The 56,884-nt window shown below is 70.5% G+C and carries 52 protein-coding genes and 1 pseudogene (1 of these 53 running past the window's edge); 17 read left to right on the top strand and 36 right to left on the bottom strand.

Annotated elements, in window-relative coordinates:
• Positions 1-110: 110 nt before the first annotated feature.
• Positions 111-770: a GNAT family N-acetyltransferase gene (locus tag ACFP2T_RS23275; RefSeq protein WP_377424920.1), complete on the top strand. Its 660-nt coding sequence runs from the start codon at positions 111-113 to the stop codon at positions 768-770.
• 72 nt (positions 771-842) lie between these two features.
• Here the strand turns inward: ACFP2T_RS23275 and ACFP2T_RS23270 are convergent, their stop codons facing one another.
• From ACFP2T_RS23270 to murJ, 7 genes and pseudogenes are all read right to left on the bottom strand, one after another.
• Positions 843-2,009, bottom strand: coding sequence for an N-acetylmuramoyl-L-alanine amidase (locus ACFP2T_RS23270; RefSeq protein ID WP_377424918.1), 1,167 nt, complete (start codon positions 2,007-2,009; stop codon positions 843-845).
• A 390-nt stretch (positions 2,010-2,399) separates the two neighbouring features.
• On the bottom strand, positions 2,400-2,723 hold the full coding sequence (trxA, locus tag ACFP2T_RS23265) for a thioredoxin (RefSeq protein WP_192766185.1): 324 nt from the start codon (positions 2,721-2,723) through the stop codon (positions 2,400-2,402).
• A 35-nt stretch (positions 2,724-2,758) separates the two neighbouring features.
• Positions 2,759-3,715, bottom strand: a complete 957-nt coding sequence (gene trxB / locus ACFP2T_RS23260; RefSeq protein WP_377424917.1) for a thioredoxin-disulfide reductase — start codon at positions 3,713-3,715, stop codon at positions 2,759-2,761.
• Between the two features lie 183 nt (positions 3,716-3,898).
• Entirely contained in the window at positions 3,899-5,005 is a 1,107-nt protein-coding gene (locus tag ACFP2T_RS23255) for a hypothetical protein (protein WP_377424916.1), read from the bottom strand.
• Positions 5,002-5,775 (bottom strand): annotated as a pseudogene (gene sigM, locus ACFP2T_RS23250) (RNA polymerase sigma factor SigM); the annotation flags it as partial. The pseudogene sigM and the gene ACFP2T_RS23255, both read right to left, overlap by 4 nt.
• A 280-nt stretch (positions 5,776-6,055) precedes the next feature.
• Positions 6,056-7,675, bottom strand: a complete 1,620-nt coding sequence (locus ACFP2T_RS23245; protein ID WP_377424915.1) for a protein kinase family protein — start codon at positions 7,673-7,675, stop codon at positions 6,056-6,058.
• A gap of 505 nt (positions 7,676-8,180) precedes the next feature.
• Positions 8,181-9,899: a murein biosynthesis integral membrane protein MurJ gene (gene murJ, locus ACFP2T_RS23240; RefSeq protein WP_377424913.1), complete on the bottom strand. Its 1,719-nt coding sequence runs from the start codon at positions 9,897-9,899 to the stop codon at positions 8,181-8,183.
• A gap of 334 nt (positions 9,900-10,233) precedes the next feature.
• Between murJ and ACFP2T_RS23235 the strand changes: the two genes are divergently transcribed.
• Positions 10,234-11,661: a CCA tRNA nucleotidyltransferase gene (locus ACFP2T_RS23235; protein WP_377424912.1), complete on the top strand. Its 1,428-nt coding sequence runs from the start codon at positions 10,234-10,236 to the stop codon at positions 11,659-11,661.
• A 33-nt stretch (positions 11,662-11,694) separates the two neighbouring features.
• On the opposite strand, the gene ACFP2T_RS23230 is transcribed toward ACFP2T_RS23235, so the two are convergent.
• Together ACFP2T_RS23230 and ACFP2T_RS23225 are read right to left on the bottom strand one after the other, a co-directional pair.
• On the bottom strand, positions 11,695-12,432 hold the full coding sequence (locus ACFP2T_RS23230) for an NIPSNAP family protein (protein WP_377424911.1): 738 nt from the start codon (positions 12,430-12,432) through the stop codon (positions 11,695-11,697).
• Entirely contained in the window at positions 12,429-12,866 is a 438-nt protein-coding gene (locus ACFP2T_RS23225; RefSeq protein ID WP_377424910.1) for an Rrf2 family transcriptional regulator, read from the bottom strand. Before ACFP2T_RS23225 ends, ACFP2T_RS23230 begins: the two co-directional genes overlap by 4 nt.
• Positions 12,867-13,001: 135 nt before the next feature.
• Here ACFP2T_RS23225 and ACFP2T_RS23220 point away from each other — a divergent pair, with 135 nt between their 5' ends.
• Positions 13,002-13,631, top strand: a complete 630-nt coding sequence (locus ACFP2T_RS23220) for a hypothetical protein (protein WP_377424909.1) — start codon at positions 13,002-13,004, stop codon at positions 13,629-13,631.
• Between the two features lie 151 nt (positions 13,632-13,782).
• Here ACFP2T_RS23220 and ACFP2T_RS23215 read toward each other — a convergent pair whose 3' ends face one another.
• The 5 genes from ACFP2T_RS23215 to ACFP2T_RS23195 form a co-directional block, all read right to left on the bottom strand.
• Entirely contained in the window at positions 13,783-15,312 is a 1,530-nt protein-coding gene (locus tag ACFP2T_RS23215; protein ID WP_377424907.1) for a flotillin family protein, read from the bottom strand.
• 71 nt (positions 15,313-15,383) lie between these two features.
• Positions 15,384-15,896 carry a hypothetical protein gene (locus ACFP2T_RS23210; protein WP_377424905.1) on the bottom strand — a complete coding sequence of 171 codons (513 nt, stop codon included), beginning with the start codon at positions 15,894-15,896 and terminating at the stop codon, positions 15,384-15,386.
• A 193-nt stretch (positions 15,897-16,089) separates the two neighbouring features.
• Positions 16,090-17,253: a hypothetical protein gene (locus tag ACFP2T_RS23205; RefSeq protein WP_377424904.1), complete on the bottom strand. Its 1,164-nt coding sequence runs from the start codon at positions 17,251-17,253 to the stop codon at positions 16,090-16,092.
• Entirely contained in the window at positions 17,250-17,774 is a 525-nt protein-coding gene (locus ACFP2T_RS23200; RefSeq protein WP_377424903.1) for a SigE family RNA polymerase sigma factor, read from the bottom strand. Before ACFP2T_RS23200 ends, ACFP2T_RS23205 begins: the two co-directional genes overlap by 4 nt.
• A 52-nt stretch (positions 17,775-17,826) precedes the next feature.
• The gene (locus ACFP2T_RS23195; RefSeq protein WP_377424901.1) at positions 17,827-18,459 is read right to left on the bottom strand and encodes a hypothetical protein; all 633 of its coding nucleotides are present in this window, start codon (positions 18,457-18,459) and stop codon (positions 17,827-17,829) included.
• An 86-nt stretch (positions 18,460-18,545) separates the two neighbouring features.
• On the opposite strand from ACFP2T_RS23195, the gene ACFP2T_RS23190 reads away from it, so the two are divergent.
• Positions 18,546-19,541, top strand: a complete 996-nt coding sequence (locus ACFP2T_RS23190; protein WP_377424900.1) for a phosphotransferase family protein — start codon at positions 18,546-18,548, stop codon at positions 19,539-19,541.
• A gap of 72 nt (positions 19,542-19,613) precedes the next feature.
• Here the strand turns inward: ACFP2T_RS23190 and ACFP2T_RS23185 are convergent, their stop codons facing one another.
• A complete protein-coding gene (locus ACFP2T_RS23185; protein WP_377424899.1) occupies positions 19,614-20,429 on the bottom strand; it encodes an alpha/beta fold hydrolase in 816 nt (271 codons plus the stop codon).
• A 105-nt stretch (positions 20,430-20,534) separates the two neighbouring features.
• Positions 20,535-21,203 carry a DUF4097 family beta strand repeat-containing protein gene (locus tag ACFP2T_RS23180; protein ID WP_377424898.1) on the bottom strand — a complete coding sequence of 223 codons (669 nt, stop codon included), beginning with the start codon at positions 21,201-21,203 and terminating at the stop codon, positions 20,535-20,537.
• 226 nt (positions 21,204-21,429) lie between these two features.
• Between ACFP2T_RS23180 and ACFP2T_RS23175 the strand changes: the two genes are divergently transcribed.
• The gene (locus ACFP2T_RS23175) at positions 21,430-22,185 is read left to right on the top strand and encodes a GbsR/MarR family transcriptional regulator (RefSeq protein ID WP_377424897.1); all 756 of its coding nucleotides are present in this window, start codon (positions 21,430-21,432) and stop codon (positions 22,183-22,185) included.
• A 92-nt stretch (positions 22,186-22,277) separates the two neighbouring features.
• Positions 22,278-23,018: a VOC family protein gene (locus ACFP2T_RS23170; protein WP_377424895.1), complete on the top strand. Its 741-nt coding sequence runs from the start codon at positions 22,278-22,280 to the stop codon at positions 23,016-23,018.
• Positions 23,019-23,038: 20 nt separating this feature from the next.
• Here the strand turns inward: ACFP2T_RS23170 and ACFP2T_RS23165 are convergent, their stop codons facing one another.
• The 8 genes from ACFP2T_RS23165 to ACFP2T_RS23130 all read right to left on the bottom strand — a co-directional run bounded on the left by ACFP2T_RS23165 (position 23,039) and on the right by ACFP2T_RS23130 (position 30,228).
• Complete coding sequence (locus ACFP2T_RS23165; protein WP_377424894.1) at positions 23,039-23,479, bottom strand: hypothetical protein; 441 nt, start codon at positions 23,477-23,479, stop codon at positions 23,039-23,041.
• On the bottom strand, positions 23,476-23,655 hold the full coding sequence (locus ACFP2T_RS23160) for a DUF397 domain-containing protein (protein ID WP_377424892.1): 180 nt from the start codon (positions 23,653-23,655) through the stop codon (positions 23,476-23,478). The genes ACFP2T_RS23165 and ACFP2T_RS23160 overlap by 4 nt, the downstream gene beginning before the upstream one ends.
• 192 nt (positions 23,656-23,847) lie before the next feature.
• Positions 23,848-24,735 carry a hypothetical protein gene (locus tag ACFP2T_RS23155; protein WP_377424891.1) on the bottom strand — a complete coding sequence of 296 codons (888 nt, stop codon included), beginning with the start codon at positions 24,733-24,735 and terminating at the stop codon, positions 23,848-23,850.
• Between the two features lie 180 nt (positions 24,736-24,915).
• Positions 24,916-27,153: an MMPL family transporter gene (locus tag ACFP2T_RS23150; RefSeq protein WP_377424889.1), complete on the bottom strand. Its 2,238-nt coding sequence runs from the start codon at positions 27,151-27,153 to the stop codon at positions 24,916-24,918.
• Positions 27,154-27,239: 86 nt separating this feature from the next.
• Complete coding sequence (locus ACFP2T_RS23145) at positions 27,240-27,812, bottom strand: TetR/AcrR family transcriptional regulator (RefSeq protein WP_377424887.1); 573 nt, start codon at positions 27,810-27,812, stop codon at positions 27,240-27,242.
• Positions 27,813-27,927: 115 nt separating this feature from the next.
• Positions 27,928-29,454: an alpha/beta fold hydrolase gene (locus ACFP2T_RS23140; RefSeq protein ID WP_377424885.1), complete on the bottom strand. Its 1,527-nt coding sequence runs from the start codon at positions 29,452-29,454 to the stop codon at positions 27,928-27,930.
• A gap of 154 nt (positions 29,455-29,608) precedes the next feature.
• Positions 29,609-29,878 (bottom strand): hypothetical protein, encoded by a 270-nt coding sequence (locus ACFP2T_RS23135; protein ID WP_377424884.1) that lies wholly within the window; start codon positions 29,876-29,878, stop codon positions 29,609-29,611.
• Complete coding sequence (locus tag ACFP2T_RS23130) at positions 29,875-30,228, bottom strand: ArsR/SmtB family transcription factor (RefSeq protein ID WP_377424882.1); 354 nt, start codon at positions 30,226-30,228, stop codon at positions 29,875-29,877. Before ACFP2T_RS23130 ends, ACFP2T_RS23135 begins: the two co-directional genes overlap by 4 nt.
• Before the next feature lie 103 nt (positions 30,229-30,331).
• Here ACFP2T_RS23130 and ACFP2T_RS23125 point away from each other — a divergent pair, with 103 nt between their 5' ends.
• On the top strand, positions 30,332-30,808 hold the full coding sequence (locus ACFP2T_RS23125; RefSeq protein WP_377424881.1) for a methylated-DNA--[protein]-cysteine S-methyltransferase: 477 nt from the start codon (positions 30,332-30,334) through the stop codon (positions 30,806-30,808).
• Between the two features lie 54 nt (positions 30,809-30,862).
• On the top strand, positions 30,863-30,994 hold the full coding sequence (locus ACFP2T_RS23120; protein ID WP_377424879.1) for a hypothetical protein: 132 nt from the start codon (positions 30,863-30,865) through the stop codon (positions 30,992-30,994).
• A 61-nt stretch (positions 30,995-31,055) separates the two neighbouring features.
• On the opposite strand, the gene ACFP2T_RS23115 is transcribed toward ACFP2T_RS23120, so the two are convergent.
• The 3 genes from ACFP2T_RS23115 to ACFP2T_RS23105 form a co-directional block, all read right to left on the bottom strand.
• Positions 31,056-33,209 (bottom strand): HAD-IC family P-type ATPase, encoded by a 2,154-nt coding sequence (locus tag ACFP2T_RS23115; protein WP_377424877.1) that lies wholly within the window; start codon positions 33,207-33,209, stop codon positions 31,056-31,058.
• 142 nt (positions 33,210-33,351) lie between these two features.
• Complete coding sequence (locus tag ACFP2T_RS23110; protein ID WP_377424876.1) at positions 33,352-34,431, bottom strand: inositol-3-phosphate synthase; 1,080 nt, start codon at positions 34,429-34,431, stop codon at positions 33,352-33,354.
• Positions 34,432-34,471: 40 nt separating this feature from the next.
• Positions 34,472-35,122 carry a PadR family transcriptional regulator gene (locus ACFP2T_RS23105; protein ID WP_377424875.1) on the bottom strand — a complete coding sequence of 217 codons (651 nt, stop codon included), beginning with the start codon at positions 35,120-35,122 and terminating at the stop codon, positions 34,472-34,474.
• A 197-nt stretch (positions 35,123-35,319) separates the two neighbouring features.
• Here ACFP2T_RS23105 and ACFP2T_RS23100 point away from each other — a divergent pair, with 197 nt between their 5' ends.
• The 3 genes from ACFP2T_RS23100 to ACFP2T_RS23090 all read left to right on the top strand — a co-directional run bounded on the left by ACFP2T_RS23100 (position 35,320) and on the right by ACFP2T_RS23090 (position 40,709).
• Positions 35,320-35,799, top strand: coding sequence for a DUF5318 domain-containing protein (locus tag ACFP2T_RS23100; protein ID WP_377424874.1), 480 nt, complete (start codon positions 35,320-35,322; stop codon positions 35,797-35,799).
• A 200-nt stretch (positions 35,800-35,999) separates the two neighbouring features.
• On the top strand, positions 36,000-38,954 hold the full coding sequence (locus tag ACFP2T_RS23095; RefSeq protein WP_377424873.1) for a transglycosylase domain-containing protein: 2,955 nt from the start codon (positions 36,000-36,002) through the stop codon (positions 38,952-38,954).
• Between the two features lie 255 nt (positions 38,955-39,209).
• Complete coding sequence (locus ACFP2T_RS23090; protein WP_377424872.1) at positions 39,210-40,709, top strand: glycosyltransferase family 87 protein; 1,500 nt, start codon at positions 39,210-39,212, stop codon at positions 40,707-40,709.
• A gap of 50 nt (positions 40,710-40,759) precedes the next feature.
• On the opposite strand, the gene ACFP2T_RS23085 is transcribed toward ACFP2T_RS23090, so the two are convergent.
• On the bottom strand, positions 40,760-43,033 hold the full coding sequence (locus tag ACFP2T_RS23085; protein WP_377424871.1) for a hypothetical protein: 2,274 nt from the start codon (positions 43,031-43,033) through the stop codon (positions 40,760-40,762).
• A 9-nt stretch (positions 43,034-43,042) separates the two neighbouring features.
• Positions 43,043-43,819, bottom strand: coding sequence for a deoxyribonuclease IV (locus tag ACFP2T_RS23080; protein WP_377424870.1), 777 nt, complete (start codon positions 43,817-43,819; stop codon positions 43,043-43,045).
• A gap of 207 nt (positions 43,820-44,026) precedes the next feature.
• On the opposite strand from ACFP2T_RS23080, the gene ACFP2T_RS23075 reads away from it, so the two are divergent.
• From ACFP2T_RS23075 to rplI, 5 genes are all read left to right on the top strand, one after another.
• Positions 44,027-44,689, top strand: a complete 663-nt coding sequence (locus tag ACFP2T_RS23075) for a hypothetical protein (RefSeq protein ID WP_377424868.1) — start codon at positions 44,027-44,029, stop codon at positions 44,687-44,689.
• Positions 44,690-45,027: 338 nt separating this feature from the next.
• The gene (gene rpsF, locus ACFP2T_RS23070; RefSeq protein WP_192766155.1) at positions 45,028-45,318 is read left to right on the top strand and encodes a 30S ribosomal protein S6; all 291 of its coding nucleotides are present in this window, start codon (positions 45,028-45,030) and stop codon (positions 45,316-45,318) included.
• Positions 45,319-45,400: 82 nt separating this feature from the next.
• Positions 45,401-45,952 (top strand): single-stranded DNA-binding protein, encoded by a 552-nt coding sequence (locus ACFP2T_RS23065; RefSeq protein ID WP_377424866.1) that lies wholly within the window; start codon positions 45,401-45,403, stop codon positions 45,950-45,952.
• Between the two features lie 45 nt (positions 45,953-45,997).
• Entirely contained in the window at positions 45,998-46,237 is a 240-nt protein-coding gene (rpsR, locus tag ACFP2T_RS23060; protein ID WP_007073789.1) for a 30S ribosomal protein S18, read from the top strand.
• A gap of 14 nt (positions 46,238-46,251) precedes the next feature.
• On the top strand, positions 46,252-46,701 hold the full coding sequence (rplI, locus tag ACFP2T_RS23055; protein WP_377424865.1) for a 50S ribosomal protein L9: 450 nt from the start codon (positions 46,252-46,254) through the stop codon (positions 46,699-46,701).
• A 78-nt stretch (positions 46,702-46,779) separates the two neighbouring features.
• Here rplI and ACFP2T_RS23050 read toward each other — a convergent pair whose 3' ends face one another.
• Entirely contained in the window at positions 46,780-49,446 is a 2,667-nt protein-coding gene (locus ACFP2T_RS23050; RefSeq protein ID WP_377424864.1) for a hypothetical protein, read from the bottom strand.
• A 432-nt stretch (positions 49,447-49,878) separates the two neighbouring features.
• Between ACFP2T_RS23050 and dnaB the strand changes: the two genes are divergently transcribed.
• The gene (gene dnaB / locus ACFP2T_RS23045) at positions 49,879-52,818 is read left to right on the top strand and encodes a replicative DNA helicase (protein WP_377424862.1); all 2,940 of its coding nucleotides are present in this window, start codon (positions 49,879-49,881) and stop codon (positions 52,816-52,818) included.
• Between the two features lie 30 nt (positions 52,819-52,848).
• On the opposite strand, the gene ACFP2T_RS23040 is transcribed toward dnaB, so the two are convergent.
• The 6 genes from ACFP2T_RS23040 to ACFP2T_RS23015 all read right to left on the bottom strand — a co-directional run.
• Positions 52,849-53,565: a maleylpyruvate isomerase N-terminal domain-containing protein gene (locus tag ACFP2T_RS23040; protein WP_377424860.1), complete on the bottom strand. Its 717-nt coding sequence runs from the start codon at positions 53,563-53,565 to the stop codon at positions 52,849-52,851.
• Positions 53,566-53,801: 236 nt separating this feature from the next.
• Positions 53,802-54,191, bottom strand: coding sequence for a zf-TFIIB domain-containing protein (locus ACFP2T_RS23035; protein ID WP_377424859.1), 390 nt, complete (start codon positions 54,189-54,191; stop codon positions 53,802-53,804).
• Between the two features lie 19 nt (positions 54,192-54,210).
• On the bottom strand, positions 54,211-54,846 hold the full coding sequence (locus ACFP2T_RS23030) for a phosphoribosyltransferase (protein ID WP_377424857.1): 636 nt from the start codon (positions 54,844-54,846) through the stop codon (positions 54,211-54,213).
• 66 nt (positions 54,847-54,912) lie between these two features.
• Positions 54,913-55,278: a fluoride efflux transporter FluC gene (locus ACFP2T_RS23025; protein WP_377425207.1), complete on the bottom strand. Its 366-nt coding sequence runs from the start codon at positions 55,276-55,278 to the stop codon at positions 54,913-54,915.
• Positions 55,279-55,300: 22 nt separating this feature from the next.
• Positions 55,301-55,852: a fluoride efflux transporter FluC gene (locus ACFP2T_RS23020; protein WP_377424856.1), complete on the bottom strand. Its 552-nt coding sequence runs from the start codon at positions 55,850-55,852 to the stop codon at positions 55,301-55,303.
• Positions 55,849-56,884, bottom strand: partial view of a glycosyltransferase 87 family protein gene (locus ACFP2T_RS23015; RefSeq protein ID WP_377424854.1) — the 3' portion only. Its footprint extends 392 nt past the window's final position; only the last 1,036 of its 1,428 coding nucleotides appear in the window; the start codon falls outside the window, past its right edge — the gene reads right to left on this strand; the stop codon is at positions 55,849-55,851. The genes ACFP2T_RS23020 and ACFP2T_RS23015 overlap by 4 nt, the downstream gene beginning before the upstream one ends.

The raw sequence follows: 56,884 nt of genomic DNA, 5'->3' as shown, positions 1-56,884 counted from the left end.
CCTCCCGAGTCGCAAGGTTCCGGCGTACGATCGCTCGTTGGGGGTAGGGACCGGAGATGGTGATATTTGCGGCCTTTGGGCCCCCGAGTAGGATTTTTGGGGATGCGCCGATGTCGCGACGTCTGGTCAGTCTGACCCTCGACACACTTGAAGACCTGCCTCGGCCCTGTCGCCAGTGCGTCTACTGGGAGCTGGACCCGGTGGCGGCCGAGCGAGCCCGCGAGGCGGGTGATCCCGGCCTGGAGAAGGAGGCCTGGGTTTCGCAGACCCTGCTCGAGTGGGGTTCCTGCGGAAAGCTGGCATATGTCGACGGTATGCCCGCCGGATTCGTGATGTATGCCCCGCCGGCCTACGTTCCTCGGTCGATGGCGTTTCCGACCTCACCGGTCTCTGCCGACGCCGCGCTGCTGACCACGGCCCACATCGTCACCGCCTTCGCGGGTGGCGGACTGGGCCGGATGCTCGTCCAGGGCGTCGCACGGGACCTCACGAAGCGGGGGATCAAGGCGATCGAGGCGTTCGGCGACGCGAAGTTCGGTGACGCCGGTGAGGGCGCGGGCGGCTGCGTCGCGCCGGCCGACTACTTCCTTTCCGTCGGGTTCAAGACGGTACGTCCCCATCCGCGGTATCCCCGGCTGCGCCTGGAGCTGCGGACGGCGCTGTCCTGGAAGTCCGACGTCGAGTACGCGCTGGAGAAGCTGCTCGGCTCGATGAGCCCCGAGGGCCTGCTCCGCCCCGTACGTCCGGCCACCCGCTCGGCCGCCGGCTGAGCTTTCCAGCCGCTACCGAACTGGACGAAGGCCGACAGGCACCGGGTCAGTCGAGGACGGAAGGGACCCGGGTCAGTCGAGGGATGCTCCCGCGGCGACCACCGCGCGCAACTCGCTGACGTCGATCGAGCCGGTCGGCACGTCCTCCTCGACCGGGAAGTACATCCGCTGTACCGCCGCGACGATGGCGTCCACGGTCGCGTCACGGAACCGGGGATCGGTCAGCCGGGCCAGGTCGCTGGGCGAGGTGAGGTAGCCGACGTCCACCCGGACGGCCGGCATCCGGGTCAGCCGGAGCAGTTCCCAGGTCTTCGCGTGGATGTGGCAGTCGCGCAGGCCGGTCCGGGCCACGATCTCCCGCTGGACCAGGCCCGCGAGCCGTTCCCCTACGGTCGAGGTCACGCCGTTGGACGTGCCGTAGTGATAGGTCGCGACGCCGTCCGCCTCCGGGTTGGCGTGCCCGTCGATGTGCAGCGAGATCAGCAGGTCTCCGCCGAGTTCGTTCGCCAGGTCGGCCCGGGTCAGGTCGGTCAGCGGCGCGGCGGGGGCGGGCCCCCGGGTGAGGTGGACCCGCATTCCGGCGGCGGCGAGCCGGCCTTCGAGCCGGGCGGCGAGGTCGTAGGCGAGATCCGCCTCGGTCCAGCGCAGCGGACCGTCCTGGACGACGAATCCCGGGTCGAAGGGATCGTGTCCCGGGTCGATCACGATGACCTTGCCGACCAGGTTCGGGCCGGACTGCCGGAACGCGTCGGACTCGCGTAGCCACTGGGGACGGCCACCGACCACCTTCCGGCCCAGCCGCCGCAGCGCGTTCATGGTCTGCGGCCCGCAGGCACCATCCGGCCCCAGGCCGACCTCGCGTTGGAACTGGGCGACCGCGCGGGACGTACGGGCACCGTAGATGCCGTCCGCCCGCCCGACGTCGTACCCCATCTCCAGCAGGCGCTCCTGGAGCGTCCGGACGTCCTCGCCGATGAGCGGATCGGGAATCGCCTGGTAGAGCGTGCGGGCGCCGAGGCGCCAGCGGGCGGCGTCCAGGGCCCGCCAGGTCTCCGGGCCGACCTGCCCGTCGACACTCAGGCCACGGTCCTGCTGGAAGGTCCGGACCGCGCGCTCGGTCTCCGCCTCGAACTCGTCGGCCCCCGGCGGCCCACCGGCGGGGAGCAGGCTCAGACCGACCAGGACGGCGCGGATCTCGGTCACCGCGGGTCCACGGTCACCACGTCGGATTGGACGCACGGACGACCTCCCTCTGCGTGCCAGTGGCTGGTTGCCCGCCTACGGGGCAGTGCCGGGCCGATCCTGCCGACCGATCCGGTGGACGGCTGGCGTTCCCTCCGCCGGGTTCGGCGGCCGGTCGACAAGGGGCCCGGCCCATGCTGCCGGTCACCCTTGCGAGAAGGAACGCTTCCGGAGCGTACCGTGACGCCTTGTTCCCCGCCCGTCGTTGACGGTACGCGAGGCTGGCTACACCACCGCCGAGCTGCGGAAATGCGCCCCGGGCGGGATGTGGAGCAGGGCTCCCCCCGGCCGGAAGGGGAACGCGCCGAAGAACGACGCGCCGGAGAACGGACGCGCCCGCATCCGAATCTCGGACGCGGGCGCGGAACGAACGCCGGGTCAGCGGCCTTACATCGCCGTTTCGATGAGCTTGATCAGGTCACCCTTGGGGCGGGCGCCGGCGACGGACTGGACCGGCTCGCCACCCTTGAACATGGTGAGAGTCGGCACGGACAGCACCCGGTAGGCCCGGGCGGTCTCGGGGTTCTCGTCGATGTTGAGCTTGACGATCCGGACCTTGTCCCCCAGCTCGCTGGCGATCTCCTCCAGCATCATGTCGACCTTGCGGCACGGTCCGCACCATTCGGCCCAGAAGTCCACCAGCACCGGCGTGTCGGACTGCAGCACGTCACTGGCGAAGTTGGCGTCGGTGACGGCGCTTGTTGCTCCCACTAGACCCTCCTCGGGTATTGCTTACTGCGGTGAGTTCAGTCTTCTTCCAACGTCGCGAGGAACCGCTCCGCGTCGAGCGCGGCGGCACATCCGGTACCCGCTGCGGTGATCGCCTGGCGGTAGGTGTGGTCGACGAGGTCGCCGGCCGCGAAGACGCCCGGCACGTTCGTCCGGGTGGTCGGGGCCTGGACCTTCACGTAGCCTTCCTCGTCCAGCTCCACCTGGCCCCGGAAGAGTTCGCTGCGCGGGTCGTGACCGATCGCCACGAACACCCCGGCGACGTCCAGCGTCTTGGCCTCGCCGGTGTGCGCGTTGCGCAGCCGGACCCCGGAGACCTTGCCGTCGTCGCCGAGCACCTCTTCGACCACGCTGTTCCACTCGACCTGGATCTTGTCGTTGGCCAGGGCGCGGTCGGCCATGATCTTGCTGGCCCGGAACTCGTCGCGGCGGTGGATGATCGTCACCTTGCTGGCGAACTTGGTGAGGAACGTCGCTTCCTCCATCGCCGAGTCGCCGCCGCCGACCACCACGATCTCCTGACCGCGGAAGAAGAAGCCGTCACACGTCGCACAGGAGGACACACCGTGCCCGAGGTACTCCTGCTCGCCCGGCACACCCAGCGGGCGCCACGCGGAACCGGTGGTCAGGATGATCGCCTTCGCCCGGTAAGCCGTCTCGCCGACGTACGCCGTGCTCACCGCGCCGGAGCCGGGAACACCCGTGTCGACCAGCTCGACCCGGGTGACGTCGTCGGTGAGGAACTCGGCACCGAACCGCTCGGCCTGCTTGCGCATCGAGTCCATCAACTCCGGACCCATGATGCCGTCCGCGAAGCCGGGGAAGTTCTCCACCTCGGTGGTGGTCATCAGGGCACCGCCCGACTGCACACCCTCGATGACCAGCGGTTTCAGGTTGGCGCGCGCGGCGTAGACCGCAGCCGTGTAGCCGGCCGGCCCAGAGCCGATGATGATCAGGTTGCGGACCTCGTCCACTGCCGTCTCCCGATGTATGTCTCTGCGCCACCGGCGCCTGGCGCCGACGGCGGTCCGAGCGCCGGCCATGAACTGCACCGGCACCTGCAAGCCTGAACGTCATCGTACGAACCGGGGATTCCCGAGCCGGTCATCCGGTGGGTCATGTCACTGCGTTGGCGAAAGGGCCGACGAGGCGTTGTTTCAGCCTACCCGGGTCTGATATGTGACGTCCGCGCCAGAGGCCGACGTTCCACAGTTCGGCCCGGTGGCCCAGGCCCAGCGGGCTCCGGACTGATCGGTGAAGACGACGACCAGGGCGGCCGTGCCCTGGAACGTGGCGTAGTCCACCAACTCGACCGCGATCGGCCCCTGTGCATGTGCCGCCGCGACCGCGTCCAGGCAGGCGGCCAGCACGGTCCGGTCCGCCAGCCGCTCCAGCCCGGAGACGCTCCGCGCCGGCGTGGCGGTCGCCGCCCCGCCCATCACCGTCGTGGGCGTCTGGGTGAGCCGGTCGGGTACGCCGGCCCGGTCGCTCGGGGTGTTCTGCTTGGTCAAGGCGGAGGCGGTGTCCGGGAGCGAGCTGGGGGTGTAGTCGGTCCCCGTGGTCAGCACCCGCTCGGCGGACGGTTCGGTCACCGCTCGGGGCGGGCCGGAGCCGAGCGTCTGGGGCTGCTCGGCTCCGTTGTCGGCCGAACTCAGCGCGGTACCCGCGGCGGTGTCCTCGGCACCGCCGCCGGTGACGAGACGGCTGACCGCGAACCCGGCGAAGCCGGCCACGACGGTGGCGATCAGGATCGGCCCGGCCATCCGCCGCACCCATTGCCTCCGCCGGCCGGGCCCTCGGGTCCCGTGCGGCGGCGCTGCGCCGCCACCGGCCTGAACCGGCACGCCGGAGCGCCGAGGCCGGCGGACGAGGTGTCCCGAAGCGTCCGGATCGGGCTCGGCCAGGTTGGTCGAGGCCAGGTCGGTCGAGGCCAGGTCGGCCCGGTCGGTCGAGGTGTCGGTCGACCCGGCCGGGGATCCGGGTACGGCTGGCCCGGTGTCGCCGGGCAGCGACGCCCGGGTGATCGCCGAGACGAGCCGCTCGGCCACCACGGGTGGCATCGAGATGGGCTCCGTGGCCCAGCCGGCCAGGTCGAGTCGTACCGCGTCGATGCCGGCGGTCAGGGTCGCGTACGCGTCCGCCCAGGCGGGGTCCTCGTCGATCAGCCGGGCGAGTTCCGCCTCCTCCGGGGTGCCGTCCAGCGCGCCACCGACATAGTCGGCCAGCAGGTCGAGATCGACCTCACTGAACGGGCCCCCGGTCACGATTCCTCCTGGTCCTGGTCGCGCAGGCCGTGGCTCCGGTCCTGCACCTGCCGCCTGTCCGCCCCGAGCCGGCTCGACCCCGATCGGACGCGGTCGCCGGGTCCGGGGTTCCCGCTGGTGACCGACGGCACCCCGGAGCCGGGCGCGGGGCCGCCTCCGGGCTCCGGGCTGCGGCCGGCTCCGTCGGAGCGGAGATGACCGAGGAGTACGGCGAGCCGGGCCCGGCCGCGCGCACAGCGACTCTTCACGGTGCCCTCGGCGACACCGAGGATCTCCGCGACCTCGGCGACCGGATAGCCCTGCAAATCGACCAGGACGAGCGCGGCCCGCTGCTCCATGGGCAGTTCCGCGAGCGCCTGCCGTACGACGAGCGTGGTGTCGTGGTCGGTGGCGGGCGCGGCCGGCTCGACGCCGCCGGCCCAGCGACTGGTGCCGGTCGGCCGGGTGCTGTCCGGCAGCGGCACGGTGGGATGGGCCTGGCGCCGTCGGATCCGGTCCAGACAGGCGTTGACGACGATCCGGTGCAGCCAGGTGGTGACGGCGGCCTCGCCACGGAACCGGGCCGCGGCCCGGTGTGCGGAGAGCAGGGCGTCCTGGAGGGCGTCCGCCGCCTCCTCGCGGTCGGCGCACGTGCGCAGTGCCACCGCCCAGAGCCGGTCGCGGTGCCGGTGGAACAACGCCGCGAACGCGTCCCGGTCACCGTCCACGTGGGCTTGGAGCAGTTCGGCGTCGCTGCGTTCCGCGTCACCGGGGTACGCCGTACCAGCCGGGTACGGCGTACCAGCCGGAGGTTTCGTACCGTCCGCCTGTACCGGAAGGTCGTGCGGTGGCGATGCCGGATGGTCGTCCGGCGCGGCGGCGTCGGACCGGCCGGACGGGGCACCGGCGTCGACATGGTCGACGGCCTGACCTGCCGGCCGGACCGACTCGGTCGACGGCCATGGATCAGCGGACGGCGAGCTGGTCTGGTCGGCGGCGTCGGATCCCAACGCACCGGTCATGGCCGCACGATAACCGAACGGCGCATGTGTTGCCGGAGTGACCGCCCGGTCACCGACTCTGGACCGTGATCTCCTGGACGCCGACCTTGTATCGGCCGGGGTCGACCTCCGGCAGATCGTAGATCCACAACATGAGGTACCGGTACTTCTGGTCCGGCTCGAACGAGCTGAAGGTCATGGTGGAACCGGAACCGTCGGCCTTCTCGATCGGGTTGCCGACCCTCTTGTACGCCTCGACGAGGTCCTTGTCACCGGAGCTGCTGCTCGGAAAGTCCCTGTCTCCCGAGCGCAGCTCGGCGGAGGCGCCACCGTCGGACAGCTGGACCCGCACGTCGGTGACCGCCCGGGGCTCCCGCAGGTCGATCAGAATCCCCATGCCGGGCTTCTTGTTACCGAACTTGGAGTCGCTCTTGTAGGACTCGGTCTCCCACGCCTCGTTGGGGTCGCCGTCCACGACCTTCTCCACGCCGTCCAACTCGCTACGGGTGCCGCCCGGGTCGATGACCCGCACCTGATCGCCCTTGATGGCGACCTTCTGCGGCTTCGTGGTCGGCGGATCCGGGTCGCCCGCGGCGGCGGGCTGGGTGGTGGCGTCGGGGGTCGGCGTCGACCCTGCGTGGTCGTCGGCCGGATCCCCGCCGACCAGCGCGTTGATGCCGAGCAGCAGGCCGACCAGCGCGACCACCAGCAGCGCGGCCACGCCGATCAGCATCCTCCGGCCACCGGTCGCCGGCAGGTCGGGGCCAGCCTCGTCACCGGAGGTGAAGCGCAGCGGGCCGCTGTCGAGGTACTGCTCCTCGGCGGCGGCGTCCAGCCGGCCCAACTCCGCGGCCAGTACGTCGGAGGACGGCACCGGAAGCTGGGAGTCGAGCAGGTCCATGGTGAGGTCGTCGAGGTACGCGGGTACGCCGGCGCGGACCTGTCGGGGCGCCGCGATGGTGCCGCTGGCGTCGCGCACGGCGTCCGGCAGGGCCGTGCGGGCCCGCCGGCCGGAGCCACTGGTCAGGGACGCCTCGGCGTGCGGCCAGTGGCCGGTGAGCGCGTAGTAGAGGACGCCGCCGACCGCGCGTACGTCGGTCTCGGGAGTGTCCGCGCCGTCGGTGCGGGCGTCGGCCAGCACGACCCGGCCGTCGTCGCCGACCATCACGGTGCCGGGGTGCAGGTTGCCGTGCACCATGCCGGTGGCGTGGATTGCTGAGATCGCACCGGCGATGGCGTGGGCGATGCTGGTGGCCCGGGCCGGGTCGAGGACGCCGTCGGCGACCAGTTCGCGTAACGAGTGCCCGTCCACCCACTCGCGGACGACGTACGCCCGGTCCTCCTCGTCGATCGCGTCGTAGACCCCGACGAGGTTGGGATGGATCACCCGGCTGGCGGCCACGGCGGCCTGGAGCATCTCCTTCGCGGAGTCGCCGCCGGGGTAGCGCAGCACGACGGCCACGGGCCGGCGCAGGATCACGTCCACACCGCGCCACACCTGGCGGCCGGCGCTGTCGTCGTTGATGTGGTCCGCAAGTTCGTACCGCTCGGCCAGGATCTCACCGACGGCGGGCGCACCGAAGGTCATCACAGACGGAGCTACCTCGTCCGCCTCCTGACCTTCGCCGACCTGGGTCACCCGTCCTCCCTCGGTGGTCGTGTCGATCGATGGACCCGTGCTGCTGGGCATCTGGCTTTCCCGCTCCGCCTTCGAAGGAATCGGACGGCCACCGGCTCTCCTAGCCTAGGCGCTAGCCGCACCCGTCGAGAGCGACCTTACCTGGGTCTGACTAATCCCCGACACGTCATCTTCCGGCCGTAGGCCGACCGGCTGCCGGAAGTGTCGGGAAGCGCGCCGGATCGCCCGCTGTGGTCCACCTGATGGCTCGTGCGTTTAGCAATCTATAGGTTAATTTCAACAGTTTGCTACCGGGTCGGTGTGCCGGCCCGCCGTCAGTCCCGGCACCCTCGTCGTCCGGAGTTCCGCCGTGCACCCGGCACCTTCCCCCGCGCGCCGGAAGTATGCCGGATCGAGCGGGGGAAGGGTATCCGGGCCTACCAGCAATGGGTTGACGCCGAGTGAGTCGATCCTGACCCGGCGTTATCCACAGGCGATTCACCTTGCTGCGGCCCAGATAGGACGAGTTATCCACAACCGCTTCCCCAGGTACGCCCGGCGGCCTGACCGACCCCTTTCATCGGCCGAGTCGGCGCCGGACCATGGTGACCACGTCCGTTATCTCCCGGATCCGCAGCAGCAGCGCCAGCCCGAGGTACGTCCCACCGATCACCGCACCGCCGACCGCCACCTCGACGAACGCCAGCCACCGGTTCGACGCGGCCTCGCCGGGCAGCAGCACCATCACGAGCAGCCCGACCAGGGTGGCGCCGAGGGCGGCGATCAGGACCCGGCCGAAGGTCCGCAGGATCGCGGCGACTCCGATCTGGCCGATCCGGGGGCGCAGGAACCAGGCGGAGATCACCGCCGCCGCGATGTACGAGACGGCGTTCCCGATCATCATCCCGGCGGCCAGGAACGACGTGGAGAGGGCGGCGAAGACGATCACCTGGAGCAGCACCCGTACCGCCACCACCGGCACGTTGATCAGTGCCGGCATCCGGGTGTCGGGCATCGCCCAGAACGCGAAGGTGAAGAGTTGGCTGACCGCGAACGGGATCAGGGCCAGCGCGGCGACCACCAGCACCGGCGAGGTGGAACCGGACTCACCTCGGGCGGCTCCGTAGTCGAACAACGCCACCGCGATCGGGTCGGCGAGTACGGCGTAACAGACGGCGATCGGAGCCAGCACCGCCGTCACGGTCCGGGTGCCCCGGCTGAGGTCGGCGGCCATGTCCTCGTACCGGCCGTCGGCGGCGGCGGCGCTCATCCTCGGCAACAGCGCGGTGATGATCGAGACCGCGATGATGCCGTGCGCCATCATCAGCAGCAGGAAGACGTTGTTGTAGACCAGCGGGCCGGCGGACTTGCCCTTCACCTCGTTGAGCAGGTTGAAGAGCACGATCAGGCCGAACGAGTTGACCGCGACGTAGCAGAACATCCAGCCGCCGAGCCGGCCCAGTTCGCGCAGCCCGAGCGCCCGGAAGTCGAATCGCCAACGCCAGCGGAACCCGACCTTGCGTAGCGCCGGCAGCAGTCCGGCGGTCTGGATCGCGATCCCGAGCAGGGTGCCCCCGCCGAGCACCAGGATCCGCCCGGCACTCATCTGATCCGGCTGCACCAGCGTGGCGCCGTACAACCCGATGTAGAGGCCGCAGGTGGCGATCACCACCACGTTGTTCAGGATCGGCGCCCACATCGGGGCGGCGAAGTGCCCCCGGGTGTTGAGGATCGCGGTGAGCAGGGCGCTGACCCCGGAGAAGAAGAGGATCGGCAACAGCAGGTAGGACAGGCCGGTGACCAGGTCCTGGTAGTCGCTGTCCTGCCGGCCGGCGTAGATCACGGTCAGCCACGGTGCCGCGACCAGCGCCAGCAGCACGGCGCCGGCGAGGGTGAGCACCGCCAGGCTGAGCAGCCGTTGGGTGTACGCCTGGCCACCGTCCGGATCAGCCTTGCGGCGGCGGACCAGCACCGGCACCAGCACGCTGGTCAGGATGCCGCCGAGCAGGAACTCGTAGACCATTCCGGGGATGATCTGTGCCGTCGTGTAGGCGTTGCCGACCGCGAACGTACCCAGGGTCGCGGTGATCATCAGTTGCCGGAGAAAGCCCGTACCTCGGCTCACCAGGCTGCCGGCCGCCATGATCGCGCTGTTGCCGGCGGCGCTGCCGCCGGGCTCGGGCGGCGGGTTGGTGCCCTCGATGGCCGGGGTGGTCGAGATCAGCATCGCCCCGTCCGCGGGCGGCGGGACTCCCTCCGGCATGGCATTCGCGCTGCGGTACAGCCCGCCAGCCATGACAGCCTCCCAAGGGGTACGGCGGGCAGGGCACCCGCCGGCACTGTTGGAACCTTAGTCAACCCGGTCGAGGTGTCGCTGGGCCGCGTCGCTCCCGGCCGGTGTGCCCGCCGCCACGCAGCGCTGACCGGCCCGCTAGGCTGGCGATCCCATGTCCGAAACATCCGCCCCGAACGCTGACCGTTCCCCGCCGTCACGCACCAGGTCGCCCGGTCCCGGCGCGGCCGCCCCGACCGGTTCCCGGTCCGGCGGACCGGAGTCGACCCCGCCGCCCGGCCCGGACGGCGCGGCCCCGGTCGTCGCGGGGGCGGTGTCCGCAGGATCGGCGCCCCGAATGACCCGGTTGACCACCGCCCAGCGCAACGCCGTCGCGGAGCTGCTGCGGGTGTCGCCCGTCGCCGACGAGCTGGGCCGCAGGTTCGCCTCCGCCGGTCACGAACTGCACCTTGTCGGCGGTTCGGTCCGGGACGCGCTGCTCGGCCGGCTCGGCGAGGACCTGGACTTCGCGACCGACGCACATCCGGACGAGACGCTGCGGCTGCTGAAGGGTTGGGCCGAGGCGACCTGGGAGACAGGGCGCGAGTTCGGCACGATCGGCGCGCAGCGCGACGGACTGCGCCTGGAAATCACCACCTACCGGGCCGAGTCGTACGACCAGGTGAGCCGGAACCCGGTCGTCGAGTACGGCACCAGCCTGTCCGACGACCTGCGGCGGCGGGACTTCACCATCAACGCGATGGCGGTCAGCCTGCCCGGTCACGAGTTCACCGACCCGCACGGCGGGCTCGACGACCTGGCCGACCGGGTGATCCGGACTCCGGGTACCCCCGAACAGTCGTTCGGCGACGACCCGCTGCGGATGCTCCGGGCCGCCCGGTTCGCCGCGCAGCTCCGGTTCGCCGTGCACCCACCGGTCCGGGCCGCGATGCGGGCGATGGCGACGGACCTGGACCGGATCACCGCCGAGCGGATCCGGGACGAGTTCACGAAGCTGCTCTGCGGGGCGGACCCGATCACCGGACTGCGGTTGCTGGTCGACACCGGCCTCGCCGACCGGTTCCTGCCGGAACTGTCCGGGCTGAAGCTGGAGATCGACGAGCACGCCCAGCACAAGGACGTCTACGAGCACACCCTGATCGTGGTGAGCAACGCCGTCGGGCTGGAGGAGGACGGCTGCGACTTCGTGCTGCGGATGGCCGCGCTCATGCACGACGTGGGCAAGCCGGCCACCAAGGCGGTCGGCTCGGACGGCCGGGTCAGCTTCCACCACCACGAGGTGGTCGGGGCCCGGCTGACCAAGCAGCGGATGAAGGCGCTGCGCTACCCCAAGGACGTGATCGGCCAGGTGGTCGGGCTGGTCGGGCTGCATCTGCGGTTCTACGGGTACGGCCGGGGCGAGTGGACCGACTCCGCGGTCCGGCGCTACGTCACCGACGCCGGTGACCTGCTGCCCCGGCTGCACAAGTTGACCCGGTCCGACTGCACCACCCGGAACCGTCGCAAGGCCGCCGCGCTGGCCGCCGACTACGACGCCCTGGAGGACCGGATCGCTCGGCTGGCCGCGGAGGAGGACCTGGCCCGGGTACGCCCCGACCTCGACGGCAACGCGATCATGGAACTGCTCGGCGTACCGCCGGGGCCGCTCGTCGGTCAGGCCTGGCGGCACCTGAAGGAGCAGCGCCTCGAACGCGGGCCGCTGACCCGGGACGAGGCGGAGGCCGAGCTGCTGCGCTGGGCCCGCGACCAGGGCATCACCGGGTAACGGCGCCGCCGGTGGTGCCGCCCCGGCGGATGTTCACCGCAGTTCGGACCGGGCTGTCGGGGCGAGCCGCAGCTGCCGGGTGTCGGATACGGACCACGCCGCGAGTCCGGGGAGGACCACCTCCCGCCAACGGCGGGACCCGGCCAGCCGGCGCTGGTGGTCGAGGAGCCGGGCCGGATCGGTGAATCTGGCGAACCAGGCGAAGACGTGTACGCCGTCCCGGACCGGCAGTGCGGGGTACGTGTTCTCGGCGTACTCGGTCTGGAGGCAGGCCAGCGGTGCGCCGCCGGTCTCGACCAGCACCGGTCGGACCTCCCGGTGGAAGTGCTCCACGAACGACCGGTCGACCGGGATCGTCCGGTGCCACAGCGTCGCCAGCACGACGGACTCCGGGCGCTCGTGCTCGCCGACCGGTGGACGTACGGCGGCCGGCACCGGAAAGCCGCCGTCCGGGTGCACCGGCCGGAGCAGGAGTACGTCGTCAGAGTCGATCATCGTGGCGTTGGCCCGGTCCCGGTGCTGCCGCCAGACCGGGCCACCGTAGAAGCGGTGCAGCGCCTCGGCCCGCCGGTCCGGATCGGGGAACCCGCGGAGCCAGACGAACCGGTTCGGGTCGTCCAGGTCGTGGAACTGCCCGACGACCGCCATCCCGGCCGCCTCCTGTGGTTCGACGAACTCCCGATCGAAGAGCTCGACGAGCACGTCGCGCCTGCCGTCGTGCAGGGTGTACTGCCGGAGTTCGACGATCGGGTGGCGTACGCCGTCGTTCATGTCTGTGCCTGCTCCAATGTGTCGCGCAGTACCTGGGCGATCGAGGTGCGGGTGAGTTCCCGACGGAGGACCTCGGCGACGTCGCCGTAGATCTGTCCCAGCACGGGCCGGACGCCCCGGCCGACCGGGCACTCCAGGCTGGGTTCGGTGTGGTGCAGCGCGAAGAGCGGATCCCGCTCGACCGCCTCGTACACGTCGAACAGGGTGATCCGCTCCGGCGCGCGGGCGAGGCTCCAGCCCGCGCCCGCGCCGCGTCGGACCTCCACCAGGCCCGCCCGGTGCAGGTCGCCGAGGCTGCGCCGGATGACCACCGGGTTGGTGTTGACGCTCGCCGCGACCTCCTCGGAGGTCAGCACGGCCTGCCCGCGTCGGTGTGCCAGGGCGAGCCAGGCCAGCGCGTGGGTGGCGATCGTGAGCCTGCTGTTCGCTGCCACCGCACTCCTCTCCAGCAACGGTCCGCTTGATGTAACAGCTTTGGTTACATCAAGCGGACCGTCAAGCTCGGGTCATCGACCGCCCGAAATCTCCGCTACCGTTCCCGATGGCGGGCAACGGCCGGGGAGGTGACCGTGGCGGTCTCGGGTGGGCCGGGCGGCCGGTCCTTCCTGGTGCCGATGGTGGCGTTGGCGTCGACGCTGCTCGGGTTGGTGGTCGCGATCGTGGTCGTACTCGTCCTCCGGCACGGTCCGGACGGCGGCCCGGACGGGACCGGAGCGCCGCCGTCCGCCGGATCGGGCTCGTCCACCGCCACCGCCACCGTGGCCGCCGGACCCGGCGGCGGCGCCGACTGTCTGGTCGGGACCTGGCGGGTCACCTCGCACAGCGAGCAGGTCGACGTACCCGGCGTCGGTCGGTTGAGCTTCACCGGCGGGGCCGGCTCCGGGCTCTCGCTCAGCGCCGAGGGGACCGGGATCGCCGACTACGGCACCGGCACCGTCTACCGGAGCGGGTACGCGGGACAGGACGTCGTCCTGGAACTGCGCGGTACGGTCAGCTACCGCTACGTACTCGCCGGTGACCGGATCGAGCTGCGGGACGTACGGTCCGATGCCGACGTCCGGCTCCGGGTCGGTGACGGTACGCCGGGGCCGTGGCAGGATTTCACCGCCTCCACCGAACCGTCCAGCTACGCCTGCGCGGGGAACTCGTTGACGCAGAAGTCTCTGGTCTTCGCCACGTCGTACGTCCGGTCAGGCTGACCACCACCCGGCCGCATCCCCTACCGGCGCCGGTCGACGCGGGGCAGAGCCACAAGTACACCGGCCGGGGGTCGGGCTCCGGCCGGACGACCGGCGGCCCGGTACCGGAGTACGAACTCCGGGTACCGGGCCGCAGATGTCGAAAGGACGGTCAGTTCTTCGGTTCGACCGACTTGCCGCCGTTGGTCAGCGTGCCGTCGACGACCTGGTCGTCACCGATCCGCGCCGCGCCGAGCCGGGCGAGCAGCCCGGTGAGGTCGACACCGGTCAGGTCGCTGCCGAGCTGCAACCCCTGCGCGACGTTGGACGCGACCGACTTGGTCAGCGACGAGGCGCCGTCGGTGGAGATCACCGTGATCTTGTCGATCGCGCTCACCGGCGCGCTCGCCGCCTCGACCACCTTCGGCAGCACCTTGACCAGCAGGTCGAGCACGGCCGCCTCGCCGTACGTCGCGAACGCCTCGGCCTTGCGGGACATCGCCTCGGCCTCGGCCTGACCCTTGGCCAGGATCGCCGCGGCCTCGGCCTGACCCTCACGCTCGACGGCATCGGCGATGGCGGTACGACGCCGCTGCTCGGCCTCACCCTCCTTGGCACCCTCGATCGCGTTGGCCTCGGCCAGCGCCGCCCGGCGGGCCCGCTCGCCCTCACCGGTCAGCCGGGACTGCTCGGCGACGGCCTGGGCGGCGGCGATGGTGGACTGCCGCTGGGCGTCGGCGTGCAGCACCGCCGCGTTGCGGGCCGCCTCGGCCTCCTGCTCCACCTTGTACCGCGCGGCGTCCGCCGGCTTGCGGACCTCCGTGTCGAGCTGCCGCTGCTTGAGCTCGGCGTTGCGCTCGGCGACCTTCTGCTGCTCGGAGAGGATGGCCTGGTCCCGCTCGGCCTGGGCGAGCGGGCCGGCGGCGGCCGACTTGGCCTTCGCCGCGTCGATCTCGGCCTGGATGCCGGCCTGCTTCAGCGCCAGGTTCCGGTTCGCCTCGGCGATGGCCTCCTCGGCGAGCAGCCGCTCCGTCTCGGCACCCTGGCGGGCCCGCGCCTCGGCGATCGCCGCGTCCTTGAGGACCCGGGCCGCCTCCGGCCGTCCCAGGTCCTGGAGGTAGGAGCCCTCGGCCAGGATGTCCTGGAGCTGGAACGTGTCGAGCACCAAACCCTGGTTGGTCATGGAGTGCTCGGCCTCCTCGGCCACCGCGCTGGCGAACGCCGCCCGGTCCCGGATGATCTCCTCGACGGTCAGCCGGCCGACGATCGAGCGCAGCGCACCGGCCAGCACCTCACGGGTGAAGCTCTCGATCTCGTTCTGCTGGTGCAGGAACCGCTGGGCGGCGGCCCGGATCGCGTCCTCGGTCCCGCCGACCTTGACGATCGCGACGCCGTGCAGTTCGGCCCGGATGCCCTGCTTGCTGACCGCGCCCTTGATGCTGACATCGATGCGCCGGCTGGACAGGTCGAGCGACTGCAACTTCTGCACCACCGGCAGTACGAAGACCGACGCCCCGAGCACGACCTTCTGCCCCGACATGTCGGTGGACCGGGTGCCGTCGGCCGTCTGGGTGGTACGCCCCTTGCGGCCGGTGACGATGAACGCCTCGTTGGGGCCGGCAACCTTGATCCGGGACAGCACGAACATGATGAGGATGAGAACGAAGAGCACTGCTCCGCCGATGGCGACGAGAATCAGCATGACACCGTCCATTTCGGATCTGGGGTGGGCGTGGTGACGGAGGGGGAATCGCGGGAGGGGGCCGACAGAGGTCAGTAGGTCTCGACCAGGACGCTGGTCTCGCTCAACGCCTCGACGACGAAGATCTGGGCGCCGATCGCGATCGGCCGTTCCGACTTCGCGTTGAGTTTCAGCGGCTGGCCGCTGACGCGTACCCGCACCTCGCCGTAGCCGCCGTTGGGGATGGGGGTGACCACCACCCCGAGCGACCCGACCAGGTCGTTGCGGGTGGGGGTGGCGTCGGTGTGCATGTTGCGGGCCGCCCGGGAAAGCCGCGTCGCGAGCCAGCCGGCGGGCACCGCCGCCATCGCGCCGATGCCACCGGCGGCGGCGAGCTGGCCGAAGCTACGGGCGTTCAGCAGTTCACAGGCGATGGCCCCGCCGAAGCCGAGTACGGCGGCGAATCCGGCGATCGCCTCCAGGCTGATCGGGCCCTCGATGTTCGGGTTGCCGAGGTGGGCGAGTTCCGTGCCGAGCAAGGCGAGCAGGAGCAGCGCGACGCCGGAACCGCCGATGATGAGGAAGATCAGAGTCCCCGTTGCCACGACCTGAAAGGTAGCTGACAGAGGCAACTCGGCGAGCCGGGCTCGGACGCCGGCCGGTGGGTAGCGGATCGGGGCCTGGTCACCGCACACCCACCCCGGCCGGACGTCCGTGCGACAGTATCCGCTCGCGATACCGAATGGGTGGAAAACTTACTTCGTCCGGCGTTGTGCGTACCGGATCGTTACTTGCCGATCACCGTGGCGCGACCAGGATGTCGGTTCCGGCAAGCTCCCCCGGCAGTGCGGCCCGACCGACCTCGGCGCCCTTCCGGTCGACGAGCACCGCCGCGACGTCGACCGAACCGCCGGAGTTGAGAACCCGGTCCAGATAGAGCAGCCGGTCAGCACTGATCCAGGTGACGTCGGCCGACGGCATCTGCTGCACCACCGCTCCCTTGTCGACCAGGACGAGCTGCGCCGCCTTCTGCCCCGCGACCACCACCATGCGACCGTCCGGGGACCAGGCCGACGGACCGGAGACGTCGCCTCGGACCGGTAGGAACCGGGTGGGTGTGCCGTCGAAGACGGAGAAGAGTTGCAACCCTTGGCGCAGGTGCGGTTCGGACTCCGAGCGGGGAGCGGCGGGATCGGTCATCGGCAACGCCACCTCCTTGCTGCCCGGCACCCAGGTGAAGCGGCACAGGTCCGTGCACTCGTACTTCTCGGACGGCACCGGAAACTGGTGGAAGGAATCGTCCGCGACGGTCAGCACACCGAACGAGAAATCTCCTGTGCTTCCCTCCATCAGTGTCATCAACAGTCTGGACCCGTCCGGCGACCACTGTGGAGTGAGGATCTGCCCGGCGGTCCGGATCCACCTGACCCTGCCGGTGGGGATGTCGAGCAGTCCGGTCTCGCCGGGCCGGGTGGCCTGACGTACCGCCGCCAGCCTGCCCCGTGGCGCGGCCCAGACCGACGAGAATTCCTTGGCGGTGTCGACGTAGTGGCCACGGCTGCGGTCGTACGCCCAGTTGCTGACCGGGGTGCCGGTGGTGGTCGCGCCGACCACGATCCACCCGCCGGGCAGCTTCAGCGGAGCGCTCTCCCAGTCGCGCCATTCCGTCGGCTCGGGCCCTGGACTCGCGGTCGAGGCCGGGCCGGCGGTGGTGGCGGACGCGGCCGGCGGTCCGGCGATCGGATAGGCCGGAGGTTCCGGGTCCGGCCGCAGCAGGACGTACGGCGCCGCGATGGCCGCGACGGCGACGAACGCGGCGGCGACCGCGCCCGCCTGACGGCGTCGCCGGATCCGCCGACCACGGCTCACCGCGACGGTAACCAGGTCCGGCGACTGGTGCGGGTCGCCCGCCAGATCGTGTACGGCCCCGCGCAGCAGCCGCTCCGCGTTCCTCTCACTCATCGGATCGCCTCCTCCCGGTCCGTCATCTCGGCGAACTCCGGCACCAACTGGCGCAGTTTGGTCAGCGCCCGGGACGCCTGGCTCGCCACCGTGCCCGGCCGGCAACCCAGCGCGGCCGCGGTCTGTTCGACCGTCTGGTCCTCCAGATATCGGAGCACCAGCACGGCCCGTTGCCGGGGCGGCAGCATCAGCAGTGCGTCCCGGAGCATCATCCGGACCGCCGTCTCGTGGTCGTGCTGGGTTTCGGCGGCCGGTGGTTCCGGCACCTCGGCGTGCGGCACCTCCGGGCGCCGGCCCCGCCGCCGCCAGGCCGAGACCTGGTCGTGGTAGAGGATCTGCCGGACGTACGGCTCGGCGTCGCCCCGGATCCGTGGCCATCGGGCGTACGCCTTGGCGAGGGCGTTCTGGAGCAGGTCCTCGGCGGCGTACCGGTCACCGGCGAGCGCCTGGGCGACGCGCAGCAGCACGTCGCCCCGCTCGTGGACAAATGCGGTGAACTCGCTCTCGGACGTCCGACCCACAGCACACCTCCCGTTCCCTCAGACGCCGAGGAACCGGGAAAGTTTGCCTCGGTCAGAAGATCGTTTGACCAGGCGTTCCACCGGGATCGGACGGTGCGACGATAGCCGGGGTCGGCTCGGGTACCGGCGGCGAGTCAGGATCGCCCGTAGCCCTGGCCCGGACGAAGGCGCTCGCGGCGGGCAGGGCCAGCAGGAGCAGGGCGGCGAGCAGCAGCAGCGGTACCGCGACTCCCGACGCCAGCGCGACGGGATCGTGCCAGCCCGGCAGTTCGAGGTGGGCGAGCCGGCTCAACTCCCTGGACTCGGCCGTCGGCCCGCCGGCGAAGACGACGTCCCGTACGAGTCCGGCGGCGGTCCAGAGGACGAGGGGTCCGCCGAGTACCCAGGTGAAGACCCGGGCGGCCCGCTTCCCGTGCAGGTTGACCACGGCCAGTACGACGAGTGCCACCGCGAAGGCCAGCCCGAACAGCAGCAACACGCCTCGGGCGATGGAGACGAACCCCACGAAGCCGTCGGTGCCCGGGTGCATCGCGTCGTACGCCGACCGGTAGGCCCGGTACTCCCGCTCGGCGAGGATGACCGAGACGGACTGGGCGACGGCGACGACCAGAAGCAGCGCGGTGGAAACGATGACGACGCGCGGTCGGGTGCCCCGGTCCGGCATGCTCGCTCCCCAACTCGTCATGGTGAAAGTATCGTGCGCGTCGCTCAGACGGTGGGACCGTACCGGGGCTCACCCCTGTGCCGGAGCGGGCGCGAACGGGGGACGAGATGCGTCGGGAGTTCGCCGACCGGGAGCGGCTGGCCGCCGTCGTACGGGCCGGATTCGGCTCCGCACGGCGGATCGACACCGTGACCCGACTACGGGGCGGTACGAAGAAGGGCGTCTACCGGCTGACCCTCGACGACCGGTCCACGGTCGTCGCGTACGTCTGGAGCCCCGAGGAGAACTTCTGGCCGGCGGGGCGCAGGACCGAAGGTGACCCGCTGGACGACCCGTTCTCGGACGCCTCCGGCAGCGAGTTGTTCGAAGCCGCCAGGACCGCGCTCGCCGCCGCCGGGGTGCGTACCCCGGAAGTGCTGTTGCTCGACCGGAGCCGGGACCGGTACCCGGCGGACATCGCGTTGGTCGAGGATCTTCCAGGACCGAACCTGGAACAGCGGCTGGCCGACGAGCCGACGGTGGCCGCGCGCACGGTCGCCCGGTTGGGCGAGGTCCTCACCGCGATGCACCACCAGCGGGAGACCCGGTTCGGCAAGGTCGCCGCCGTCGCCCGGCTCTCCGATCCGACACCCGAACAGCGGTCGCCGGTGCGGTTGGTGCTGGACCGGACGTTGTCCGATCTCGCCGAGGCGGCCGGTCGCGACGAGCGCATCGCACGGGACCGGGACCGACTGACCGAGGTCGCTCATCGGTTGGCGGAGGCTGTCGCTCCGCGCCCGACGTACGGGTTGATCCACGGCGAGCTCGGACCCGACCACGTACTGGTGGACGGCGACGGGGAGCCGGTGCTCATCGACATCGAGGGGATGATGTTCCTCGACATCGAGTGGGAGCACGTCTTCCTGCGGATGCGCTTCGGCGAGCACTACCACCTGCTCCACCCCGCCGACGAACTCGACGAGCGGCGGATGCGGTTCTACCAGCTCGCCCACCACCTGTCGCTGATCGCCGGCCCGCTACGCCTGCTCGACGGCGACTTTCCCGACCGCGTCCTCATGCTGGAGATCGCGGCCTACCACACCGAACGCGTCCTGAGGATGTAAGGATGAGGATGTAAGGAAGGGCCCCTTCTTATCGTTTTCTGTAGAAGAAGGGCCCCCTCCTAACACCTCTCCTCAGCGCGGGGCGCGGTCGAGCGCGGCGACCTCACGTACGGCGTTGGCGATGGCCGGGGAGTCCTTCTTCAGGATCGCGCCGTGGTTGCTGGGGACCTTCGCGCTGATTTTGATGTTCGGGTTGCGGGCGGTCACCGCACCGAGGCTGGCGCGGATCCGTTCCTGCTCGTCACCCTTGCTTCCGAGGGACGTTCCCGAAGCGACCACGTACCGCGCCGGGACGCTGATGTTGTCCAGCACGGGGCCCAACTCGCGCTCGCGGGCGAGCACGCCGACCTCGATGTTGCTGTCCGCCATCTGTTCGGCATTCATCCGTGGGGTCAGGCCGGTCGGGCGCAGCAGCGGCATGAACCAGTTCAACCGCTTGAACGTCTTCCGGATCCGCTGCTCCATGGCCTCGTCGAGCCAGTCGTACGGCTGCGCGCCGTCGACCAGGACCGCGCCCACGGTACGGTCCGGATTCCGGCTGGCCCAGTGGGCCGCGACGAACGCTCCGTAGGACCAGCCCACCACCAGCGCCCGGTCCACACCCCTGGTGGCGAGAACGACATCGACGTCCCGCACGGCGGCCTCGAAGGAATAGTCCGCCGAACGCTTCGATTTGCCGCGCGCACGCTCGTCGTAGGTGATGTGCCGCCACCCCGTCCCCAGTTCGGCGATGACCCGCCGCCAGTACCCCTGGGTGGCGAACTGGCCATTGAGGTAGACCACGGGGATACCGGGACCGCCGGTGTCGGTGACGGCCAGGGCCGTGTCGTCAACCGGCACCATGCCGGTCCACGCCGAACTGGTCGAGGATGCGCTGTTCCTCGTCATGTCATCCTCCTGGTCGCGTTGGACTCTTGTGTGACTTCTCCCGGCTCTGCACGTGGATCGCAGGCCGCTGGGCCCGACCGGCTGTCTGCCGGTTCGTCGCCGTCTTCAGAGGCTGCTGGCGGTGATGTCGCCGTATTCGGTGGTCGCGTGGATGCTCAGGCCGGCTGCGGCGCCTTCGGTGTTCTTCAGCGCGTTGTCGATCCGGCCGTGGCCGGTGCCGGCGTTTAGGGAGGCGGAAACGCCCTGGGCGGCGCCGACCGTCACGTTGCCCATCTGGGTGTGCAGCACGACCGCGCCGGAGGTGGCCTCGGCGATGTGGATGTCGCCCTTCTGGGTCTTGATCTCTGCGGGGCCGGTGAGGCGGCCGACCGCGACGTCACCGTAGGCGGCCATGCGTACGCTCGCGGCCTCATCGATCTTGACCGCGCCGTGCGCGCCCTCGAAGGCGACGTCGCCGAGCCGTCCGACGCCCCGGAACTCGGCGGCGGCCGCCTTCCCGTCGATCCGGGAACCGGCGGGCAGCTGGATGGTCACCTCGACGGATCCGGACGGGCCGAGGATCTGGTTCTTCCCCACCGGGGTCGTGATCCGCAGGACGCCGTCGCCGAACTCGACCGTGGTCTGCTCGGCCGCCTTCACGTCGCGGCCCTTGTCGGCGGTGGCCGGCCGGACCTCGACGGTGGTGTCGGCCCGGTCGGCGGCGATGACCTGGATGCGCCCGGCGGGGATGTCCAGGACGGCGGAGATCGCGGCGGGGGTGTCGAACTTCTGCATCATGCTCTCCTCGTGCGTTCGTCGTTTCTGACACCGGAAACGCTACGTTGCGTTCGCAGATTCAGCAACTATCTCGTTGCGTACAACTCACGTTAGAGCAGGTAGAGAGCTAGTTTTCGTTGCAACTAGCGTAGATCTAACGCAATGGCAGCCGTCTGGCCCGTTGCATCTGGCGGTGGGTGAACGCTACGCTGGCGGCATCAGGGAAGCTCGAAGGGAGATCGCGGTGCCGGGAGGCAGACTCAGCCAGCAGGAACGTCAGCAGATCGCGCTGGGGCTGGCTGACGGCCTCGCCTACGCCGAGATCGCCCGACGTCTCGACCGCCCCACCTCGACGATCACGCGTGAGGTGATGCGCAACGGCGGCCCCACCACCTACCGCGCCGACCTGGCCCACCGCGCCACCGAACGCCGCGCCCACCGGCGCAGGCAGACCCCGCCCCGAGGGCAGGGGGCGCCGGCGCAGGGTTACGGGCGCGACGACGAGGCCGTGCACGAGTACGAGGAGGCGTTCACCACCCTCCTGATGCAACAGGGCCTGCCCAGGATGATGGCTCGGGTGCTGACCTGCCTCTTCATCGCCGATGCGGGCAGCCTCACCGCGTCCGAACTCGCCCAGCACCTCCGGGTCAGTCCGGCGTCCGTCTCCAAGGCGATCGCGTTCCTCGAAGACCAGGGCCTCATCCGTCGGCAACGTGACGAACGCCGCCGCGAGCGCTACTTCGTCGACGACGACGTCTGGTACCAGTCGACGATCGCCAGCGCCCGCGGTGTCGCCCAGGTCGCCGAGATCGCACGGCAGGGAGTCGGCGTTCTCGGCCCCGGCACCCCGTCCGCCGCCCGCCTGGAGAACATCGCCCGCTTCAGCGACTTCATCAGCGAGAGCATCCTCCGCGCCGCGGAACAGGTCCGCGAAGTCCTCTACACGAAACCCGAAGCGCTCTCAGGCGGCACTGCCACGCCAGGTCCGGAACGCGGATAGGCAGCCGTCTCGATTCCCGGCAACCCGCTCAGAGGGATCCTCGACGCCGGTTTCCGGTGGCGGGTCGGCCCCGGGATCGGCAGGATCGGGGCATGACATCCGAACCGCACCGGCGGGCGATCGGCGCACTGCGGGCCGTGGCGCTGGACGCCCCGGACATCGACCTCCTGGCCACGTTCTACGAGCAGCTCGCCGGCTGGCGGCGCGTCCCCGGCGCCGAAGATGACTGGATCACACTCGAGTCGGGTGACGGCTGGCGGATCGGCCTGCAACGGTCCACCGACCACGTACCGCCGCACTGGCCGGACCAGCACCGTCCGCAGCAGGCGCATCTCGACTTCCGGGTACCGGACATCGACGCGGCGGCGGAACGCGCCCAGCAGCTCGGCGCCAGGCTGCTGCGCCGCAACGAACGGTGGCACACCCTGGCCGACCCGGCCGGCCACCCGTTCGACCTGTGCGTCAACCCGGACGATCCACGGACCACCCTGATGGGCGTCATGCTCGACTGCCCCGACGCGAAGGAGCTGAGCCACTTCTACGCGGAGTTGCTCGGCAAGCCGGTGACGTACGAGGCGGACGGGATCGCCATGATCGGCGAGGAGGGCGCGCAGCCGGTGCTGTTCCAGCAGGTGGAGCAGTACACCGCGCCGCGTTGGCCGGATCCGGCGTACCCGCAGCAGATCCACCTCGACGTGATCGTCCAGGACGTGGACGCGGCCGAACGGGCCGCCCTCGACATCGGTGCCACCCGGCTGGACGGCGCGGGCCCGGACTGGCGCGTCTACGCCGATCCGGCCGGCAAGCCATTCTGTCTGGTCTGGACGGTCTGATCAGGGCTGATCAGGGCTGATCAGGGCTGTTCTGCCAGCTTCGACGCGTAGGTGTCCGTCGCATCGATATCGACAACCGCCTGTCGAGCAGCCGGCTCGTCGCCTCGCTCGCGGAGCAGACGCACGAGCATGTAGAGGGCGTACCTGTCTCCGTGCCGGGCGCGGTGCCGCAGGTCGCCGTCACGGTCTTGCTCGTACCGGAACCGATCCAGCCGGCGCCGCGGATGAACGTCCGTTTCAGCCCGCGCGGCCAACTCTTCGACCCGACCCGCCTTCGCGAGCAGGTCCATGTGCCGCAGATGCGCGTCGTGCCGGAGATGGTCGTGGCTATAGCACTCCCCGAACTCGCTGACTGCGGAGATCTCGGCATCCCACTCGCCGTTGTCCTTCGCCGTGCGTACGGCGTTCCGATCGGCCAGGCCGTCAGTACCACGATCCTCAGAGGGTCGAGCCGCGCTCAAGGGGTCGGCGTGAGGCCGTCGTGCTTGAGCGCGGCGAGGAAGCTGGCCCAGTCGGGACCGGCATAGACGAGTACGTGGCCAGCGCGGTTCTTGCTGTCAGCGGCGCTTGCCGCTTCGACATACCCGGCGCCAGCCGGAGTCTGCATGCAGGCCACATCCGGATACGGCTCAGCCATCCGATAGAGGTCGACCTGACCGTCCGACCTGCTCGACCTCTGGCACGGCATCCTGCTGGTCGATCCGGCCTCCCGTCCGGACTGCCCGCCCACGTCCCCTCCCGGCACCAAGCTGCCCAACGTGGACGATTAGCCGGCGGTTATGTCCGCTATCTATGGTCGCCGAGAGGACCCTTCCCTCGCTCGACTCGTCTACAGCCGTCCGGCGCGTTTCAAGGTCAGTACGGCACCCACTGTCGCGTAGCCACGCCATTCCAGCGTCGCGGCCGGCGAGCAACTGGCGAAGTCGACCGTCCAGCCCCCGTCGTCCTGCTGTTGCGTGGCCAACCTGTCCAGTTCGGCGTCCATCACGCCGGCACCCAGCAGTGCGCTCGCCGGGCTACCGGGCACCGACGCGAAATTGAGCGCGCGCATCGTCTCGCCCTCGCTGCCGCCCTGGACCGGAACCAGGCCGGTGTCCGGCACGAACTGGGCGAGTCGCGCCAGTAGTGGCGGCGCCGCCGGATACCGCTCGTACGCGGCGTCCAGAAAGCGGACCGCGAACGACAGCGCGATCGCGTGCGGCGCCGAGTCCAGCGCGCCGATGGCATCGAAGCAGTACCGACTGGCGCGTGCCAGCCAGGGATGCGCCGCGACAGCGGGGTCGTGCGCGGCGACCCGCAATGCGACACCTGCGGCAAAGGCGGTGCTCTGCAGCGCCGAGACAGTGGGGTCGGCCTCGGTCCAGAAGGGCGCGCTGGCACTGGCGTCGGCTACCGGCAGTGCGAACGGCAGGCCGCCGTCCGGCAGCGTCACCGAGTCCAACCAGTCGCACAACTCGATCGCGCGCGGAGTGGTTGCCGGCGCGATGTCCTCGAACACCTCGAAGGCATGCAGCGCGCCACCCGGCTGGCTTTCCGGTGCGCGCAGGTCGGGTTCCAGTCCCCAGCCGTAACCGCCGTCACCATTGCGGTAGCCATCCAACGCGGCGAGCACGGCGGCCGGCTCCGTTTCTCCCCGGAGCAACTCAAAGCGGCGCCGGTCGAGCAGCCGGCCATGGCCGGCGAGGAACGATGCGGCACGCGACAGGTCAACGCTCATGGTCTAAAGGATGGCGAACCTCGCGGAGCGGGTCTTGAACAAATCGGACCTCCGCCGAACCGGACGACCCCCGCACCGTCCTGCGGTGCGGGGGGTCTCCGGAGTTCTACGTTCGGTAAGCCTCTTCGCGGCGATGTCCGGCAGAACCGGCCAGAACCGAGCAGAACATGCCAGAAACAGTCAGACCCCGGCTGGTACCCGCTCCGGCGCCGTGTCCGGCTCGGTCGCCAGGTGCCGGCGCAGCCGCTCGCCCTCGATGTCGACGTTCGGCAGGATCTTCGACAGCCAGCCGGGCAGCCACCACGCGCTCCGGCCCAGCAGCGAGATGACCGCCGGGACGATCGTCATCCGGACCACGAACGCGTCGATCGCCACCCCGATGGCGAGGGCGAAGCCCATCGACTTGATCACCGGATCGTCGAGCAGGATGAAGCCGGCGAAGACCGAGGTCATGATGAGTGCGGCGGCGGTCACCACCCGGCCACCGTGACCCATGCCGTTGATGGTGGCCTGGGTCGGGGTGTCGCCGTGTACGAAGTCCTCGCGCATCCGCGACACCAGGAAGACCTCGTAGTCCATCGCCAGCCCGAACAGGATGCCGATCAGCAGGATCGGCAGGAAGCTGACCAGCGGGCCCGGGGTGTCCAGTCCGACCAGGCTGCTCAGGTGGCCCTGCTGGAACACCAGCACGGTGAGCCCGAACGTGGCGCCGACGGTGAGCAGGAAGCCCAGCGCCGCCTTCAGTGGCACCAGCAGGGACCGGAAGACCAGCATCAGCAGTAGTACGGAGAGGCCGACGACGAGCAGCAGGTACCACGGCATCGCGTCGGAGAGCTTCTCGGACACGTCGATGCCGACCGCCGTCTGACCGGTGAGGGCGACGCCCGCGCCGTCCGTACCGTCGACGGGTCCGACCTTCTCCCGGATCTCGTGTACCAGGCTCTCGGTCGCCGGGTCGGTCGGGCCGGTCGTCGGGATGACCGCCAGCAGGGCGGTCAACTGGTCGCGGCTCAGGTTCGGCGGGCTGACCGCGAGCAGGTTCTCGGTGCCTTGCAGCGCCGCCGTGACCTCCTGGGCGGCGGACGCGGTCCGCGCCGCCGAGTCGCTCGACACGACCAGCGCGAGGCGGTTGTTGAATCCGGGTCCGAAGCCGGTGGTGATCAGGTCGGCGGCCTCACGCGCCGGGGTGCCCTCCGGGCTGCTGCCGGCGTCCGGCAGCGCCACCCGCATGTCGGCGGCCGGGATGGCGAGGGCACCGAGGCCGAGCACGGCGACCAGGATCAGCGGTACGCGCAACCGGATGACGAGCCGGGCCCAGCGGAACCCGAAGCCCTCGGCCCGGCCCGGCTGTGTCACCGCCGGAGCGGCGCCAGGTTCGGTGTCGGAATCGGCGCCGGTCACGGTGCTGCGCAGCCGGCGCGGCAGGATGCGCCGGCCGGCGAAGCCGAGCAGCGCGGGAAGCAGCGTCAACGCGACGAGTACGGCGACCGCGACGGTTCCGGCGGCGGCCAGCCCCATGATGGTCAGGAACGGGATGTTGACCACGGCCAGTCCGGCCAGCGCGATGACGACGGTGACCCCGGCGAACAGCACTGCCGAACCGGCGGTGCCGATCGCCCGGCCGGTCGCCTCTTCGGGGGCCAGCCCCTCCAGCAGGTTCTGCCGGTACCGCGAGGTGATGAAGAGCGAGTAGTCGATCCCGACCGCCAGGCCGAGCATCAGCGCGAGTACCGGTGCGGTGCTGGTCAGCCCGATGGTGCTGCTCAGCGCGTACAGGCCGGCCATGCCCGCGCCGACCCCGATCAGCGCGTTGAGCATCGTCATTCCGGCCGCGACCAGTGAACCCAACGTCACGACCAGCACCACCAGGGCGATCACCACGCCGATCGCCTCGGTGCCGCCGACCTCGGGGACGCTGGACATCACCTCGCCGCCGTGCTCCACCCGTAGGCCCGCCGCCGTCGCGGCCGAACCACTTTCCTCGTACGCGTGCCGCTGCTCTTCGGTGATGTCGTCGCCCTGCGCGGCGAACTGCACCTGGATCAGCGCGTACCGGCGGTCCTGCGACACGGCTCCGCTGGCGAACGGGTCGAGTGCACCCACCGCCCCGGGCAGCGTCGAAGCCTCGCGTACGAGGTCGGCCACCACCGCCTGCCGGTCCGGCGCGGTGAGCTGCTGGCCCTCGGGCGCGGCCACCACGATGGTGCCGGTCGCGCCGCTCGCCTCGGGAAACTCCCGCTGCAGTGCGTCGATCGCGTGTTGGGACTCGGTGCCGGGGATGGAGAAGTTCGTCGACGTGGGGCCCATGAAGGCCACCGCCGCCCCGCCGAGCGCGGCCAGCAGGACGAGCCAGATGACCACCACGAGCCGGCGGCGCCGGAACGAGGCCCGGCCGAGTCGGTAGAGGAGGGTCGCCATTGTCGGTTCCTTTGGTCGAGGGGTGAGGCGTTTCCGGGCTTTTCAGGGGTGGGTGGATCGGGTTCGGGAGGTCACGGTTCGGGAGGTCACGGTTCGGAGGTCATGGTTCCGGCTTCCGGGGAGGCGTCGGGTAGCAGTGCACGTCGGGCCACCCGGATCAGGGCCGGGCGGAGTTCCGTGGCGTTGTCCTCGGTGTGGTCGATGGCGATCGCGGCGATTCCGCCGAGCATCACCTCGGCGGCGATCCGGGCCGCCGGGTCCGTCGACCGCCCGGCGAAGGTGTCGATCAGGCGCGCGGTGACGGGTTGCAGGCTCGCGAACGCGGGCTGTTCGAGCAGGTGCGGAAGGTCGTCGTAGATGAGCGCGATCTCCCGGCGGTACGCGAGCACCAGGTCGACGAAGCCCTCGATGGCGGTCTCCTGGGCGGCGGCGTCGTCGAGACCGGCGAGCCGGGTGTCGAGGTCGACCAGGTCCCGCGCGGCGGGCGCGACCAGCGCCAGGAGGATGGCTTCCTTGCTGTCGAAGTGATAGAGCAGGGTGGCCTTCGAGCAGCCCACCTCGACCGCGATGTCGTGCAGGGACGTCCCCTTGAAGCCCACCCGGCCGAACTGCCGGGCGGCCACGATCAGGATGTCGTCCCGGGTCCTGCTACGCGACATCGCCCCATCACCTCCGGCCCCGAGCATGCCTGACCGATCGGTCAGAGACTTGACCGATCGGTCAGGATGTGAGCGGGGACACAGATCGTCCCGGAGGTCGTCCGGCGATCGGGGGCTATCCGGCGCCGCTCGGCGTCGGCTCGACGGCCGGGCAACTGGCGCCGGGTGCGGGCGTGATCGTCGAGATCAGGTACCGGTCGACGGCCCCGGTCATGCACGGACTGGCGTTGTAGCTGCCGTGGCCGGCGCCCTCGTAGGTGAGCAGCACACCGTGCGTCCCGAGTTGCCGGGCGACGTTGCTGGCCCAGTTGTGTCCGGCGGCGGGATCGTGCCGGGAGTTGATCAGTAGGAGCGGCCGGTCGGTGCGTACCCGCAGCCGGTGCTGTGGGTTGTCGACGGCGGGCGCACCGAGGCAGGACTCCACCACCGCCAGCGCCTGCGGGTACGGCAGGTCGGTGCCGATCCGGGCCATCTCGCGGATCCGGCGGGCGTACTCCCGGTAGTCCCGGACCGGCAGACTCCAGTCCTGGCAGAAGATCGCCAACGGGTTCGAGCTGGTCCGCACCGCCTCCTCGGTCGAGTCGGTGGCGGGCGCCGGGCCGGCTCCGCTCGCCGCCTGCCCGGACAGGGTGCTGATCGTCCCGGCCAGCCCGGCCCAGTCGGGGCCGTAGAGCGCGCGTGGTGCGAGGAAGCCGCTCAGGGCGTACGGGCTCAGCGTCGCCGAGGGGTCCTTCGGGTCCGGCACCTCTCCGCGCCCGGCCCGGTCGAGCAGGTCCGCCCAGATCGCACTGATGTCCCGCCCGTACAGGGCACAGCTCTCGGTACGGTCACACCACGCCACGAACGCGTCGAACGAGTCCTGCGCGGTGGCGGTCTGGGTGTTCAGGAAGGCCCGGGTGTCCAGGCTGTGGTCGACGACGCTTTCCAGCACCATCGCCCGGACCCGGTGCGGGAACAGTTCGGCGTACTGCTCGCCGAGCAGGGTGCCGTACGAGCTGCCGTGGTACGTCAGTTCCGTCTCGCCGAGCGCGGCCCGGACGGCGTCCAGGTCCCGCGCCATGCTGAGCGTGTCGACGTGGTCGAAGACCGGTCCGGTCCGGGCCCGGCAGTCCTCCCGCAGTCGCCGGTTGTACGCCACAGTGGCGTCGAAGTCGGCCTGGCTGGTCAGCACCGGCGCGGGTCGCTGGCCCAGCAGCTCCGTCGAACAGCGCACCGGGCTGCTCTGACCCACGCCGCGCGGGTCGAAGCTGACGATGTCGAACCGGCGCCGGAGTTCGGCGCTGAACCGGCTGACCCCGGTCACCACCCGGCTCACCCCGGAGTCGCCGGGGCCGCCGGGACCGAACACGAGGCTGCCCACCCGGGCGGCGGGGTCGGTGGCGGTCCGGCGGGCCAGCGCCAGGTCGAACCTCGGCCCGGTCGGATGGTCCCAGTCGACCGGCACCGACAGGGTGCCGCACTGCGCCGTGGCGTCTCCGGCGCACGAACTCCAGTCGATCGTCGGGGCCGCGCGCGGCGGCGCCGCCCCGCTCACCCCGGGGGCACCGGCGCCGACCACCGTGACGGCGGCGGCGATGGCCGTACCCAGGGTGGCCACCCGGCGGATCACCCGATGTCGGGTCGAGTTGCCTTTCCACAGCATGGAGTGCTGTCCTTTCCACGAAGGAGCGTCGCGCGCAGAACTCGCCCGTGGGCGAGGTGGTGCTTCTTCCTCCTGGGTCGTCGAGTTGGCGCTCGACGACCCAGGGCCCGGTCCGATGTCGCCCCGGTCTGCTGTCCGATGTCGCCCCGGCCCGCTACTCGACGTCCTTGAGCACCCGCTCCAGGGACGTCATCCGGGCTTCCATCTGGGCGAGCCGGTTGCCGAGCTCGGCCAACTGCCGCTCGGTGCCCTCCTGGGTCCGGACCGCCGTCTCGGCCAGCTTCTTGTACTCGCCCTCGCGGGCAAGGACCGCGTGGGCCCGCCAGGTCCGGGCCACCTGAATGATGATCGTCGTGATCACGGTGATGAGCAGGGCGAACGCTCCAGCGGCCCCGACGACCTCTGTCCAGTCGTGCTCGCTCATGACCGTGCTCCCTCCTCGACGTTCCGCTCGCCCGGATCAGGAAGGCTCAACGTCTGCGCCGCCGCCTCGACGGCGTCCGGCGTCAGCCGGAAATCGAACTGGTTGACCTCGTAGAACTTCATTGCCTTCCCGTCCTCCGACAACTCAAGGTGTGCCGACACCAGGCCGGCCGTCTCCAACTTCCGCAGGTGGACCTGGAGCAGTGCCCGGCTGATGCCCAACTGGCGAGCGAGCCGGCTCACGTAGTTGCGTTCCCGGACCAGTGCCGCGACGACCCGCAACCGGTGCGGGTTGGCCAGCGTGGCCATCACCCGGACCAGCTCGTCGCCGGTCGGGTCGGGTCTACTCATAGCGAAACCCTGCACATGCCAATAGAAGTTAGCAGGTGCCTGCGATCACTTGCTAGTGGGTTCGTTCGGTGCTGACCGACCGGACCGGGTGAACAATGGGCAGATGCGCTGGACCGTGCTCGACACCCCGATCGGTGACCTGTCCGTCGGAATCGACGACGTCGGCATCTGCGGCGTGCAGTTCGGGCCGGTCGAGGGTGCGAGTGCCACCCCCGATCCGGAGCTGGCACCGGCCCTGGCCGAGCTGCGGGCGTACTTCGCCGGTGAACTGATCGAGTTCACCGTGCCGCTGCACGTACGCCGGGGGTCGGAGTTCGAACGCGCCGTCTGGGCCGAGATGTCGAAGATCCCGTACGGCGAGACCCGAACCTACGGCGAGGTGGCGGCGGCGGTCGGTGACCCGGGGGCGGCCCGCGCGGTCGGGGTGGCCTGCAACCGGAACCCCATCCCGGTGATCGTGCCCTGCCACCGGATCGTCGGAGCCGGCGGCAAGCTGGTCGGCTTCGGTGGTGGCCTGCCTCGCAAGCGACATCTGCTGGAACTGGAGGCCGGAGTCGCCTTCCAGCGCGCCTGGGCCTGAACCCCCACGGTCGAGCAGCGGCTCCGCGAGTTGGCCGAGGCGGAGCGCCGCTCGATGCACAAGACCGTCGAGGCGGCGATCGACGCGTACCTCGAGCGCCAAGAGCGGGACGAGTGGACCCGCGCCGCTGCGCGCCGGGTTCACGAACGGAATGCTGACTTCCACGAGATGCTCGGCGACAGGTGAGCCGTCCCTGGCCGGACGCGGACGACCTTCCGTTTGTTGCTGGCGGGCAGTAGACGGACGGTTACCTGGGCGGCGCCGGGGCCAGTCTGACCCGGCGGAGCAGTTGGGCGTTGAGCGCCACCACGATGGTGGAGCCGGACATCAGCACCGCGCCGATGGCGGGACTGAGTGCGACCCCGGCCCAGGCGAGCACTCCGGCGGCGAGCGGGATCGCGACCACGTTGTACCCGGCGGCCCAGGCGAGATTCTGGATCATCTTCCGGTACGACGCTCGGGACAGCCGGATCACTCCGGTCACCCCGCGGGGGTCGGAGGAGGCGAGCACCACGCCGGCGGACTCGATGGCCACGTCGGTGCCGGCGCCGATCGCGATCCCGACGTGGGCGCGGGCCAGCGCGGGTGCGTCGTTCACCCCGTCGCCGACCATCGCCACGACCAGCCCCCGACGCTGGAGGTCGGTCACCTTGTCGTCCTTGTCCGCCGGCAGGACCTCGGCGAACACCTCGTCCACCCCGGCCCGGAAACCCAGCTTCGCGGCGACCGCCTCGGCGACCGGCCGGGCGTCACCCGTGATCATGGCGATCGTGCGTACGCCCTGTGCCCGTAGGTCGGCGATCGCCTCGCGGGCCTCCGGCCGTACCTCGTCCTCCAGGGCGAACGCGCCGAGCACCTGCGGTCCACCGTCGTCGAGGCGTACCAGGTAGAGCACGGCGGCCCCGCGCGCCGACCACTCCGCGCCGACCCGACGGAGGTCGTCGGAGGGTTGGGCGGTCAGTTCCCGCAGCAGGGCCGGCCCGCCGACGGCGTAGTCCCGGCCCTCGACGCTGGCCCGGACGCCCCGGCCGGACAGCGCCCGGAATCCGGTCGCCGCTGCCGCCCCGGCCCGGTTCCCGGCGGCGGCGACGATGGCTCGGGCGAGCGGATGTTCACTGTCGGCCTCGACCCCGGCGGCCAGCCGCAGCACCTCGTCCTCCGCCGGCGTCTTGTCTTCCGCCGGCGCCTTCTCCTCCGTGGTGGCGGCGTCGCCGGAGCCGGAACCCCGACCGGCGGCGAGGCCCGGGTCGGCGGCGAAGCCCGGGTCGGCGGCGACCGCGGTGACGGTGTGCGCGCCCCGGGTCAGCGTGCCGGTCTTGTCGAACAGCACCGCGTCGACCGTGCGCATCCGTTCCAACGCCAACCGGTCCTTGACCAGGATTCCGGCCCTGGCGGCCACGGCGGTGGAGAGCGCGATGACCAACGGGATCGCCAGGCCCAGGGCGTGCGGGCAGGCGATCACCAACACCGTCACGGTACGCACCACGGCCTCGTCGACGCTGCCGAGCGCCGACCAGACGACGAAGGTCACGGCGGCGGTGGCGGTGGCGATGTAGAACAGCCAGGCGGCGAAGCGGTCGGCGAGCAGCTGCGCCCGACCGCTGGACTGCTGGGCCTGGGCCACCAGGCGTTGGATGCCGGCCAGCGCGGTGTCGTCGCCGATGGCGTCGACCTGGACCCGGATCGCGGAGTCGGTCGCGACGGTGCCGGCCACGACCCGGGCCCCGATGCCCCGGGACACCGGCCGGGACTCACCGGTGATCATCGACTCGTCCAGTTCGGCGGCGCCGTCGACGACCCGGCCGTCGGCCGGCACCCGCGCGCCGGGGCGGACCAGCACCACGTCGTCGACCCGCAGGTCGGCCAGGGCGACCCGCTGTACGCCGCCGTCGGAGCCGATCCGCTCGGCGTCGTCCGGCAGCAGTGCGGCCAACGCCGCCAGGGCGCCCCGGGCCTGGCCGATGGCCTTCATCTCCTGCCAGTGCCCGAGCAACATGATGCTGACCAGTGCGGCGAGTTCCCACCAGAAGTCCAGGTCGAACGCGCCGAAACTGGTGGCCAGCGAGGCGACGTAGGCGACGGTGATCGCCATCGAGATCAGCAGCATCATGCCGGGGGCGCGGTCGCGCAGTTCCCGGAGACCGCCGACCAGGAAGGGCCAGCCACCGTAGAGGAAGACGATCGAGCCCAGCACCGGCCCGACCAGGAACATGCCCGGGAAGTCGAACGAGTAGCCGAACCAGTACATCACCATGTGGCTGGTGACCACGATCGGCACCGTGAGCGCCAGGCTCAGCCAGAACTTCCGGCGGAACGCCTCCGGATCGTGCCCGGCGTGCTTGTCGTGCCCCTGATGGTGTCCGTCGTCGTGTCCGTGTTGCCCGTGCTGCCCCTCGTGCATCGTCGATCACCCCTCGGAAGCCAATATACCCCCCGGGGGTAATTGAGCAAGGGGTCGCCGTTACCGCTGAAGAGCCGTTACCGCACAAGAAGCAGCGGGGCCGGACCAGGTGGTCCGACCCCGCTGCTGTCGTACGTCACACTCAGCGCTCGATCGTGCCGGCGATGAAGTCCTCGACGGCCTGGTGGGCGTCGTGGTCGGCGTACTGCTGGGGTGGGGACTTCATGAAGTAGCTCGACGCCGAGAGGATCGGGCCACCGATGCCTCGGTCGAGGGCGATCTTCGCGGCCCGGACCGCGTCGATGATGACGCCGGCCGAGTTGGGCGAGTCCCACACCTCGAGCTTCAGCTCCGCGTTGAGCGGGACGTCACCGAACGAGCGGCCCTCCAGCCGGATGTACGCCCACTTGCGGTCGTCCAACCACGGCACGTGGTCCGACGGCCCGATGTGCACGTCACCCTTGGTCATCTCGTGCGGGATCTGGGAGGTGACCGACTGGGTCTTGGAGATCTTCTTGGAGACCAGTCGGGTGCGCTCCAACATGTTCATGAAGTCCATGTTGCCGCCGAAGTTGAGCTGGTACGTGCGCAGCAGCTCGACGCCCCGGTCCTCGAACAGCTTGGCCAGCGCACGGTGCACGATGGTCGCGCCGACCTGGCTCTTGATGTCGTCGCCGACGATCGGCAGTCCGGCGTCGGTGAACTTCTGCGCCCACTCCGGGTCCGAGGCGATGAAGACCGGCAGCGCGTTCACGAAGGCGCAACCGGCCTCGATCGCCGCCGTGGCGTAGAACTTGGCGGCCTGCTCGGAGCCGACCGGCAGGTAGCAGACGACCACGTCGGCCCGGGCCTCGCGCAGCGCCGCCACGACATCGGCCGGCTGGCGGTCGGATTCCTCGACGATCTCCCGGTAGTACTGGCCCAACCCGTCCAGGGTCGGCCCACGCTGCACGAGCACGCCGGTCGGCGCCACGTCGCACAGCTTGATGGTGTTGTTCTCGCTGGCGACGATCGCCTCCGCGAGGTCCATGCCCACCTTTTTGGCGTCGACGTCGAACGCCGCGACGAACTCCACGTCAGAGACGTGGTAATCGCCGAAGGTGACGTGCATGAGACCCGGGACGCGGTCGTTGGGGTCGGCATTGCGGTAGTACTCGACGCCCTGGACCAGGGACGAGGCGCAGTTTCCCACACCGACGATGGCGACGCGGACGGAGCCCATCGCGTTTGCCTCCTTTGTGTTCATCACGGCCGCTCCGGTCTCATTCCTGGACTTGCCCAGGCGGAGGCGGGATGTGTTCTTCTGACTGCCCCTGGGCGGTGCCCGGGGTATCCGGGGCGGTGCCCGGGGTGGACCCCGACGGGGTCCGGCCGGAGCGCTCGTTGGCGATGAGCTCCTCCAACCAGCGGACTTCGCGCTCGCAGGCGTCCAGGCCATGGCGCTGGAGTTCGAGCGTGTAGGCGTCGAGGCGAACGGCTGCCCGGCTCAACACGTCGCGCAGACCCTCGCGACGCTCCTCGACCTTGCGCCGACGGCCCTCGAGGATCCGGAGCCGGGTCGCCCGGTCGGTACGGGAGAAGAACGCGAAGTGCACACCGAACCCGGCGTCCTCGTAGGTCTCCGGACCGGTCTGGGCGATCAGTTCGGCGAACCGTTCCTTGCCCTCGGCGGTGATTTTGTAGACGACTCGGCCGCGACGGCTGGTCAGTGCCGGGATCTCCTCGGCGGTGGCCGGGGTCTCGGCCGCCTCGGTGATCCAGCCGGCCGCCTGTAGCCGACGCAGGGTCGGATAGAGCGAGCCGTAACTGATCGCCGCACGGATCGCCCCGAGCTTGGCGGTGAGCTCCTTGCGGAGTTCGTAGCCGTGCATCGGGGACTCCTGTAGAAGGCCGAGGATGGCGAGCTCGAACATGAGCACCCCTCTCCGCGACTCCGCCAGGACCGGCGTGGCCTCCCTGTCAGGAGCCCGTAACCGACTCGATGTATCGGGCCGATACATCGCACGGTAGACCCTTCGGCCCGGCGTGGCAAACCCTCGCAGGGCACAGATTCCACTACGCTCGGTGACGGTGGTCGCCTCGCCCGGCCGGACCGCGTACTCTTCTGCGCATGCGTTCGCAGCGCCAGGTCGTCGACTACTCGCTACAGAAGCGAGCGGTGCTGCGTGAGGTGCATTCGGGTCGGGTCGGCACCTATGAGGTCTGCGACGCCTCGCCCTACCTGAAGAACGCCGCCCGGTTCCACGGCGAGCCGACCGAGGCACTCTGCCCGGTCTGCCGGCGCGAAAATCTGACCCACGTCCACTACATTTACGGCGATGAACTCAAGCAGTCGGCCGGACAGGCGCGTACCCGAGCGGAGCTGTCGGTGCTGGCGATGACCCTGCGTGAGTTCCAGGTCTACGTGGTGGAGGTGTGCCGCGGTTGCGACTGGAACCATCTCGTCGAGCAGTACCTGCTCGGCCGGGATGGCGTGTCCGGCGACGACGCCGCCAGCACCGCAGGTGCGTCGTCCGGCGGCGCGGCGGTGGCCGCGACGGCGACCGCGAACGGCACCTCGGTCAGACGAAGGCGCGAGGCGCGGCGGTGATCGTGACTCGTCTCCCCATAGCCGGGATCTTCCGACATTGGCGGGGCGAGTATCACTTAGCAAACCGGATAAGTCCGGTTATTTCCCATGTTGCGGCATCTGTGGCTCGGCGTGTCCGACTCTGGATGCGGCGTGTTCCAGCTCACGGCAACCCGGTGGTGGCGCGAACGCCCATCACCGCGACCGGCAGGGTGTGACGAATGAACTCGTACGGCGATCCTAGTTCCGCGCGCGGTCGGGCGCAGTTCCCCGGCGCGAACGGCGACCACGGACCAGCGGACGATCCATACCGCCGCACGTCCCGGGACGACCAGGCCGACGCCGATCGGCGTTCGGCGGACGGCGACCGGGGCGGCTGGCCCGCCAACGGCCGGGCCGACGGTGCGTCGGCGCGGGCGAGCGTGAGTGGGCGTGCCTCGTCCGGCCGGGCCGCGCCACCGGGGCGGGCCCCAGCCGGAGGCGGCTGGGCCGCACCGGTGTCACCGGCCTCCGGTTCCGCGTCCGTCGGTTCCGCGTCCGTCGGATCGGCCTCGCCGGGTCGGGCCCGGGTCGGCCGGGCCGGAGTCGGCAGCGCGGCGGTTCCCGACGCACCCGGCTCGGGTGGCGGATACGGCGCCGCCCGACCGGCCGGTCGGGCGTCCGCGGGACGGGCGAGTGTCGGAGCCGCGTCCGTGAGTGGCGGGGGCGCGAACGGCGCCGCCGGTCGGGCCACCGTCGGCCGGGCGGTCGTCTCGGTCTCCCCGGCCGGTCCCGGTGGCCCCGACGATCCGGTTGGACCGGGCAGCTCGGGTGGATCCGGTGGCCGTCGTGGCCGCAGAGGTGGCGAGCCGGACGCGGCGGCGCTGAAGCGCGCCAAGAAGCGCAAGCGGATGAACCTCGTCATCGCCGCCTTCGCCGTGTTCATCATGTTGACCGGCGGCGGCGTGGTCGGAGTGACCTACTACTCCACCAACGTGGTGCTGCCGGACGAGATCCCGCTGCCGGTCGGGACCACGATCTTTGCGAGCAACAACAAGGACGCGATCGTAAAACTGGGCGAAGAGGCCCGGGTGATCGTGTCCCTCGACAAGATCCCGAAGTACGTGCAGCGCGCGGTGGCCGCCGCCGAGGACCGGAAGTTCTACAAGCACAAGGGCGTCGACTACCTCGGCATCGCCCGCGCGGCCTGGAACAACTTCACCGGCGGTACGAAGCAGGGTGCGTCCACCATCACCCAGCAGTACGCCCGGAACGCCTACGAGAATCTGAACGACGACAGCTACCAGCGCAAGGTCAAGGAAGCGATTCTCGCCTCGAAGCTGAACGACGAGTTCAGCAAAGACGAGATCATGCAGCACTACCTGAACACCATCTACTTCGGCCGGGGCGCGTACGGCATCGAGATGGCGGCGCAGACGTACTTCGGGGTGCCGGCGAACAAGCTCAACGTGGCCCAGGCCGCGGTGCTGGCCGGAGTGATCAAGCAGCCGGTCAACGATCCCCAGACCGGCGTGAAGGGCTTCGATCCCGAGGACAACCCGGAGCTGGCCAAGGACCGCTGGACCTACGTGATCAACGGCATGGTCGAGGAGAAGTGGATCACCGAGGCCGAGCGCCCGACCGAGTACCCGAAGGTGAACAAGCGCAAAGACGCCACCGCCTCCAGTGGCGTGAAGAGCCCTCGGGGGAACGTGGTCAACTACGTCCGGGCCGAGATGGAGGAGAAGGGTCTCTGCCACAACGGCGCGGTGCCGGCCGGCAGCACGAAGCCGACCTGTCAGGCGACGCTGGCCATGGACGGCTACCGGATCAAGACCACTATCAACATCAAGATGCAGAACGCGGCGGAGAAGGCGGCCCAGCAGGAGAACAAGGGCTCCCCGCTGAACGGCCAGCCGAAGAACCTACAGGGGGCGCTGGTCTCGATCGAACCAGCCACCGGCCGGGTACTCGCCTACTACGGCGGCAACGACGGGACCGGGATCGACTACGCCGGAAAGAACGTCCTCGGCGGCGAACTGGTCGGGGGTCACCCGCCGGGCTCGTCATTCAAGGTCTACACCCTGGCCGCCGCGATCGACGCGGGCATCTCGATCGAGTCGCACTGGAACTCCGAGCCGTTCAAGGCCGACGGCATCGAGGACGAGATCGGTAACGCCGGTGCGGAGCAGACCACCTGCCACAAGTGGTGCACCCTCGAACAATCGACCGTCAGGTCCTACAACGTGCCCTTCTACCACATCAGCGAGGACATCGGTCCTGACAAGATCGTGAACATGGCGAAGCAGGCCGGGATCACCACGATGTGGACCACCCCTGCCAAGGGGGCGTCGGAGCCGATCGACCTGGCCAAGAAGAAGGCCGCCGACGTGGCGCCGGATCCGTTCTTCCATGTCGTCGCGTACGGGCAGTACCCGATCACCGTTCTCGACCATGCCACCGGGTTGGCCACCCTCGCCAACCGGGGCAAGTACAACAAGCCGCACTTCATCATGACGATCGAGCAGCAGGACAAGCAGACCGGTGCGTGGAAGAAGATCAGCGCCGGCAGCGAGCAGCTCAAGTCGTCGCCGCGAATCAAGCCGGAGGTCGCCGACGAGGTGACCTCGGTGCTGAAGAAGATCCCGGGCGCGAACAGCCGCAGTCTTGAGGGCGGCCGGTCCGCGGCCGGCAAGACCGGCACGTGGCAGTACGGCGCCACGAAGGACAACGCGCACGCCTGGATGGTCGGCTACACCCCGCAGTTGGCCACCGCGGTCTGGGTCGGCAGCGACGATCCGAAGAAACCCAGGATCCGCAGGGACAACGGCACACCCGTCAGCGGCGCGAGCCTGCCGGGCGCGATCTGGCAGCAGTACATGGACGATGCGCTCAAGGGCCTCGACAAGAAACCGCTGCCGGATTCCAAGGGCATCGGCGATGCCGAACGCGGCAACGGCGTCGAACCGCCGCAGGCACCACCGTGCCCGACGGCTCTGGTGAACGGGGTCTGCCCGCCGCAGAACCAGAACAACAACCCGCCCACCTTCCCCACGAACCCGGATGGACCCACCTTCCCCGACCTTCCGGGCGGTCCGGACGATGGTCCGGACAATCCCGACGACGGGCGTGGTGGCGGCGGTGGTGGTGGCGGGGTAGCGGTGCTGCCCACCACGACGAACGGTCAGCGCGACTGAGTCCGGAGACCTGCCGGCAATCGTGACGGCGGCCCCGACCACCTCCCGAGGTGGCCGGGGCCGCCCGCGTTGATACGCCGACCGGAGCCGCGACGGACGTACGTCGGTCCGGGGCAGCCTCGGCGGTCCGTGCCTACACCCCCCGACATAGATCCACGTAAATCAGTCGGCCGACGGCATCCGTCCGCGCCGAATCGTTTTCCGTCCGCCCCTCCTGCTCGTGGCAGGGGCTCCGATACGGCAGGATGCTTACCCATGAGCGCGCAGTCGCCGGCTGGCATCGACGAACCTGAGAAGGCTGACCACCCGTCCCGGTCGGACGGGTTCGTTCGCGGGCTCTCCGAGGCCATCGGTGGCCCGATCGGTGAGCACGCGAGCGGGGTCGACCGCCGGGGCACCCAGTGGAGCGGTCGGTTCTGGACCGCTGCCCGGATCGTGCTGGCCCTGACGTGTCTGACCCTGGCCCTGCACTGGGTGCAGAAGTCGCCCTGCCAGACCGGCGCCTGGCAGAACAACTCGCAGTACACCAAGTTCTGCTACACCGACGTGCTCGCGCTCTACTACGCCGAAGGGCTGAACGAGGGCAAGGTGCCCTACCGGGACCACCCGGTCGAATATCCCGTCGTCACCGGGTTCTTCATGGGAGCGCTCGGCCTGCCGGTGCACAGCATCGGCGAGAACCGCCCCGAGATCAACCAGGCGGAGTGGTTCTACAACCTGAACGCGCTGGTGCTCGGTGCCCTTGGGGTGGCCACCGTCGCGATGATCCTCGCGCTACGGCGCCGCCGGCCCTGGGACGCCGCGATGTTCGCGCTCTCCCCCGCGTTGCTGGTCACCGCCACCGTCAACTGGGACCTGCTCGCGATCGGGCTCGCCGCCATCGGCCTGTACGCCTGGGCCAGACGACAACCCCTGGCCGCCGGCATCATGCTCGGCCTGGCCACTTCCGCGAAGCTCTGGCCACTGTTCATACTCTGGCCACTGTTCCTGTTCGCCCTGCGTACGGCACGGGTCCGGGCGATGGTGGTGACGATCGGCTCGGCCATCGCGACCATCGCGGCGGTGAACCTGCCGGTGGCGATCCTCTACCACGACGGATGGAGCCGCTTCTTCCAGTTGAACAGTGAGCGCGCCATCGACTGGGGCACCCTGTGGTACATCGGTCGCTACCTGGACGGCAAGTGGAACAGCGGCAGCCCCGGCGACCAGGGCCCCTTCCAGTGGCTCAGCGACCACATACCGACGCTGAACACCCTGTCGTACGCCCTGATCGTCCTGGCCTTCCTCGGCATCGGCGCGCTCGCGCTGTTCGCGCCCCGGCGCCCCCGGCTGGCGGCCCTGGTCTTCCTGATGGTCGCGGCCTTCCTGATCTTCAGCAAGGTCTGGTCGCAGCAGTTCACGCTCTGGCTGCTGCCGTTGGCGGTACTGGCCCGGCCGCGTTGGGGAGCCTTCATCGCGTGGCAGCTCGCCGAGGTCGGCTACTTCCTCGCGTTCTACGGCGAACTGCTCGGCGCCGCCGGCAAGCAGGTCTTTCCGGAGGGCGTGTTCGTGCTCGCCGCCACGTTCCGGCTGACCACCGTCGCGGTGCTCTGCGGACTGATCATCCGGGACATCCTGCGGCCGGAGCACGACCCGGTCCGGGCCACCTATCCGGACGACCCCGACGGCGGGGACTACGACGGCGCACCGGACGCGGGATGGCTGCGCCGGCTGCGCGGTGTCCCCGAACCGGAACGCGAACCCGTCCCGGCCTGACGACACCGCCACCCCGGTCCCGAACACCGGGGACGGCGCGGTGTGGACCGTCAGAGCCGGTAGACCACGGTCTCGCCGACGTCCTCCCGGCTGATGCCGAGGGTGTCGACCGGTAGGTCGATCGCCGTCTGCAACGGAGTGCCGGCCACCCGGTCCTTCAGCACGACGACGGTCCGCACCCCCAGCTCGCGCAGGTATTCGATGCTGGCCGAGTCCGGGAAGTTCGCCGTCACCTGACGTACCTCCTCCAGCCGACGGGGGGTGAATCCACTTCCGCCGTTCACGATGTCCTGGAACCGGCTGGTCGACCAGAGCATGACGTGCTGGTCGGTCTTCTGGTCCGACGGCAGGACCAGGATCGGCCCGGTCGACACCCGCATCGCCGCGGGCTGCCTCGGCACGATCGGATGCGGTGTGGCGTTCAGCCCCTCGACCAGCACCAGCAGCAGCGGCAGCAGGGTGACCAGGCGCAGGAACGGACCGGGGCGGGGTGGTACCCGCTCGGCGGCCGAGATCTGTCGCGCCCGTTCGGCGAAGGCGCCGACCGAGCCGGCCGCGAGGATGCCCAGCAACAGGCTGGTCCAGAGCATCAGCCGGCCGGGCGTACGCAGGCCGTCCCAGCCGGGCACGTGCTCGAAGAGCGGCAGGTAGGTGTAGGTACCGCCGAAGAACCTGCTGCCCATCGCCAGCACCGCGCTGGCCAGCAGGGCAACCAGCAGCAGCAGTCGCTGTCGCACCGTCCAGATCGAGAAGACCAGGCCGGCGATGGCGAGCGCGAGGAGTGCATACCCCGGCAGCAGCGTGGTTTCCGGCAGTCCGGGCAGCCCGTCGCGGGCCCGCTCGTGCAGGTCACCCCAGATCAGGGACTCGGTCGGGGCGGTGAGGAAACCACCGGGCGGCGGGGAGTAGTTGTGCAGCTCCTCGGCGGTCCGCCGGGCGTTCGGGTGCTCTTCGGCGACCTTGAAGTACGGGATGGCCAGCAGGGCACCGGTAGCGGCGAAGATCGCGCCGCCCCAGAAGTCGGCCAGCAGCATCCGGAACCCGAACGGCTGCCGTGGCCGGCGGATGATCCGCCGTACCAGCCAGCTCAGCAGCACCACGACCGAGATCAGACCCAGGACGTACGCGAAGACGAGGCCGATTCCGAAGCCGAGGCTGAGCTGCCAGGCGGCGACCAGCCAACCGGCGAAGGCCCAGCCGGATCGTCGGCGCTCGGGTCGGTAACCGTGTCGCAGCGACCAGCCGTGACCCCGAGCCAGCATGGCGAGGGCCAGCGGGATTCCTCCGTTGGAGATCACGTGCAGGTGACCGGCCTGCGACAACAGCCAGGGTGCGTACGCGAAACCGACGCCCGCCACCGCGGCGCCGATCCGCCCCGAGCCGAGCTGCCGGACCAGCGCGTACGCCCCGACCACGGCGAGCGCGTGGGCCAGTACGAACAGGATGTTGTAGCGGAGGATCGCGGCCTCCGGACCGTGGCCGATCATGCCGGCCGGCGCGTAGCCGAGCAGGGTGTCCGAGAAGGCGAAGGTCCAGTTCTCCGGAAAGAAGCTGTTGCTCTGCCAGAGCTGGGCCGGGTTCGTCAGCAGGATGTGTCCGGACCAGGCGACCTGCCACGCCTGAAGGGTGGGATCCCAGTAGTCCTGCGGCAGGGTGTGCCTCGGGTAACGCAGAGTGGGCCAGGTCATCAGGACGGCCAGGGCCAGTCCGCCGAGCCCGGCGAGGGTCCACTCGTGCACGAGTCGGCGGCCGACGCCGCGACCGATCCGCCGGAGCCGGCCCGGTACGACCTCGGGAGCGGGCGCGAACGCCGTGAACGGGTCGTCAGGCTTATCCGGCTTGTCCGACTTCGAGTTGGCCGACTCGGCCTTCGCGTCGTCCTTCTTCTCCTCCGCCTTCCCGTCCTTCTTTCCCTCCTCCTTCTCCGGCTTCTCCTCCGGGTCGCTCGACGTCGCCTTGTCCGTGGCTTCGCCGGCACCGGTCGCCGGAGTGCCGCCGGTCTTCTCCGGCGCCTCCTCCGGATCCGTCTCGGCCTTGGCGGCCGGATCGGCGTCGGGCTTCTCTTCCCGACCTGTCTCCGGCTTCGCTCCCGGATCCGTGTCGGGCTTCGCGTCCGATGCCTGTCCGCTGTCGGGCTTCGTGTCCGATGCCTGTCCGCTGTCGGGCTTCGTGTCCGATGCCTGTCCGCTGTCGGGCCTCGCGGCACCGGCGGTGGGCGCGCTGTCGGCCGAGTCCCCGGTCTTGGCGACGCCGGGTTCGGCCGTGCCGCCCGTGGCGGTGGACTCGGTTGTCTCGTCGGCGACGTTGGACTGGTCCGTCGACATCGGCCCGCCCTACCGGCCCACGCGGTCGCGCAGGTAGGCGATGTCGGTGGCCTGACCGTCGACCCCGCCGGGGGTCTCGACGATGACCGGGGCGCCGGCGGTGCGGACCACCTCGACCACCAGATCGGGATCGATCGTGCCGTTGGCGAGATTGTCGTGCCGGTCCCGCCCGGAGTCGAAGGCGTCCTTCGAACCGTTGGCGTGGATCAGGTCGATCCGGCCGGTGATCGCCTTGACCCGGTCGACGATGTCGAGCAGGTCCTCCCCGCCGGCATGCGCGTGGCAGGTGTCCAGGCAGAACCCGACGCCGTACTCGCCGACCGCGTCCCACAGCCGGGCCAGGTTGTCGAACCGTCGGGCACAGGCGTTGTCGCCGCCGGCGGTGTTCTCGACGAACACCGGTACGCCGTGTCCGCCGGACGCCGCGACCTGGGCGAACGCCTTACGCCAGTTGTCGAAGCCGGTGGCGATGTCGTCACCGGCGTTCACGTGTCCGCCGTGCACGATCAGGCCCTTCGCGCCTACCTCGGCGGCGGCGCCAGCGTGGCTGAGCAGGAGCTTACGGCTCGGGATCCGGATCCGGTTGTTGGTGGTGGCGAGATTGATGACGTACGGCGCGTGGATGTAGACGTCCACCTCGGAGCCGCGCAGCTGTGCCGCGTCGGCCCGTGGTTGTGGTGCTTTCCAGCCCTGCGGATCGGCGAGGAAGAACTGGACCGCGTCCGCCTTCCGGAGGGCCGCCTCGTCCAACGGATTCGTGGCATCGACATGGGCTCCGATACGCATGAAGGCGAGCCTACGTCGCGCCGGTCGCCTGGCGGGGAGGGGCAGCCCCACCGCCGGTGGTCAGGGTGTCGAAAACGCGGGGCGTAACCCGCGTCACCTATCGATCGGTGGATCGTTTCTCCAGGTGAAATCCATGTACCCGGCACTCCGGCCGGGTCGGGACGTACGTTCCGCCGAGGTCGTACGTTCTGCCGAGAAAGGAAAGACGTGGCCCTGTCGCTCCGACGTCGTCGCGCCACCGTCGCGGTCGCCGCGCTCGTCGCGGGTACACCGCCGCTGGTGTCCGGCGTTGCGATGGCCGAGCCGGTGCCCCCGCCCGGGATGGGTGTGCGGGAGACCGATCGGGTGGTCACGTTCGGCAGTTCGGGCCCGGGTGCCCTGCGGTGCGTCTCCTCGTCGAAGGCGACCAGCATCACGGTGCCGCGGGAGGGCATGGTGCGGGTGGTGAACGACACGGGCCGGCGGACCCGGCTACTGCTGGACGGTGTGGTGCACGGGGAATTGGCCGCCGGGTCGTCCGCAGATCTGATCTTCCATCGCGGTCCGGTGTCGCTGGCACTACGACCGATCTGTGTTTTCCCCGCCGAGTCGGCCGTACGGGTCGAGGTGGGGCCGGTACCGCATGGTCCCGATGCGCCCGGCCTCAGGAGCACCGGTGCGCCGCCGAGCGCGCTGCCCGGCGCTGCCCACCTACCGCCCAGTCGACTCGGCGGGGCTCCGGCCGAACTGATCCGGCCGGTCGACCCGGTACGGCCAGCCGGGCCGGTCGGCCTGCTGGCGCTCATCGCGACCGTGTGTGTGGTCGGCGTCTCAGCAGGGGCAATTCGGGCTATTCTCGCTCAACGTGCAACACGGACTGTTGTCGCGTAAGATGACAATAGAATAGGCTCCGCGGGGCGCCTCTCGTCCAACTCATCGGTGTGGTCGTTCCTCCCCAGGTCCCACCCAAAGAATGCGGACGGGATGCGCCCCGCGGCTTTGCACGGAAGAGCCCTTTCCGGGTCGGCGCGACCGGAAGGGGTTCTTGCTGCCGCCTCGGCGCCTGCTGGCCACGGGGGTACCGGCGGTGCCCGGTACCGGAACACCGGGTAGTCTGGTCAGGTTGTCCGTGACGCTCCGGGATCCCTCCCGACGCCGTGCGGCAACAAACGCATGACCTCCTGCCACGGATGGACCGTGGCCGCTAGCCCAGAGGAGGTGGGAACGTCTTGCGTCATTACGAAATCATGGTCATCCTCGATCCAAGCCTCGAGGAGCGCACCGTCGCCCCGTCGCTCGACACGTATCTCAACGTGATCCGGACCGCGGGTGGCTCGGTGGAGAAGCTCGACGTGTGGGGCCGTAGGCGCCTCGCGTTCGAGATCGACAAGAAGGCCGAGGGGATCTACGCCGTCATCGACCTGCAGGCTTCGCCTGCGGCGGTGGCCGAGCTGGATCGGCAGCTGCGACTCAACGAGTCGGTGCTACGCACCAAGGTCATCCGGCCGGAAACGCGCTGACGCGTTTTCCGGCACGCCCCGGATCAGCCTCATCAGTCCTGTCGTACTGCTCTGGCAGCCTTTCACTGGCGGAGACTGATGAGTGCGCGAGGAGATGGTCATGGCAGGAGATACCACCATCACGGTCATCGGCAACCTGACCGACGACCCCGAGTTGCGTTTCACCCCGTCTGGTGCCGCGGTCGCCAAGTTCCGGGTCGCCTCGACGCCCCGGTTCATGGACAAGGCATCCGGTGAGTGGAAGGACGGCGAGCCGCTGTTCCTTGCGTGCACCGTCTGGCGGCAGGCCGCGGAGCACGTCGCCGAGTCGTTGCAGCGTGGCGCTCGCGTAATCGTGTCGGGCCGGCTGCGGCAGCGGTCCTACGAGACCCGCGAGGGTGAGAAGCGCACCGTCATCGAGCTGGAGGTTGACGAGATCGGCCCGTCGCTGCGGTACGCCACGGCGAAGGTGCAGAAGATGTCGCGCTCCGGCGGTGGCGGCTTCGGCGCCTCCGGCGGTGGTGGTGGCGGTGGCGGCGGTGCCCCGGGTGGCGGAGGAAACTTCGACGACCCGTGGGCGACGGCGGCACCGGCTGCCTCGCGTCCTGCCGGTTCGGGCGGCGGCGGAAACTTCGACGACGAGCCCCCGTTCTGATATCGGGTGCCTAACACTCGAGATCGCAAACCAGGAGCAAGAGCAATGGCGAAGGCTGCGGCACTGCGCAAGCCAAAGAAGAAGGTGAACCCGCTCGACAAGGACGGGATCACCTACATCGACTACAAGGACACCGCGCTGCTGCGCAAGTTCATCTCCGACCGCGGCAAGATCCGCGCTCGGCGGGTGACCGGGGTTACCTCGCAGCAGCAGCGGCAGATCGCCCGTGCGGTCAAGAACGCCCGCGAGATGGCGCTCCTGCCGTACACGGCCACGGCCCGCTGAGAGGAGGCGCCGATATGAAGATCATCCTTACCCAGGAGGTTTCCGGTCTCGGTGCCCCGGGCGACATCGTCGAGGTGAAGGACGGCTACGGCCGTAACTACCTGCTGCCGCAGGGCTTCGCGATCGCCTGGACCAAGGGCGCGGAAAAGCAGGTCACGGTCATCCAGCGGGCCCGTGCGGCCCGGGAGATCCGGGACCTCGGCCACGCCAACGAGGTCAAGGCCCAGCTCGAGGGCCTCAAGGTCAACCTGACCGCGCGTGCCGGCAACGGCGGGCGGCTCTTCGGTTCGGTGACCCCCGGCGACGTGGTGGACGCGGTCAAGGCGGCCGGTGGGCCGTCCCTCGACCGGCGTCGGCTGGAGTTGCCGGGCGCCATCAAGTCGATCGGCAGCCACCAGGTGCGGGTCAAGCTGCACCCCGAGGTGACCGCTCGGTTCGACCTGAAGGTCGTCCCCGGCAAGTAACGACACACGCTTCAGGGGTGCCGTCCGACCGGACGGCACCCCTGAACTGTTTCTCCGCTCTGCTGCCCCGTTGCGGTATCAGCCGCCGAGGGGCCGTCCGCTGATCACGCTGAAGAGCACGGTGGAGAGACCTCCGCCGACGACCGAGGCGGCGAGCCCCACGGTCACGGCCCGCCAGGTGCGGTTGAACCAGCGCATCAGGGCGGCGACCACGAGACCGGTACCCAGCGCGGCGGCGAACCGGGGCACCCCGTCCAGCAGTGCGGCCATCGCCTGCCCGCGCTCGGACTCGCAGCCGCCCGACGCTCCGGGTACGCAGTCCGCCGGAACGCTGGCGTCGAGCGTCAGTACCCAGACGAAGACGGCCAGCACCGCTACGCCGTACCAGGCGGCGGTGTAGAGGACGGCGGTCAGCGGGCCGCTGGGCCGAGGGTCGAGCAGGTCGTCCTCGAGCCGACGACTCAACGGGCTGGCCTGACGCCGAGGGCTGCTCGACGTCGGCCGCCGGCCAGCCGCCGAACGCCGCCCGGTCACTGGCTCTGGCCCACCGGCACGGCGCGGGGAGACCGTCGCACCGGCGCGGGTCCCGGCGCTCACCGGTTCGGCGCGCCGCCGGGTCGGTGGCGTGGGTTCACCCTGCCGCCGCCGTGCCGGCGCGGCCGGCCTGGTCGGTGGCGGGTAGGCGATGGCTGGAGATCGGGGCGCCGAGTCGGGTATGCCCATCCAACGCGGGTCGTCACCGGCCAGTCTGGTGCCGGACCAGAAGCCGTCGCCTCGATCGGCTCCGGTACGGCCAGCCTCCCCGGCCGCACCGGAGTCGGCCAACCCGGCGAGTTCGCCATTACGCCATTCGGTGGTGTCGGTGAACCGGTCCCACCGGCTGGTGTCGGTGCTCCGGTCCCGTCGCCGGCCGACGCCGGGGCTGCTCACGGGTCCGGCGTCGGTTACCGGTTCCAGCATTCCGGTGTCGGTGAGCTGGTCCCACCGGCTGGTGTCGGTGCTCCGGTCCCGTCGCCGGCCGACGCCGGGGCTGCTCACGGGTCCGGCGTCGGTTACCGGCTCCAACATGCCGGTGTCGGTGAACTGGTCCCAGGGACCGGAGTCGCTGTGCCGGCTGCGGCGGGTGGTGTCCAGTCGGCGACGCTCCGGGGCGGGGTTCGCGTGCCGTCCCGATCCGCCCCGGCCGTCGCCCTCGCCCTGCCATCTCGGTAGGCCACGGTCGTCACCCCGCCCGCCCGCTACCCCGGGGTCGTCGTCCGGCCGACGTACGGCTCCGACGTCCCGGCCCCGGCGTACCGGCCCGGTGTCCCGATCCCGGCGCACCGGCTCGGCATCCGGTTCCCGCTCCCATGGGCGGGCGTCGCCCTCGGCCCGGCCCGGTCGGCGTGCGGAGCTTCGGGGCGGGACGTCCGGGCCGTCCGGACGGTCGCCCTCGGTCGGCGACCGCACCCAGCGGGCGGACGGCTTCGTCGAGGCGGCCCCCTGGGCCGGATCCGTCGGGGACGGTTCGGCCGACCCGGGCACGTCCGGTCGCGGGAACGCCGTGGACGCGTCCTCGCCGGCTCGGTCGCGCGAGCGGGTGCCGCTGGCGGAGGGGCGACCCGGCGGGCTCGGATCGTCGCGGTCCCAGCTCTCCGGTCGGGCCCGCCGCCGGCCCACCGCGCCACGGCCGTCGGTCCGGTCCGGGTCGACCCGCCTCCGGCCCTCAGCGCCGAATTCCATCGTGTGGTCCCGCCAAGCCTCGCCCCGGGCGTCGGTACGGTCCCGCCAGCCACTGTCCGGCTCACCCGGGCGGTCGAGCCAGCCGGCTCGGGCGTCGGCGCCGTCCCGCCAACCGGCACCGGTCGCACCGGCGCTGTCCCGCCAGCCGGCACCGGTCGTACCGGCTCGGTCCCGCCGGGAACCGTCGTCGCCCCGGCCCGGATCGGCCGGGGCACCACGTCCGGTCCAGGAGCCGGTGGATGCTCCACCACCCCAGCCCGACGTGGGCGCGGCGGACCCGTCCACGTCCGGTTCCGGCTCGGCCCGGCGCCGCCGGCCACGGCCGGGTCGCTCGGCGGGATCGCCGGGGTAGCTTCCGCGGTCGCGGGCCGGATCGCCGCCGAGGGGCGGGAGGCGATCGCCGGCGCCGGAGATCGGGGCGGCACCGGAAACGGGGGCGGCACCGGAGATCGGCGCGGCACCGGTCCATCCGCCAGCCGTGTCGTCCGTGTGTCGTCCGGCGTCTCCCCAGCTCATGCCGTGCCGGCCGGTGGCTCCGATGTCACCTGTCCCGGCGTCGCCGGCCCCGGTGTCGGGCGCCCGTCGCCAACCGACGGTGCCGCCGGTGCCACGCCAGCGGTCGTCGTCCCCGGCACCGTCGGCAACCGGGTCGTCGGCCATGCGGCGCGGCGCACGCCAGTACTCGTCCATGCCCTCCCACGCGGCGTCCGGCTCGGCCCGTCGACGTCCGCCCCCGGGCTCGCCCGCCTGGTCCGGCCGGTGGTGCCGGCCGCCGTCCCGTCCGCCCGGGACGACCTCGGGCGGTGTCGGCGGGGTGGACTCCAGCGCCCACGGCGGGGTGTAGCTGTCGACGGGGTCCGGCGCACCACGGTGGCGGGCACGCCGACGACTCGGAGTGCGATGACTTCCGTCCGGGCGCGAGTACGGATCCCCCGGCCAAGGGCTCGCTGGGTTGCCCCAACTGTCGCTGTCATGCCGCTCGTGTGGGGCGAGTTCACCCCGCCCCCGGTCCCGATGGTCCACGGCCGGAGCGTGACCTTTCTGGTAGATCGATCGCGAGGACTCGTACACAAGATTGCCGTCGCCCGATGATACGCCGTCCCGCTGGCCCCAATTCGACCTGTTTCTTTCCTCCACATGGTGGGGACCGAGTTTGCGCAGGTCACAGCCGGTACAGGTTATCTTCCCCAGTCAGTTTCCACAGCCTGTGCACAGGGCTGCGCACACCCCATGGCCGGCCGTCCACAGGTTGTCCCGAGTTCCGTCCACCGCCGTGGTTGAGCCGTTGAGCTCGTCTTCCGTATGGTTGCGCCCTGACCTCGCCACGTCGTACCGACTTCCCCCGGTCGTGCCGGCTGGCCGGGCCGGCCCGGGACAGGCGGGGCCGATCCACGGGTCGGTCGAAAACTGTCGTACGTCGGCGGTTCGCTAGGACAGCCGGGGTGGCGGAGGGGGATGTCAGTGTCGGTCACCGACGACGTTCGCGGGGAGCCGAGGTCGTCCACGCCGTCGACCGACGTTCCGCCCCCGCGCGACGGGCAGTTCGACAAGACGCCGCCGCAGGACATCGCCGCCGAGCAGTGCGTGCTGGGCGGCATGCTCCTGTCCAAGGACGCCATCGCCGACGTCGTCGAGATTCTCAAGTCCAACGACTTCTACCGGCCGGTGCACGCGACGATCTTCGACGCGGTCCTGGACCTCTACGGCCGTGGCGAGCCGGCCGACGCGATCACGGTCGCCGCCGCCCTCGCCGACGCCGGTGACCTGGGCCGGGTCGGCGGGGCGCCGTACCTGCACACGCTGATCGCCAGCGTGCCGACGGCCGCCAACGCCGCCTACTACGCCCGGATCGTCGGCGAGCGCGCGGTGCTGCGGCGCCTGGTCGAGGCTGGCACCCGGATCGTCCAGCTCGGTTACGGGTCCGCCAGCGGTGGCGGACGCGACGTCGACGACGTCGTCGACCTGGCCCAGCAGGCGGTCTACGACGTGACCGAGCGGCGGGTGAGCGAGGACTTCGCCGTGCTCGCCGACATGCTCCAGCCGACGCTCGACGAGATCGAGGCGGTCGGTGCGCAGGGCGGCGTGATGACCGGGGTACCGACCGGCTTCACCGACCTGGACCGGCTGCTCAACGGCTTGCACCCCGGCCAGCTGATCATCGTGGCCGGCCGCCCGGGTCTCGGCAAGGCGCTCGCCCTGGACACTCCGCTGCCCACGCCGGACGGCTGGACGACGATGGGTGAGGTGAAGGTCGGTGACCAACTGCTCGACGCCTCCGGCCGCCCTACGACGATCACGGCCGCGTTCGAGATCATGAAGGATCGTCCCTGCTACGAGGTCGAGTTCTCCGATGGATCGGTACTCGTCGCCGACGCCGAACACCTCTGGAAGACAACAACCCGGGCCAGTCGTCGGCAAGCGTCCGAAACGTCGAGGCGCCGGTACTGGCCGGACGAGTCGGTCCATCGCCTCCGGCAGGTATACCAGGGTGTCCTTGCCGAGCCCGATCGGTTGATCACACAGGCCGAAGTGTTGGAGTCGGCCGGGTCGGAATTCCGCCACATCCTGCACACGGTCGGGCGTCGGGTCGGCGCGGCTGGCCGGCTTTCGCGGCCCGTCGTCCGCAATGGCAGGACTCAAAATTGGACAGCGCCCGCGTACCGCAGTCACCCGCTGCTGACGGGACTTCTCGCGCAGGCCGAGCAACCGGTGAATACCGCCACGACGGTGGTCCACGAGAATGTCTTTACGACCGAGCAGATCGCACAGAGTCTGCGCACCAACACGGCGGACCGCCGGGTGAACCATGCCGTCGAAAACGCTGCCGCGCTACAGCTTCCTGAGCGCGACCTCCTGATTCCGCCCTATACGCTCGGCATCTGGCTGGGCGACGGCGCCAGCGCCGCATCCCAGTACACCAGCGTGGATCCGGAGATGGCGACGTACATCGAGGAGGATGGCTTCCTGGTCCGCCACCACGGCGGTCTGCGGTACTCGATACACCCGAGGCCCCTGCCGCCGATCCCGTCACGGGCGTGCATCGTCTGCGGCATTTCGTTCCAGCCGAAGTCGATGGCCGTCCTCACGTGCGGACGAGTCTGCGGGGGCCGTTCGCGACATCTGCCTCGACGCCAGATCGGGTGCGCAACCTGCGGCAAGCCGTCCCCCGGCCTGCAACAGAGGGGCGCATCTCGGCAGTGCGCGCAGTGCTATCGGACCGTCGGATCGGTCGTGGGCATGCTGCGCACGCTGGGAGTGCTGAACAACAAGCACATCCCTCCGGCGTATCTGCGGGCTTCGGAAGGCCAGCGCCGGGCACTTCTCGCCGGACTGCTCGACACGGACGGCACGGTTGCCCCGACAGGCAACGTGCAGTACACCTCGACATCACCCCGGCTCGCCGAGGATGTTCGGGAACTCATCGTCAGCCTCGGATACCGCTGCACGGTGAACGAGAGGGTGGTTCGCGGCGCTACCGCCGCATCCTCGATCGCGTACACGCTCAACTTCTCCACGGGAGACGACCTGTTCCGCCTCCGGCGGAAGCGGAAGGCCCACCTGGAACGGCGTCGGACCACCTCGCATAGTCGAACCGGGTCGAGGTACATCGTGGCCGTCCGCCCGTGCGCGAGTGTGCCGGTGCGGTGCGTGACGGTCGACAACGCCGACCATCTCTACCTGGCTGGCCGGAGCATGATTCCGACCCATAACTCCACGGCATCGATGGACTTTGCCCGGAATGCGGCAATCAGGCACAACTGTGCGAGCGCGATCTTCTCGCTGGAAATGAGCAAGGTCGAGATCGTCATGCGACTCCTCTCGGCCGAGGCGCGGGTGCCACTGCACGTGCTGCGTAGCGGGCAGCTCTCGGACGACGACTGGACCAAGCTGGCCCGCCGGATGGGCGAGATTAGTGAGGCGCCGCTCTTCGTCGACGACACCCCCAACATGAACCTGATGGAAATCCGGGCGAAGGCGCGGCGGCTCAAGCAGCGGCACGACCTCAAGATGATCGTCGTCGACTATCTCCAGCTGATGAGTTCGCCCAAGCGCACCGAGAGCCGCCAGCAGGAGGTCGCGGAGCTGTCCCGAGGACTCAAGCTGCTCGCCAAGGAGGTCGAGTGCCCGGTGATCGCGGTCAGCCAGCTGAACCGTGGTCCGGAGCAGCGTACCGACAAGCGACCGCAGTTGTCCGATTTGCGCGAATCTGGGTCAATTGAGCAAGATGCCGACGTCGTCATCCTGTTGCACCGCGACGACTACTACGACAAGGAGTCGCCCCGGGCCGGTGAGGCCGACTTCATCGTGGCCAAGCACCGGAACGGGCCCACCGACACCATCACCGTCGCGGCCCAGCTCCACCTCTCGCGCTTCGTGGACATGGCGATCGTCTGAGCGGGCGGTCCAGCCGGCGACGGGCCCGGCTCAGCCGAGCAGCGGGATCCAGCCGGCCGACTCGCCCAGCGCCAACCGGTCGTGCCCGGTGAGCGGAATTCGTCCGGTCGCCTTCAGGACGTAGTCGACGTCGGACCAGTCGGCGGGGCGTACGGCCTCGTCGCTGAGCAGCCCGTCCAGGGTCGTGACCGCGATGGTGACGCCACCCGGGTCCGGCTCCGGTGCGTCGGGAAGATCCAGTATCAGGTCGAGATGGTGCACGACCGCCTCGGTGACCAGGGTGGCGAGGAAATCCGGAACCGTCAGCACATGTCCCTGGGTGGCGACGTATCCGCGCGGGTCCGCCGCGCGGGCCGCCCGTACCGCCGCTGGCGCGGTGTCCGTCCAGAGCCGGACCACTCCGCGCGGTCGGTCGAACGCGGCGGCACACCGGCGTACCCACGAGGCGTGCCGGCCCTCGTCCGGGTCGTCCGGAGACTGCCAGTAGCTGACGGCGTCGACGTCGGCCGGTCCGTCCGCCGGGCTGGCCAGCGCGACCAACGCCCGCTGGGCGTCACAGACGAGGTGGAAGAGGAGATCGGCGGCGAACCAACCCCGGCAGCGTGTCGGTCGCAGCAGGTCCGCATCGGCGAGGCCGTCGACCGTCGCGGTGATCCTGTCGTACGCCGTCGCGAGCGCGAGTTGGCCCGGCACCGGGACCGTCGGCGGCGGATCGTGTCCCTCGGACAGCTCGTCCAGCGCACTCACCTCGCCCGGTCTCTCCCCTGGTGGAGGGGCGACCAGTCCGCCCGCCCCGGTCAACCGTCGAGCCTAACGGGTCACGGTCTCCGCGAGGCGGAACCGGATCCGACGCACAAGATCCCCATGCCCAGGAAGGTACGCCCACCCATCGACGACGCGCGGGAGTTGATACCTGAGCACGGGGATCCGAGGCTGGCCAGCCGGCGGGACCTGGATCGAGATCCGGTCAGCCGGCGGGCCGGTCAGCCGAAGAAGTCGTCGAGGAACCCCTTACGCTTCTTGTGCTTGTAGTGGCCGTGGTAGCCGTAGTGCTGCTGCTGGTGCTGCCCGTAGGCCGGAGCGGGAGCCTGCGGGTAACCGTGGGCCGGCGGTGGCGGCGGCGGCACGTGGCTCGGCGCCGCGTAGCCCGGCTGGTGCGGTGCGGGCGGCGGGTAGGCGTTACCGGGCGCGTGCGACTGCTGAGGCGCCGGCGCGTGCTGCTGGCTCCAGTTGGCCTCGGCCTCGAACAGCTTCTCCAACTCGCCCCGGTCAAGGAAGAGTCCACGGCATTCGGTGCACTGGTCGACCGTGACGCCGCTGCGCTCGTACTGACGCATATCGCCACGACACTTCGGACAGGTCATCTGCATCACTCGACGGTACCCGGTCGAATCATCCGGAGCCCGTCAGCAGCGCCACCACTTCCTCGTCCGGCACTTCGTGAAAGTCCGCGTAATAGCGGCTGACCGCACCGAAGCTGGCCGGACGTTCCGGGCAGACCACCTCGTCGGCGGTTCGGGTCAGCACCGCGTACGCCTCCGGCGCGCCCACCGGGACCGCCAGCACCACCCGGCGGGCGCCGAGTTGCCGGGCCACCCCCACCGCCGCCCGGGCGGTGGCACCGGTGGCCAGACCGTCGTCGACGATCACCGCGATCCGGTCGTCGAGCCGCAGTGGGGGCCGCCCCGTCCGGTACCGCCGCTCACGACGTTCCAGTTCCGCCGTCTCCGCCCGCACCACCGCGTCCACCTCCGCCGGGTCCAGCCGACCGGCTATCTCCTCGTTGAGCACCCGCAGCCCGCCCGGCCCGACGGCGCCGAAGGCCACCTCGGGCGCCTCGGGCAGGCCGAGCTTCCGGACGACCAGCACGTCGAGCGGCACCCGGAGGCGTTCCGCCACGGCAGCCGCCACCGGAACGCCACCCCGGACCAGGCCGAGGACGATGACGTCCGGTTGACCGGCGACCGAGTCCAGCAGGTCGGCCAGCACCGCTCCGGCGGCCGTCCGATCCCGATAGGTCGCGTCCATGTCTCAGGTCTACGCCCCGTCGGCGCGCCCTGCCGGCAGACGGCACAGAAAGTCCAGGTCGCCGGCTCAGAGCCGACTTCCCAGTTGCCAGCCCAGGGCGGCGACGCCGAGCCCCACCGTGAGGGTGGCCACGACGTTGAGCAGGGCCCAACCCCGCCCGGCCGGTCCGGCTCCGGCCAGCCGTACCGTCTCGTAGCCGAACGTCGAGTAGGTGGTCAGGGCGCCGCAGAAGCCGGTACCGACGAGTGTGCCGACCCAGCCCGGAAGGGCGGTGCCGACGCCGGCCAGCAGGCCCAGCACCAGCGAGCCGACGACGTTGACGGTGAAGGTGGCCCAGGGCGACGGCCGGGAATTACGTTCGGCCAGCCAGTTGACGCCGAACCGGGCGACCGCGCCGACCGCGCCGCCGAGCAGCACCATCACCCAGGTCAGCATCGGAACCCCGTACGCCTGGTCATGACCGCACCCGGTCCGCCGCCCAGATCCCCAGGCGTACGGCGGCGAGCGCTCCGGCCAGCGTTCCGAGCAGGTAGCCGAGGGCGAGGCCGGGCCGGTCCGCGGCGAACAGGCCACGGGTCTCGACCGCGTACGTGGAGAAGGTGGTGAACCCGCCGAGGATCCCGGTGACGAAGAACGGCTGGACCAGCCGGTGCGGTGCCAGTCGGGTGCTGACCAGCCGCATCAGCAGTCCGATCAGCGCACAGCCGGAGAGGTTGGTGCCCAGGGTCGCCCAGGGAAAACCGTCGGGGGTGTGTGGCCAGAGCACGAGAAGCCCGTACCGGCCGGCCGAACCCAGCGCCCCGCCGAGCGCGACCACGGCGATCACGTCCCAGCGGGGCCGACCGACCGGTGCGCCGGGTCGAGGCGGCGCGACCGGCTCGTCCGGCTCGTCCGGCGTGCCGGCCTTCCTCGCCTCCGCCGGCTCGGCCGCCTCGGTCGGCTCGGTCGGCTCGCTCGCTTCGGCTGGCTCGCTCGGTTCGGTGGGACGGGGACGCGACGGACTCACGAGGTGGACGCCGCCACGGGTGTCGGGGCGTGGGTCGCCTCGGTCGACGTGCCGGCCAGCCGGAGCGCGGGTGCCCAGGCGAGGAAGGCGACCGGGTAGAGCAGGTACCCGAACCGGGTCGACGGCATCAGCAGGATCGCGGCGAGCAGTCCGTACCCGCAGAACAGGGCGGTGGACGCGGCGGTGCGGGGCGGGCGGCGGACGAGCCGGACGGCGATCAGCAGCCCGGCCCCGACGAGCAGCGCGGCGGCGATCACCCGGCCGGCGGGCAGCGCCCCGGCGATCAGGTAACCCGGGAAGGGCGACTGGGCGGGGCTGGTCACCAGGCCGTGGCCGAGCGGAAATCGCAGTACGTTCTCGACCAGCGCCGCCGAGTCGACCAGTTGGGCCGGGATCAGTGCGGCGATGGGCAGCCCGATCGCTCCGGCGGCCAGCCGGGCACCGGCCCGGCGGCTCCGGATCACGGCGTGCACGAGCAGGACCAGCGCGACCGGCCAGGCGAAGAGCTTCAGGGCCGCCGCCAGCCCCACGGCGAGTCCGGCGCCGACGTACCGGTCCCGGGCGGCACAGGCCAGGGCGAGCAGGCAGAGCGCGAGTACCGGCAGGTCGTCACCCCCGGTCGCCAGGGTCAACGCGCAGACCGGCAGTACGGTCGCGAGCTGCACCGCCCGGACTCCGGCGGCATCGCGGAGCCCGGCGCGTACCGGTGCGGCGGCGAACCTGACCGGGCTCGCCGTCCTCGTCGGGTCGGACGGTCCGGCGGCGACGGTCCGGACCTGGCGGCGCAGGAGTGTCACGGCGACACCGAGCGCGGCGGCGGTGGCGACGGCGAACCAGATCCGCGCGTCGGTCCACCAGGCCGCGCCGGCGAGAGCCCGAGGCAGACCGAAGATCGCCATCCCCGGCTGGTACGGGGTGTAGCCGAGTAGCTGGTCCCCGCCCGGCAGCGCGGCGATCGCGTCCCGCCCGAGGTACGGGGTGCCGTGGTCGAGCAGCCGCGCCCCGGAGCGCTCGATCACCAGCACCTCCTCC

It is taken from the genome of Plantactinospora solaniradicis (assembly GCF_042658085.1).
Lineage (GTDB): Bacteria > Actinomycetota > Actinomycetes > Mycobacteriales > Micromonosporaceae > Plantactinospora > Plantactinospora solaniradicis.
Note: the sequence above shows the minus strand (reverse complement) of the source record. Positions and strands in the feature narration are given on the sequence as shown.

What these genes read in the sequence shown, in the direction of transcription:
- ACFP2T_RS23110 (WP_377424876.1), bottom strand. Translation starts at nt 34,431, where the DNA reads ATGGGCTCCGTCCGCGTCGCCATCGTCGGTGTGGGAAACTGCGCCTCG.
- ACFP2T_RS23150 (WP_377424889.1), bottom strand. Translation starts at nt 27,153, where the DNA reads ATGGCGACCCTCCTCTACCGACTCGGCCGGGCCTCGTTCCGGCGCCGC.
- ACFP2T_RS23120 (WP_377424879.1), top strand. Translation starts at nt 30,863, where the DNA reads ATGCACAAGACCGTCGAGGCGGCGATCGACGCGTACCTCGAGCGCCAA.
- ACFP2T_RS23105 (WP_377424875.1), bottom strand. Translation starts at nt 35,122, where the DNA reads ATGTTCGAGCTCGCCATCCTCGGCCTTCTACAGGAGTCCCCGATGCAC.
- ACFP2T_RS23185 (WP_377424899.1), bottom strand. Translation starts at nt 20,429, where the DNA reads ATGACGAGGAACAGCGCATCCTCGACCAGTTCGGCGTGGACCGGCATG.
- ACFP2T_RS23230 (WP_377424911.1), bottom strand. Translation starts at nt 12,432, where the DNA reads ATGAACGACGGCGTACGCCACCCGATCGTCGAACTCCGGCAGTACACC.
- ACFP2T_RS23145 (WP_377424887.1), bottom strand. Translation starts at nt 27,812, where the DNA reads ATGTCGCGTAGCAGGACCCGGGACGACATCCTGATCGTGGCCGCCCGG.
- dnaB (WP_377424862.1), top strand. Translation starts at nt 49,879, where the DNA reads ATGTCAGTGTCGGTCACCGACGACGTTCGCGGGGAGCCGAGGTCGTCC.
- ACFP2T_RS23115 (WP_377424877.1), bottom strand. Translation starts at nt 33,209, where the DNA reads ATGCACGAGGGGCAGCACGGGCAACACGGACACGACGACGGACACCAT.
- ACFP2T_RS23195 (WP_377424901.1), bottom strand. Translation starts at nt 18,459, where the DNA reads ATGACGAGTTGGGGAGCGAGCATGCCGGACCGGGGCACCCGACCGCGC.
- ACFP2T_RS23135 (WP_377424884.1), bottom strand. Translation starts at nt 29,878, where the DNA reads ATGAGCGAGCACGACTGGACAGAGGTCGTCGGGGCCGCTGGAGCGTTC.
- rpsR (WP_007073789.1), top strand. Translation starts at nt 45,998, where the DNA reads ATGGCGAAGGCTGCGGCACTGCGCAAGCCAAAGAAGAAGGTGAACCCG.
- ACFP2T_RS23160 (WP_377424892.1), bottom strand. Translation starts at nt 23,655, where the DNA reads ATGGCTGAGCCGTATCCGGATGTGGCCTGCATGCAGACTCCGGCTGGC.
- rplI (WP_377424865.1), top strand. Translation starts at nt 46,252, where the DNA reads ATGAAGATCATCCTTACCCAGGAGGTTTCCGGTCTCGGTGCCCCGGGC.
- ACFP2T_RS23080 (WP_377424870.1), bottom strand. Translation starts at nt 43,819, where the DNA reads ATGCGTATCGGAGCCCATGTCGATGCCACGAATCCGTTGGACGAGGCG.
- ACFP2T_RS23085 (WP_377424871.1), bottom strand. Translation starts at nt 43,033, where the DNA reads ATGTCGACGGACCAGTCCAACGTCGCCGACGAGACAACCGAGTCCACC.
- ACFP2T_RS23090 (WP_377424872.1), top strand. Translation starts at nt 39,210, where the DNA reads ATGAGCGCGCAGTCGCCGGCTGGCATCGACGAACCTGAGAAGGCTGAC.
- ACFP2T_RS23155 (WP_377424891.1), bottom strand. Translation starts at nt 24,735, where the DNA reads ATGAGCGTTGACCTGTCGCGTGCCGCATCGTTCCTCGCCGGCCATGGC.
- ACFP2T_RS23140 (WP_377424885.1), bottom strand. Translation starts at nt 29,454, where the DNA reads ATGCTGTGGAAAGGCAACTCGACCCGACATCGGGTGATCCGCCGGGTG.
- ACFP2T_RS23180 (WP_377424898.1), bottom strand. Translation starts at nt 21,203, where the DNA reads ATGCAGAAGTTCGACACCCCCGCCGCGATCTCCGCCGTCCTGGACATC.
- ACFP2T_RS23190 (WP_377424900.1), top strand. Translation starts at nt 18,546, where the DNA reads ATGCGTCGGGAGTTCGCCGACCGGGAGCGGCTGGCCGCCGTCGTACGG.
- ACFP2T_RS23215 (WP_377424907.1), bottom strand. Translation starts at nt 15,312, where the DNA reads ATGCTGATTCTCGTCGCCATCGGCGGAGCAGTGCTCTTCGTTCTCATC.
- ACFP2T_RS23100 (WP_377424874.1), top strand. Translation starts at nt 35,320, where the DNA reads ATGCGTTCGCAGCGCCAGGTCGTCGACTACTCGCTACAGAAGCGAGCG.
- ACFP2T_RS23205 (WP_377424904.1), bottom strand. Translation starts at nt 17,253, where the DNA reads ATGAGTGAGAGGAACGCGGAGCGGCTGCTGCGCGGGGCCGTACACGAT.
- ACFP2T_RS23030 (WP_377424857.1), bottom strand. Translation starts at nt 54,846, where the DNA reads ATGGACGCGACCTATCGGGATCGGACGGCCGCCGGAGCGGTGCTGGCC.
- ACFP2T_RS23095 (WP_377424873.1), top strand. Translation starts at nt 36,000, where the DNA reads ATGAACTCGTACGGCGATCCTAGTTCCGCGCGCGGTCGGGCGCAGTTC.
- ACFP2T_RS23170 (WP_377424895.1), top strand. Translation starts at nt 22,278, where the DNA reads ATGACATCCGAACCGCACCGGCGGGCGATCGGCGCACTGCGGGCCGTG.
- ACFP2T_RS23130 (WP_377424882.1), bottom strand. Translation starts at nt 30,228, where the DNA reads ATGAGTAGACCCGACCCGACCGGCGACGAGCTGGTCCGGGTGATGGCC.
- ACFP2T_RS23125 (WP_377424881.1), top strand. Translation starts at nt 30,332, where the DNA reads ATGCGCTGGACCGTGCTCGACACCCCGATCGGTGACCTGTCCGTCGGA.
- ACFP2T_RS23245 (WP_377424915.1), bottom strand. Translation starts at nt 7,675, where the DNA reads ATGCCCAGCAGCACGGGTCCATCGATCGACACGACCACCGAGGGAGGA.
- ACFP2T_RS23235 (WP_377424912.1), top strand. Translation starts at nt 10,234, where the DNA reads ATGACCCGGTTGACCACCGCCCAGCGCAACGCCGTCGCGGAGCTGCTG.
- murJ (WP_377424913.1), bottom strand. Translation starts at nt 9,899, where the DNA reads ATGGCTGGCGGGCTGTACCGCAGCGCGAATGCCATGCCGGAGGGAGTC.
- ACFP2T_RS23275 (WP_377424920.1), top strand. Translation starts at nt 111, where the DNA reads ATGTCGCGACGTCTGGTCAGTCTGACCCTCGACACACTTGAAGACCTG.